Annotated in this window: 55 protein-coding genes (1 of these 55 running past the window's edge); 34 read left to right on the forward strand and 21 right to left on the reverse strand. The window is 70.6% G+C overall.

Annotated features, from left to right (window positions below):
- Nucleotides 1-241: 241 nt before the first annotated feature.
- From AB0E24_RS31130 to AB0E24_RS31150, 5 genes are all read right to left on the reverse strand, one after another.
- Nucleotides 242-1693, reverse strand: coding sequence for an L-fucose/L-arabinose isomerase family protein (locus tag AB0E24_RS31130; protein ID WP_197710375.1), 1452 nt, complete (start codon nt 1691-1693; stop codon nt 242-244).
- Between the two features lie 529 nt (nt 1694-2222).
- Nucleotides 2223-2663, reverse strand: coding sequence for a nuclear transport factor 2 family protein (locus AB0E24_RS31135; RefSeq protein WP_217489643.1), 441 nt, complete (start codon nt 2661-2663; stop codon nt 2223-2225).
- Nucleotides 2657-2851: a Rossmann-fold NAD(P)-binding domain-containing protein gene (locus AB0E24_RS31140; protein WP_370685054.1), complete on the reverse strand. Its 195-nt coding sequence runs from the start codon at nt 2849-2851 to the stop codon at nt 2657-2659. Before AB0E24_RS31140 ends, AB0E24_RS31135 begins: the two co-directional genes overlap by 7 nt.
- A 42-nt stretch (nt 2852-2893) precedes the next feature.
- Nucleotides 2894-3286: an ester cyclase gene (locus AB0E24_RS31145; RefSeq protein WP_359381992.1), complete on the reverse strand. Its 393-nt coding sequence runs from the start codon at nt 3284-3286 to the stop codon at nt 2894-2896.
- Nucleotides 3287-3364: 78 nt separating this feature from the next.
- The gene (locus tag AB0E24_RS31150; RefSeq protein WP_102936123.1) at nt 3365-4111 is read right to left on the reverse strand and encodes an SDR family oxidoreductase; all 747 of its coding nucleotides are present in this window, start codon (nt 4109-4111) and stop codon (nt 3365-3367) included.
- Between the two features lie 92 nt (nt 4112-4203).
- Between AB0E24_RS31150 and AB0E24_RS31155 the strand changes: the two genes are divergently transcribed.
- Nucleotides 4204-4812 (forward strand): TetR/AcrR family transcriptional regulator, encoded by a 609-nt coding sequence (locus tag AB0E24_RS31155; RefSeq protein ID WP_174884217.1) that lies wholly within the window; start codon nt 4204-4206, stop codon nt 4810-4812.
- Nucleotides 4813-4904: 92 nt separating this feature from the next.
- Here the strand turns inward: AB0E24_RS31155 and AB0E24_RS31160 are convergent, their stop codons facing one another.
- The gene (locus AB0E24_RS31160; RefSeq protein WP_102936121.1) at nt 4905-5858 is read right to left on the reverse strand and encodes a quinone oxidoreductase family protein; all 954 of its coding nucleotides are present in this window, start codon (nt 5856-5858) and stop codon (nt 4905-4907) included.
- Between the two features lie 50 nt (nt 5859-5908).
- Here AB0E24_RS31160 and AB0E24_RS31165 point away from each other — a divergent pair, with 50 nt between their 5' ends.
- Complete coding sequence (locus AB0E24_RS31165; RefSeq protein WP_069868331.1) at nt 5909-6490, forward strand: TetR/AcrR family transcriptional regulator; 582 nt, start codon at nt 5909-5911, stop codon at nt 6488-6490.
- 122 nt (nt 6491-6612) lie between these two features.
- On the opposite strand, the gene AB0E24_RS31170 is transcribed toward AB0E24_RS31165, so the two are convergent.
- Complete coding sequence (locus tag AB0E24_RS31170; protein ID WP_167459976.1) at nt 6613-6765, reverse strand: hypothetical protein; 153 nt, start codon at nt 6763-6765, stop codon at nt 6613-6615.
- A gap of 362 nt (nt 6766-7127) precedes the next feature.
- On the opposite strand from AB0E24_RS31170, the gene AB0E24_RS31175 reads away from it, so the two are divergent.
- The 16 genes from AB0E24_RS31175 to AB0E24_RS31250 all read left to right on the forward strand — a co-directional run bounded on the left by AB0E24_RS31175 (nt 7128) and on the right by AB0E24_RS31250 (nt 22981).
- On the forward strand, nt 7128-7853 hold the full coding sequence (locus tag AB0E24_RS31175) for a LamB/YcsF family protein (RefSeq protein ID WP_231981714.1): 726 nt from the start codon (nt 7128-7130) through the stop codon (nt 7851-7853).
- A complete protein-coding gene (locus AB0E24_RS31180; protein ID WP_359382000.1) occupies nt 7850-8623 on the forward strand; it encodes a 5-oxoprolinase subunit B family protein in 774 nt (257 codons plus the stop codon). The genes AB0E24_RS31175 and AB0E24_RS31180 overlap by 4 nt, the downstream gene beginning before the upstream one ends.
- Complete coding sequence (locus tag AB0E24_RS31185; RefSeq protein ID WP_093703025.1) at nt 8616-9587, forward strand: 5-oxoprolinase subunit C family protein; 972 nt, start codon at nt 8616-8618, stop codon at nt 9585-9587. Before AB0E24_RS31180 ends, AB0E24_RS31185 begins: the two co-directional genes overlap by 8 nt.
- A gap of 28 nt (nt 9588-9615) precedes the next feature.
- Entirely contained in the window at nt 9616-10845 is a 1230-nt protein-coding gene (locus AB0E24_RS31190; RefSeq protein ID WP_359382004.1) for an aminotransferase class I/II-fold pyridoxal phosphate-dependent enzyme, read from the forward strand.
- A gap of 285 nt (nt 10846-11130) precedes the next feature.
- Entirely contained in the window at nt 11131-12456 is a 1326-nt protein-coding gene (locus tag AB0E24_RS31195) for an MFS transporter (RefSeq protein WP_359382007.1), read from the forward strand.
- Nucleotides 12457-12517: 61 nt separating this feature from the next.
- Entirely contained in the window at nt 12518-13552 is a 1035-nt protein-coding gene (locus AB0E24_RS31200; protein ID WP_359382010.1) for a M24 family metallopeptidase, read from the forward strand.
- 80 nt (nt 13553-13632) lie between these two features.
- Nucleotides 13633-14445 carry an aldo/keto reductase gene (locus AB0E24_RS31205; protein WP_359382013.1) on the forward strand — a complete coding sequence of 271 codons (813 nt, stop codon included), beginning with the start codon at nt 13633-13635 and terminating at the stop codon, nt 14443-14445.
- A 261-nt stretch (nt 14446-14706) separates the two neighbouring features.
- A complete protein-coding gene (locus AB0E24_RS31210) occupies nt 14707-15753 on the forward strand; it encodes an NAD(P)-dependent oxidoreductase (RefSeq protein ID WP_359382016.1) in 1047 nt (348 codons plus the stop codon).
- Complete coding sequence (locus AB0E24_RS31215; RefSeq protein WP_359382019.1) at nt 15750-16517, forward strand: SDR family NAD(P)-dependent oxidoreductase; 768 nt, start codon at nt 15750-15752, stop codon at nt 16515-16517. Before AB0E24_RS31210 ends, AB0E24_RS31215 begins: the two co-directional genes overlap by 4 nt.
- Nucleotides 16510-17550 carry a sugar phosphate isomerase/epimerase family protein gene (locus AB0E24_RS31220; protein ID WP_347231547.1) on the forward strand — a complete coding sequence of 347 codons (1041 nt, stop codon included), beginning with the start codon at nt 16510-16512 and terminating at the stop codon, nt 17548-17550. The genes AB0E24_RS31215 and AB0E24_RS31220 overlap by 8 nt, the downstream gene beginning before the upstream one ends.
- 36 nt (nt 17551-17586) lie before the next feature.
- Entirely contained in the window at nt 17587-18375 is a 789-nt protein-coding gene (locus AB0E24_RS31225) for an SDR family NAD(P)-dependent oxidoreductase (protein ID WP_232636241.1), read from the forward strand.
- Nucleotides 18372-19142, forward strand: a complete 771-nt coding sequence (locus AB0E24_RS31230) for an SDR family NAD(P)-dependent oxidoreductase (RefSeq protein ID WP_359382024.1) — start codon at nt 18372-18374, stop codon at nt 19140-19142. Before AB0E24_RS31225 ends, AB0E24_RS31230 begins: the two co-directional genes overlap by 4 nt.
- 67 nt (nt 19143-19209) lie before the next feature.
- Nucleotides 19210-20250, forward strand: a complete 1041-nt coding sequence (locus AB0E24_RS31235) for an alcohol dehydrogenase catalytic domain-containing protein (protein ID WP_359382027.1) — start codon at nt 19210-19212, stop codon at nt 20248-20250.
- Between the two features lie 25 nt (nt 20251-20275).
- Nucleotides 20276-20953, forward strand: coding sequence for a 4-carboxy-4-hydroxy-2-oxoadipate aldolase/oxaloacetate decarboxylase (locus tag AB0E24_RS31240; protein WP_099016354.1), 678 nt, complete (start codon nt 20276-20278; stop codon nt 20951-20953).
- Nucleotides 20950-21855: an NAD(P)-dependent oxidoreductase gene (locus AB0E24_RS31245; protein ID WP_359382030.1), complete on the forward strand. Its 906-nt coding sequence runs from the start codon at nt 20950-20952 to the stop codon at nt 21853-21855. Before AB0E24_RS31240 ends, AB0E24_RS31245 begins: the two co-directional genes overlap by 4 nt.
- A 202-nt stretch (nt 21856-22057) precedes the next feature.
- Nucleotides 22058-22981, forward strand: a complete 924-nt coding sequence (locus AB0E24_RS31250) for a LysR substrate-binding domain-containing protein (RefSeq protein ID WP_069868301.1) — start codon at nt 22058-22060, stop codon at nt 22979-22981.
- A gap of 160 nt (nt 22982-23141) precedes the next feature.
- Here the strand turns inward: AB0E24_RS31250 and AB0E24_RS31255 are convergent, their stop codons facing one another.
- A complete protein-coding gene (locus AB0E24_RS31255; RefSeq protein ID WP_359382034.1) occupies nt 23142-25283 on the reverse strand; it encodes an amylo-alpha-1,6-glucosidase in 2142 nt (713 codons plus the stop codon).
- Between the two features lie 132 nt (nt 25284-25415).
- On the opposite strand from AB0E24_RS31255, the gene AB0E24_RS31260 reads away from it, so the two are divergent.
- The 4 genes from AB0E24_RS31260 (at nt 25416) to AB0E24_RS31275 (ending at nt 29970) form a co-directional block, all read left to right on the forward strand.
- Nucleotides 25416-26480 (forward strand): LacI family DNA-binding transcriptional regulator, encoded by a 1065-nt coding sequence (locus AB0E24_RS31260; protein WP_069868296.1) that lies wholly within the window; start codon nt 25416-25418, stop codon nt 26478-26480.
- 104 nt (nt 26481-26584) lie between these two features.
- Entirely contained in the window at nt 26585-27829 is a 1245-nt protein-coding gene (locus AB0E24_RS31265; protein WP_099016358.1) for a sugar ABC transporter substrate-binding protein, read from the forward strand.
- A gap of 237 nt (nt 27830-28066) precedes the next feature.
- The gene (locus tag AB0E24_RS31270) at nt 28067-29053 is read left to right on the forward strand and encodes a carbohydrate ABC transporter permease (protein WP_430542289.1); all 987 of its coding nucleotides are present in this window, start codon (nt 28067-28069) and stop codon (nt 29051-29053) included.
- Nucleotides 29050-29970, forward strand: coding sequence for a carbohydrate ABC transporter permease (locus tag AB0E24_RS31275; protein WP_173963136.1), 921 nt, complete (start codon nt 29050-29052; stop codon nt 29968-29970). The genes AB0E24_RS31270 and AB0E24_RS31275 overlap by 4 nt, the downstream gene beginning before the upstream one ends.
- Before the next feature lie 55 nt (nt 29971-30025).
- Here AB0E24_RS31275 and AB0E24_RS31280 read toward each other — a convergent pair whose 3' ends face one another.
- Nucleotides 30026-30694: a GntR family transcriptional regulator gene (locus tag AB0E24_RS31280; RefSeq protein WP_069868292.1), complete on the reverse strand. Its 669-nt coding sequence runs from the start codon at nt 30692-30694 to the stop codon at nt 30026-30028.
- A gap of 496 nt (nt 30695-31190) precedes the next feature.
- On the opposite strand from AB0E24_RS31280, the gene AB0E24_RS31285 reads away from it, so the two are divergent.
- The 5 genes from AB0E24_RS31285 to AB0E24_RS31305 all read left to right on the forward strand — a co-directional run bounded on the left by AB0E24_RS31285 (nt 31191) and on the right by AB0E24_RS31305 (nt 36031).
- Nucleotides 31191-32102, forward strand: coding sequence for an ABC transporter permease (locus tag AB0E24_RS31285; protein ID WP_347234248.1), 912 nt, complete (start codon nt 31191-31193; stop codon nt 32100-32102).
- 44 nt (nt 32103-32146) lie between these two features.
- Entirely contained in the window at nt 32147-32848 is a 702-nt protein-coding gene (locus AB0E24_RS31290) for an ABC transporter ATP-binding protein (RefSeq protein ID WP_359382041.1), read from the forward strand.
- A 121-nt stretch (nt 32849-32969) separates the two neighbouring features.
- Nucleotides 32970-34094 (forward strand): NrtA/SsuA/CpmA family ABC transporter substrate-binding protein, encoded by a 1125-nt coding sequence (locus AB0E24_RS31295; protein ID WP_099016361.1) that lies wholly within the window; start codon nt 32970-32972, stop codon nt 34092-34094.
- A gap of 58 nt (nt 34095-34152) precedes the next feature.
- On the forward strand, nt 34153-35517 hold the full coding sequence (locus AB0E24_RS31300; RefSeq protein ID WP_214609342.1) for an LLM class flavin-dependent oxidoreductase: 1365 nt from the start codon (nt 34153-34155) through the stop codon (nt 35515-35517).
- 91 nt (nt 35518-35608) lie between these two features.
- Nucleotides 35609-36031: an OsmC family protein gene (locus AB0E24_RS31305; RefSeq protein ID WP_069868284.1), complete on the forward strand. Its 423-nt coding sequence runs from the start codon at nt 35609-35611 to the stop codon at nt 36029-36031.
- Nucleotides 36032-36147: 116 nt separating this feature from the next.
- Here the strand turns inward: AB0E24_RS31305 and AB0E24_RS31310 are convergent, their stop codons facing one another.
- Together AB0E24_RS31310 and AB0E24_RS31315 are read right to left on the reverse strand one after the other, a co-directional pair.
- Nucleotides 36148-36984: an SAM-dependent methyltransferase gene (locus AB0E24_RS31310; protein ID WP_069868282.1), complete on the reverse strand. Its 837-nt coding sequence runs from the start codon at nt 36982-36984 to the stop codon at nt 36148-36150.
- Nucleotides 36985-37200: 216 nt separating this feature from the next.
- Nucleotides 37201-39915, reverse strand: coding sequence for a family 78 glycoside hydrolase catalytic domain (locus AB0E24_RS31315; RefSeq protein WP_359382046.1), 2715 nt, complete (start codon nt 39913-39915; stop codon nt 37201-37203).
- Nucleotides 39916-40140: 225 nt separating this feature from the next.
- On the opposite strand from AB0E24_RS31315, the gene AB0E24_RS31320 reads away from it, so the two are divergent.
- Nucleotides 40141-41274 (forward strand): hypothetical protein, encoded by a 1134-nt coding sequence (locus tag AB0E24_RS31320; RefSeq protein ID WP_359382049.1) that lies wholly within the window; start codon nt 40141-40143, stop codon nt 41272-41274.
- Nucleotides 41275-41344: 70 nt separating this feature from the next.
- Here the strand turns inward: AB0E24_RS31320 and AB0E24_RS31325 are convergent, their stop codons facing one another.
- The 3 genes from AB0E24_RS31325 to AB0E24_RS31335 all read right to left on the reverse strand — a co-directional run bounded on the left by AB0E24_RS31325 (nt 41345) and on the right by AB0E24_RS31335 (nt 44338).
- Nucleotides 41345-42253 (reverse strand): class I SAM-dependent methyltransferase, encoded by a 909-nt coding sequence (locus AB0E24_RS31325; RefSeq protein WP_359382052.1) that lies wholly within the window; start codon nt 42251-42253, stop codon nt 41345-41347.
- Between the two features lie 95 nt (nt 42254-42348).
- The gene (locus tag AB0E24_RS31330) at nt 42349-43452 is read right to left on the reverse strand and encodes an NAD(P)-dependent alcohol dehydrogenase (protein WP_359382055.1); all 1104 of its coding nucleotides are present in this window, start codon (nt 43450-43452) and stop codon (nt 42349-42351) included.
- A gap of 130 nt (nt 43453-43582) precedes the next feature.
- Complete coding sequence (locus AB0E24_RS31335) at nt 43583-44338, reverse strand: (5-formylfuran-3-yl)methyl phosphate synthase (RefSeq protein WP_359382058.1); 756 nt, start codon at nt 44336-44338, stop codon at nt 43583-43585.
- Between the two features lie 384 nt (nt 44339-44722).
- Between AB0E24_RS31335 and AB0E24_RS31340 the strand changes: the two genes are divergently transcribed.
- The gene (locus AB0E24_RS31340) at nt 44723-45430 is read left to right on the forward strand and encodes a GNAT family N-acetyltransferase (RefSeq protein WP_359382061.1); all 708 of its coding nucleotides are present in this window, start codon (nt 44723-44725) and stop codon (nt 45428-45430) included.
- A 97-nt stretch (nt 45431-45527) separates the two neighbouring features.
- Here the strand turns inward: AB0E24_RS31340 and AB0E24_RS31345 are convergent, their stop codons facing one another.
- From AB0E24_RS31345 to AB0E24_RS31365, 5 genes are read right to left on the reverse strand one after another with little or no spacing between them, the layout of a single operon-like run.
- Nucleotides 45528-46103 (reverse strand): hypothetical protein, encoded by a 576-nt coding sequence (locus AB0E24_RS31345; RefSeq protein WP_359382064.1) that lies wholly within the window; start codon nt 46101-46103, stop codon nt 45528-45530.
- Nucleotides 46100-47494, reverse strand: coding sequence for a hypothetical protein (locus AB0E24_RS31350; RefSeq protein ID WP_359382067.1), 1395 nt, complete (start codon nt 47492-47494; stop codon nt 46100-46102). Before AB0E24_RS31350 ends, AB0E24_RS31345 begins: the two co-directional genes overlap by 4 nt.
- Nucleotides 47491-48300, reverse strand: a complete 810-nt coding sequence (locus AB0E24_RS31355; RefSeq protein WP_359382070.1) for an ABC transporter ATP-binding protein — start codon at nt 48298-48300, stop codon at nt 47491-47493. Before AB0E24_RS31355 ends, AB0E24_RS31350 begins: the two co-directional genes overlap by 4 nt.
- 34 nt (nt 48301-48334) lie before the next feature.
- Nucleotides 48335-49159 carry a zf-HC2 domain-containing protein gene (locus AB0E24_RS31360; protein WP_359382073.1) on the reverse strand — a complete coding sequence of 275 codons (825 nt, stop codon included), beginning with the start codon at nt 49157-49159 and terminating at the stop codon, nt 48335-48337.
- The gene (locus AB0E24_RS31365; protein WP_099016370.1) at nt 49156-49716 is read right to left on the reverse strand and encodes an RNA polymerase sigma factor; all 561 of its coding nucleotides are present in this window, start codon (nt 49714-49716) and stop codon (nt 49156-49158) included. Before AB0E24_RS31365 ends, AB0E24_RS31360 begins: the two co-directional genes overlap by 4 nt.
- A 132-nt stretch (nt 49717-49848) precedes the next feature.
- On the opposite strand from AB0E24_RS31365, the gene AB0E24_RS31370 reads away from it, so the two are divergent.
- Both AB0E24_RS31370 and AB0E24_RS31375 read left to right on the forward strand, forming a co-directional pair.
- Nucleotides 49849-50292 carry a MarR family winged helix-turn-helix transcriptional regulator gene (locus AB0E24_RS31370; protein ID WP_359382077.1) on the forward strand — a complete coding sequence of 148 codons (444 nt, stop codon included), beginning with the start codon at nt 49849-49851 and terminating at the stop codon, nt 50290-50292.
- A 66-nt stretch (nt 50293-50358) separates the two neighbouring features.
- Complete coding sequence (locus tag AB0E24_RS31375; protein WP_099016372.1) at nt 50359-51222, forward strand: SDR family NAD(P)-dependent oxidoreductase; 864 nt, start codon at nt 50359-50361, stop codon at nt 51220-51222.
- Nucleotides 51223-51487: 265 nt separating this feature from the next.
- Here AB0E24_RS31375 and AB0E24_RS31380 read toward each other — a convergent pair whose 3' ends face one another.
- Entirely contained in the window at nt 51488-51964 is a 477-nt protein-coding gene (locus AB0E24_RS31380; protein WP_079153339.1) for a winged helix-turn-helix transcriptional regulator, read from the reverse strand.
- Nucleotides 51965-52123: 159 nt separating this feature from the next.
- Between AB0E24_RS31380 and AB0E24_RS31385 the strand changes: the two genes are divergently transcribed.
- A complete protein-coding gene (locus AB0E24_RS31385) occupies nt 52124-53581 on the forward strand; it encodes an MFS transporter (RefSeq protein ID WP_079153372.1) in 1458 nt (485 codons plus the stop codon).
- Between the two features lie 101 nt (nt 53582-53682).
- The gene (locus tag AB0E24_RS31390; RefSeq protein ID WP_351383618.1) at nt 53683-54627 is read left to right on the forward strand and encodes a ketopantoate reductase family protein; all 945 of its coding nucleotides are present in this window, start codon (nt 53683-53685) and stop codon (nt 54625-54627) included.
- Nucleotides 54628-54849: 222 nt separating this feature from the next.
- Here AB0E24_RS31390 and AB0E24_RS31395 read toward each other — a convergent pair whose 3' ends face one another.
- The gene (locus AB0E24_RS31395; RefSeq protein ID WP_359382083.1) at nt 54850-55968 is read right to left on the reverse strand and encodes a saccharopine dehydrogenase family protein; all 1119 of its coding nucleotides are present in this window, start codon (nt 55966-55968) and stop codon (nt 54850-54852) included.
- A 124-nt stretch (nt 55969-56092) separates the two neighbouring features.
- On the opposite strand from AB0E24_RS31395, the gene AB0E24_RS31400 reads away from it, so the two are divergent.
- Nucleotides 56093-56401: the 5' portion of a TetR/AcrR family transcriptional regulator gene (locus AB0E24_RS31400; RefSeq protein ID WP_069868263.1), read on the forward strand. Its footprint extends 258 nt past the window's final position; the window shows 309 of its 567 coding nt (coding positions 1-309); it begins with the start codon at nt 56093-56095; the stop codon falls past the right edge of the window.

Genomic DNA, 56401 nt, shown 5'->3' on the forward strand with positions numbered 1-56401 from the left:
GAGAGTGCCGGCCCGTCGGGGTCGGTGAACACGTACGCAGGGCCGAAGCCCGGCTCGCCGTCGACCCAGCCGCGACCGTGGCCGGTGGCCTCGAAGCGTCAGGGTGTGGTGCTGATAGTCGTCCCATGCGTGCAGGTAGACCAGCTATGCTTCTGCCGGCAGCCAACCCCGACCACTCCTTGACGAAAGTCATAGGGGCACACCCGGCGAAGGCTGACGTGTCAGCCGCGCAGCGGGCGGTTCACACTTTGACGTGGACGAACGGCAGATCGAGCAGGTCGGCCACCGCCTGTAGGTCCTTGGCCCGGTGCCCGACGCACAGCGCCCAGTGGTGGCCGATGCCAGAGGCGCTCCAGGTGTCGGTCCACTCGCCGGGGTCGCAGCCGAAGTCGACGCGTGAGGTGGTATTGCCGATCCGCAGCAGCGGGCCGGGGACGACCTCGCCCTCCGAGGCGATCACGGTATACGTGCCGTCCGTCTCCTGGCCCAGGCCGAACGTGGTGACGGGGCCGTGCTGGACGTCGAATTCCACGCTGACGCCCCAGCCGCGTTTGCCGTGGTACACGCCCAGGCCGCGCAGCAGCGGGTCCGCGCTGCTGATGGCGAGGTGGGCGGGGCCGTCGTGCCCCATTTCGACGACGTTGTCCTCGAAGTTCAGGGCTTGCAGTTCGGTGAAGGATCCGCCCGCGCCCAGGCGGTCGGCCATCAGCATGGCCAGGCTGGTGCGCAGTTCGAATTCCCCGGCCGCGGGGATGCCGCGCGCCGTGAGCAGCGATGCACCGAGGATCATCCCCGCGCCGAGCCGCTCGTGCAGTTCGCCGTCGAGGCCCCGGTGGTAGTAGGCGAGGGAGTCCAGGGCGAAGTCGTCGACCAGGCGGTCCAGGCCGACCGACACCTTGGCGCCCCAGCGCAGGTCCTCGTCGAGGACGGACTCGTCGAAGGTGAACACCTTGCGGGCGACGGCCACGCGCTCGTTGATCTGTTGCTCGGTCACTTCGGCGACGCGTACCCGTAGATCGTCCACCTCGAGGACCTCCACATGCGAGCCGAACTGGGCGGAGACCAGGGTCAGGTCGGTGGAGACATCGAGCATGCCCGGGTAGAGGTGCCCCATGAGGCCGTGCCGGCCGTGCCGCATGGCGGCACGCACGTCGGCGGCGCGGATCCAGCGGTCGATGCGCTTCCAGGCGTTGTCGTCGCGCAGGTGCCCCGATACGGACCGGAAGGGGATCCCGGCCCGACGGAAGACATTGGCGATCTCCGGGAGCGGGCACTGACCGCAGTAGGCGAGCCACTTGCCGGTGTCGAAGGCGGCGTGGTCCATGGACGCGGTCGGCTGGAGATCGATGACGAGCACAGGGGCCTGGCTGCGCTGGGCGATCGGCAGCACCATCGAAGCCGTCAGATAGGTTGTCAGGAACGTGACGATGAGGTCGCAGTCGGCCGCGCGCAGTCGGTCCGCCGCACCGGTGGCTTCCTGGGCGTCGGAGACGAAGCCGACGTCGACGACTTCGCAGCCCTTGCCGCTGAATCGCTCACCGACCTCGCGAGCCGATTCCTGGAGCTGCTCGAGCAGCCCCGGGAACTGCGGCCAGTAAGCGGCGAGACCACCTGCGACCAGGCCGATCCTCGTCTTCCGGAATCGCGTACGGGGCAGTCCCGCTGCATCGAGCACGGTGATGTCCGTGGGCACGGGTGGCTCCTCATCAGTAGCTGGCGGATCCGGTCCGAGCCGGTGGACCGGCCGGACTGTTCGGTTACTGGACCGCGACGCCTTGGGTTCCCCGTACGCGTCACGCCTGAGAACAGAGGGGTGGACGGTCTGGTCGCTGGTGGTCGCGTGTGCGCCGCCCGGACGCCTTTGTGGTTCCCCGGGCGCTGGATGCCTACTGGCAGAGCGGCGAGGAGCGGCGTTCATATGACGCCCGTACGCCGAGCCCATTAGAACGTTTTAAGGGGTGATTTCACCGGGACTGTAGAACGGGCACGAGGGGCCGTCAAGAGATGTCGGCCCAGTGGTCCGCATGGCCATGGAGGGATGGCCGCGTCCGAGCGTCCGGTCGATCACCTGGCGCAGTGCCGGAGAACCGCACCGTTGACAGCTGCTACTGGCGTCCTATATGAATCGTTTCATATCTAAGGCGGTGACGGGGGAAGAGAGACGGCCCGCCAGTCGAACTGGCGGGCCGTCATGAACAATCGAGGCCAGGAGACCATGAGGGTCAGCCGCGGTGGAGTTGCTGAACCTTCTCTTGGTGACTGCTGGTGAAGTCCGGGTCCGTATAGACGTGGATCTTGCTGATCAGGCGGCCCCGGAACGTGAACACGTTGCAGAACAGACCTTGGGAAATTCTTCCGTCGGGCCACGCTTGGCCGTCGCGAGTGGTACCCCTCTCGCGACCTTCGACGATCACGCGATCCCCACTCGTCATGATGTCCAAGCCTTCGATGTCATGTTCGATATGTTCGAGGTCGAGCCGCCGGGCCAACTCGGCGATAGCGGCTTTACCGTGTCCGAACCCGAACTTGGGGAAGTACAACTCAACGTCATCGGTGCAGATATCGGCCAAGCTCGGGTCTCCCCGATCCACTAGCCTGAAGTACTCCCGGACGGTCTCATGTCGCTGAGCCGACGCTTCATCGTTCATGGTCTTGTCTACCACGGAACTTCCCCGTTTTCGTCCTGGAAAGTCCCTGTCGGACCCTCCGCGCCGAGAGTCGCGAAACGCACGACGACCCTGGCACTCTCCTCCGGCGTCCTTCCGATTCCGAATGCCGCGGTCAGGTCGGTCGCGGTGGTACCGGGCTCGACCGCGTTGAACTTGATACCCGGCATCAGCGTAACGGTCATGCGTATCCTCCCGAATTATGTGCCGAGAATGGGCCGTTGGTATCAGCCGGCCAGCTGCCGGCGGAGTTCGCCGGCATCGTGCAACGCGGTCATATGCGCGAACCGCCCGTCGCGGACCCGATAGATGGCGTATTCGACGATCTCGAACGAGGCGCCGGTGGGAGCCACACCGAGCCACTCCTTCACCGGAGTACCCGTGTTGACCACACGCGCGGCCAGCCGGTCGCCGTCGAAGAGCAGTTCCTTGAGCTCCCAGTGGAGGTCCGGAACCGCATCCACGTCATGCTTTTGAACCGCGATGACGTCGTCCCGGGTGGCCGGCTCACCGTTCAAAGTGGTCCGGTCGTTGATGAACTCCTCCATACCGTCGAACGTGTGGGCGTTGAGCGCCTCGACATAGCGGAGGTAGAACGCGCGCAAATCACTGTCGGACATGAGGGTGACCCTTCTATGGGGCTGCTGGGTAATCACTCGAGACCGATGGCGGCAGTCGATCGGGGGCGGTTCCGTCTCTCAGATCTGGTTCAGGCCGCCGTCGACATACAGGCTCGAACCGGTGATGAAGCTGCTCTGCCCGGAGGCGAGGAAGGCCACGGCGGCGGCGATCTCCTCCGGGCGCCCGAGCCGACCCAGCGGCACCTGCGTCGCCAGGTGCTGTCGCAGACCGGCGGCCTGCTCCGGATCGGGAGCGAGTCCCGACAGGCCGGGGGTGTCGGTCGGGCCGGGCGTGACGGCGTTGACCCGGATGCCGCGGCCCTTGAGTTCATTGGCCCAGGTCCGGGCGAAGGACCGGGTGGCGGCCTTGGAGGCCGCGTACACGCCGAACGCCTCGTCGCCGACGTCCACGTTGGTGGAGCCGTTCAGGATTACCGAGGCGCCGTCGTTGAGCAGAGGCAGCGCCTTCTGGACGGTGAACAGCGTGCCCCGAACGTTGATCCCGAAGAGTGTGTCGAAGTGCTCCTCGGTGATCTGTTCCAGCGGCACGAACTCTGCGACGGAGGCGTTCGCGAACAGGACGTCCAGGCCCTGTCCACGGTCCCGGACCGCCTCGTAGAGCCGGTCCAGATCGGCCAGGTCCGCGATGTCGCCGACCACGGCGGTCGCCGAGCCGATCGTTTCGACGGCCGCGTCGAGTTCCGTCTTACGCCGGCCGGTGATGAACACATGCGCTCCCTCGGCCGCCAGCCGCACAGCGCTGGCCAGGCCGATCCCCGTGCTGCCCCCGGTGACGAGAGCGGTCTTTCCCTCAAGCAGTCCCATGTGAGCGGGCCTTTCGACTTATGTAACGATCGCTGCGGAAATCGAACGTAGCACTTCTGTAGCGATCGCCGCAAAAGAGGTAGGCTGGGGGAGTGGAGACGAAACAGAACGGCCCCATCGGCCGACCGCGAGGATTCGACGCCGACGAAGCTCTCGAGCGCGCCATGCTGGTCTTCTGGAAGCACGGCTACGAGGGAGCCAGCACGGCCAACCTGACGAACGCGATGGGCATCTCCACCACCAGCATGTACGCGGCCTTCGGCAACAAGGAGAAGCTGTTCCGCAAGGCCCTGGAGCGCTACAGCGAAGGCCCGAGCGCCTACCTGGCCCGGGCCATGGAGGAGCCGACCGCCCTCGGTGTCGCCACCGCGATCCTGGCCGGCACCGTTCGGACCACCACCCGCCCGGCCAGTCCCCGCGGATGCCTGGGCGTCCAGGGCGCCCTGACCGCCAGCGACTCCGGGCAGGAAGTCTGTGACCTCCTCGTCGCCTGGCGCAACGACGGCTACTCCCGCGTCCGGGAGCGGTTCCAGCGGGCCGTCGACGACGGCGACCTGCCCGCGGAGACCGATCCGGGGCTACTGGCCCGCTATGTCACCACCTTCGCCTACGGCATCGCCGTACAAGCCGCGAGCGGTGTCGGCCGCGATGAACTCCAGGAGATGGCCGACGCCGCCCTGCGCAACTGGCCACTCTTCTGAGCTCGCGGCCCCTCTCGGCTCATCCCGGCGCCGCCGCCCCCCGAGAGCGCACTACCGGCCACCGTCATGGGGTACGGGGCACGGGTCATGGGTCACGGGAACAGCAGCAGTTTCCCGGTGGTCGTACGCGACTCGATGTCCGCGTGGGCCTTTGCCGCCTCCGCCAGCGGGTAGCGGCCACCGATCCGGACGATCAGCTCGCCCCTCTCGACGAGCGCGAACAACTCGGCCGTGCGCGCCCTGAGTTCCTCGGGTGTGCGGACATGGTCCTCGGTCACGGGGTAGGTGAGGCGGGTGCTGCGGGGGATGTCGTTCATCGCGATGGTCGGCACATCGCCGATCAGCGGCCCGTAGAACACCATCGTGCCGTGGGTACGCAGTACTCGCAGCGACGCGGCGAAAGTGGTCGCCCCGGCGCCGTCGAACACCACATGCACACCCTCGCCGCCGGTCAGCTCGCGCACCGGCTCGACGAACGCGTCACCGGTGGAGACCAGGACGTGGTCGGCGCCCGCGTCGGCGGCGGACCCGACCTTCTCCGGTCGCGACACCAGACCGATCACGGTGCCGCCGCGCGCCTTGACGATCTGGGTGAGCAACATCCCGACCCCGCCGGCGGCCGCGTGCACCAGCGCGACATCCCCCGGTCGCACCGGGTGGGACACGGTGGCGAAGTGGTGGGCGGACAGGCCCTGCACGAGCAGGGCCGCGGCCGTCTCGTCGTCGACGGCGTCGGGCACCGGGACGACGCCGTCCGCCGGGAGCACGATCTGCTCGGCGTAGCTGCCGTGGCTATTCGTCAGCCACGCGACCCGATCACCCGGGGCGAACCCGTGCACGCCCTCGCCCGTCTCCGCCACCACGCCTGCGCCCTCCGCGCCCGGCACCTCGACCAGGGCCTGCCTGCGGAGGGCGGTTTCGAAGAAGTTCACACCCGCCACGCGAACGTCCACCAGAACTTCTCCCGGACCCGGACGAGGTGCCGGCCGCTCGCGCAGCTCCAACACCTCCGGTCCTCCTGCCTCGTTGACAACAATCGCTCTCATGCGGCCGAAGGTATGTTCCAAAAAATGTACCTGCAAGTACACTTTGGCCCGTGACCACCAGGAAAGGCGCCGCGACCCGTCTGCGCATCGTCGAAGCCGCCGCGGCCGAGATCCGGGAACGCGGCACGAACGCCACCACGCTCGATGACGTATGCCGGCGCAGCGACACCGGCAAAGGGCAGATGTTCTACTACTTCCCCGATGGTCGGGAGCAGCTCCTGCTCGCGGTCGCCGAGCTCGAAGCCGAACGTGTCTTCGATGATCAGGAGCCCTACCTGAGCGAGCTCACCTCGCGCGCGGCATGGGAGGCGTGGCGTGACCTCATCGTCGAGCGCTACCGCGACCAGGGGCTGCACTGCCCGCTCGGGGTGCTGATCGCCGACGTGGGCCGGTACAGCCCGGCCGCGCAGGCCGTATCGGCGCAACTGGTGCGACGGTGGCAAGAGTGCGTGCGCGCCGGTATCGAGGCCACGCAAACGGCCGGTGAAGCCGATCCGGCCCTCGATCCCGACCGTACGGCCGCGGCCGTGATCGCCGCCGTACAAGGCGGTGTCACCGTTCTGCTCTCCACCGGCTCCGCGGAACATCTGGAGGCAGGGCTGAACCTCTGCCTCGACCACCTGTTGACGTAGAACGACAAGCGCCGGCAGTGACGCCCGGCCCTCGGCCTGCCCTTCACCCGCCGCGGAAGGCGAAGCGCCTGCCGGCCCCGTCGGCAGGCGCTCACGCGAGATCGAGGTTCATAGCGGGGGTGTCAGGTGAAGAGCACCATGTAGGACGAGGTGAGCCCTGAGATCAGCCAGAACGATCCAAACGTGATACCGACGATGATCAGGACCGCGAGCGCGCTGTCGATCTTCTCCACCAGCGGAGTCGGAGGCTTGGACTCCAGGTCATGTGAACTCATTCCCTCAAGATATGACAAGAAGTATGTGTGTGTGGCGCCTCGTTAAGGTTTCTGTGGCCGCCGGTTCACCCGACCCGGCGTCGACGCGCCGGGAGCGGTGTCACAGGTGGTGGGGGTGCGGATCGCCCTCGACGCCGTGCGCACCCATCGCGATCGCCTATGCGGCCATGGGGCTTCGTGATGTGACCTTCTGTCCTGACCCCGCCGGATCTAGCGTCTGACCTGGACACGGTCCCTGTTCGGACCTGTTGATACGAGCGCCGGACGCGGTTCGGCGCCGTCCCGAACCGGCAGGAAAGGAGCCTCACGTGCCTGTCGTCGATCTGGTCGCCGATCTCGGAGAGAGTTTCGGGGCCTACACCATGGGCAATGACGCCGAACTGCTGAAACTGCTGACCTCCGCGAATGTCGCGTGTGGATTTCACGCGGGCGACCCGCGGGTCATGGACGCGACCGTACGGGCCTGTGTGGAGCGCGGCGTCGGCGTCGGCGCACACCCCAGCTTCCCCGACCTGGTGGGCTTCGGGCGCCGGGCGATGGACCTGACTCCGGACGAGGTGCGCACCGATGTGCTGTACCAGATCGGGGCGCTGGCCGCGTTCACCCGTGCGCACGGCACCCGCGTCGGGCACCTGGCACCGCACGGACGCCTGGGCAACCTCGTGGTCACCCGGCGGGACTACGCCGAGGCGGTCGCGGACGCGGTCGAGGCGTTCGACCCGTCCCTGGTGATCCTCATGCAGGAGGGCGAGATGGCCGCCGTGGCGCGCGAGCGCGGTCTGCGGATGGCCATGGTGGGCATCGCCGACCGCGCCTACGAGGACGACGGCACACTGGTGTCCCGATCCGAGCCCGGAGCCGTGCTCCACGACCCGGACGAGGTCACCCGCCGGACCGTGCGGATGGTGACCGAAGGAGTCATCACCAGCCGGAACGGCACCGACATACCGGTGCGCACGGACTGTGTGCAGCTGCACGGCGACGGTCCCGCGGCGCTGGAGCTCGCGACACGCATCCGTGGCGAACTCCGGGCCGCAGGTGTCCACCTGGCGTCGCTGGACGAGGTGCTGGGCGCGCGGGCCGCATGACGGACACGTGGACAGCGACCACGGTCGCCATCTCGCCGTGTGGCGACGCCGCTCTCCGCGTCACCGTCGACGGTGCCGACACCGACCGGGTGTGGGCGGCCGTGCACCGGCTCGCGGGATGGCTCAACCACGGTGTGATCGGCCCCTCGGTGACGGCCGTCCCGACCTACGACGCGGTGCTCGTGGAATTCGACCCGTACCACACGACGGGGGAGTTGATCGCCGCGCACATCCGCGCATGGGACACCACGGCCGGCGAGCACGAGGAGAGCGCCGGCGCCGTCCTCGACGTGCCGGTGCTGTTCGGCGGCGAGGCGGGTCCCGACCTGGAATGGGTCGCCGAGGTGGTCGGCCGGCCGGTGCCGAAGGTCATCGACCTCGTCTGTGCCAAGGAGCATCTCATCCGCTGCCTCGGCGGCCCGGCCGCGTCGGCCATGATGGACGGACCCGACTTCGACGTGCCCATTCCGCGGCTGGCGACCCCGCGGCTGCGGGTGCCGCCGGGCGCGGTCTCCGTCGCGGGCCGGCAGGCGGTCATCGGCCCCGTCGCCGCGCCGAGCGGCTGGCGGCAGATCGGACGCACCCCCCTGGACATCCTGCGAACCGACAGCCACGCCGGGACCGGCACCCACCCCGACACCGACGGCCACCCCGACCTCGACACCGTCGTACCGTACCGGCCGGGGGACCGGGTGCGGTTCCTGCCGATCGACGAGGCCGGCTACGCCGACCTGCTCGGCGTCGCGATGGTGCCCCGCCACGATGGCTGACCGCCCCGAGCTGCGGGTCGAGTCCGCGACGGCGTGCGTGGTCACCGACCTCGGCCGGGTCGCGGGTCCCGCGCGTGGCCTGGCCGTCAACGGCGCGCTCGACCAGTTCGCCGCCCGCGCCGCGAACGCGCTGGTCGGCAACGCGCCCACGGCCCCGCTCATCGAGGCCACCGGCTTCGGTGTCACCCTCCGCCCCAGCCATGACGTCCTGATGTCCATCACCGGCGCGCCCGCCGAGCCCACCGTCGACGGCCGGTCGCACCCGGCCTGGGCACCGCTGTCGGTGCGCGCGGGCGAGAAGGTGCGGGTGGGCATCTCCGACGCCGGGCTGCGCGCCTACGTGGCCGTGCACGGGTCCTTCGACGTTCCCCGGCTGATGGGAAGCTGCGCACCGGACTCGATGATCGGGTTCGGCACCCATGTCACCTCCGGCACCTGCCTGTCCCTGTTCCGCTCTCACCCACCGCTGGTCAACCGGCGTTTCGGCGCCACCGTGTTCGACTTCGGCATTCCCCGCGACGTCGGCCGTGTGTCCGCGGTGCTCGACGCGGTCGACGGGCCCGATGCCGCCGAATTCGGCCCGGGACTCCAGCGGTTGTACGACTCCCGGTACACGGTCACCCCGCGCATCGACCACGTCGGGCTGCGCGTGGCCGGGCATGTGCCCCAGCGTTCGGTCACCGGCGAGGTGCTGTCCCGCGGTGTGCCGATCGGGGCGGTCGAGGCTCCGGCGGGCGATGAACTGCTCGTCCTGATGCGCGGCCGTGGAATCACCGCGGGATACCCGGTGCTCGCGGTGCTCACCTCGCGCGCACTGGACAACGCGGCGCAGCTCAGGCCGGGGCAGCAGATCCGCTTCCGCCGGACGACCGCCGCCGCGGCCACCGCCGCCTACCTGGAGCGACGACGGCTCCTGGACCGGATCGCACTGCGGGCGCGCACCGCCTTCGCGGAACTCCGCTGACCCCTCCCACCATCGAAGGAGAAAAGGGATGCCCCTTTCCGAAACCCTCCCGGGGCCCGCCCCCGCCGAACGGATGTCGCGCGTCAAGGAGTCCCCGAGTTCCCAGGTCGCGGACCGGGTGCGGGCCTTCCGGGCGGAGGGCCGCAAGGTCCTCCCGCTGACCATCGGCGAGCCCGACTTCGACACCCCGGACCATGTGAAGGACGCGGCGGTCGCCGCGATCCGCGCGGGTGAGACCAAATACACCTCGGCGAACGGCACGCCCGCGCTTCAGAAGGCGATCACCTCCCGTCTGCTGGGGAAGACCGGGCAGTCCTACGCGACGGACGAGATCTGCGTCGGCGGCGGCGCCAAGCAGCTCATCTTCCTGGCCTTCATGGCGACGCTGGACGAGGGCGACGAGGTGATCGTCCCGGCCCCGTACTGGGTGTCCTATCCGGACATGGTCTCGGTGAACGGCGGGCGCCCCGTGATCGTCGGCACCACGGCCGGGGAAGGGTACAAGCTCACCCCGGACCGGCTGCGCGCGGCCATCACCGAGCGGACGAAATGGGTCGTGCTGAACACGCCCAACAACCCGACCGGCGCGGTCTACAGCGAGGAGGAGCTGCGCGGGCTCACCGACGTCGTCCGCGCCCACCCGCACCTGTCGATCCTCTGCGACGAGATCTACGACGAGATCAACTTCGGTACGCGGCCGGTCCCCAGCGCCGTGACCGTCGCCCCCGACCTTCGGGAACGCGTCTTCCTCGTCAACGGCGTGTCCAAGGCGTACGCCATGACCGGGTGGCGGATCGGCTACGGCGCCGGCGCGGCCCGGCTGTGCGCGGCGCTCGGCACGCTCCAGTCGCAGAGTTCATCGTGTCCGTCCTCGGTGAGCCAGGCGGCCGCGGTCGCCGCCCTGGACGGCGGACGGGAGTTCATCGACCGCACGGTCGCCGTCTACACCGAGCGCCGGGACCTGCTCGTCTCCGGGCTCGCCGCGATCGACGGGCTGCGCCCGGCGGTTCCCGAGGGCGGCTTCTACGTGTGGACGGACGCCTCCGCGCTGACGGGCGCCGTGACCCCCTCGGGTACGCGGATGACCTCCGACGCCGATCTCGCGGAGCACTTCCTGGAGACCTCCGGAGTCGTGGTGATCACGGGGGACTCCTATGGCTGCCCGGGGCATTTCAGGGCCAGCTTCGCATTGTCCTCCGACACCATTCGAGAAGCCGTGGCGGGGCTCGCGCATTCGGTGTCCCTGCTGCGCCGCTGAGAAATAACAGGACCGCGGGAGGCACTTCGCGGCCGACAGAAATAAGAATCCGCGATGGCGGCATAGGAAGCCCAGTTGGACATGTGCCGAGGTATACCCACCGGCAATACCGAGGAAATAATGACGGGCCAGCGTACCTGGTGCCGGTGACCCGCCGCACCGCAAAAGCGCGGGCAGCGTCCGGGCTTTTCTCGAGGAGCCATGGAGCGGGTTGGTCCCGATGACCGGTCGGCCGGCGTCAACTTTCAGGTGACGACGACGTCACCTTCGTGAAAGGTAGTGCCCGTGAACAGCAAGGTCTCCGCGGCTCCGCCGCTCGCCCCAACGTCCCCGACCGGCCCCCGGGCGACGAAGGTGTCCATCATCGGTGGTCTCGTCGGTGTCTTCATCGAGCTGTACGACAACGCCGTCTACGGCTTCGTGGCCGGCACCCTCGCGGTGGTGTTCTTCCCCAGCGACGCTCCCACCACGAGTGTCCTGCTGACCTTCGTTGCCTTCGCCATCCCGTTCTTCTTCCGGCCGGTGGGCGCCGCGGTCGCCGGGTCGTGGGGGGACCGGATAGGCCGCAAACGTGTCCTGCTCGTGCTCATCACCCTGATGAGCCTGTCCACCGCCCTGGTCGGCGCCCTGCCGAGCTATGGCGCGGCGGGCGTCTGGGCACCGATCGGTCTGGTGCTGCTGCGGTTCGTCCAGGGCTTCGCGATGGGCGGCGAGCCCGGCAACGGCAACTCGTTCCTCGCCGAGCACGCCGGTGAGGGGCGCCGGGGGCGCGTGGTCAGCTACGCCAACGCCGCCACGTTCATCGCGATGCTGCTCGGCACCCTCTTCGCCGCCGTGCTCACCGCGACGCTCAGCACCTCGTCCATGGAGGCGTGGGGCTGGCGGCTGCCGTTCCTGCTCGCCCTGCCGCTCGGTGTGGTGGGTCTGGTCGTACGGCGGCTGTCGGACGAGTCGCCGGAGTTCGTCGAGGCCGAGGAGGAGGGCGAGGTGACCCGCTCCCCGCTGAAGGAGGCGGTCACCTCTCCCGAGATCCTTCGCGCGATGGGGCTGACCATCGTGCTGCCGCTGCTCAACAGCTCCGGCTACTTCGTCCTCTTCATCTACATGCCGTCGTACATGAAGAACGAGATGCACTTCTCGGCCGTGGAGGGGCTGCTCGTCACGGCCATCATGCTGGCCGTCGGCATATTCGCGGTGCTCCTCGCCGGACGGCTGTCGGACCGGGTGGGCCGCAAGAAGATGCTCAGCACCTCGGCGTTCGGCATGGTCGTCATCGGCTTCCCCTGCTACTGGCTGCTGACCCGGGGTTCCTTCGCCACGGCGGTGGTCGGCGCGGTGCTCATGTCCGTGTGTTTCGCCGGCACCAACGGCGTGATGCAGGTGACGCTCGCGGAGCTGTTCCCCACCCGCGTGCGCACCGTGGCCTACGGCGTCGGCTACAACCTCGGCACCGCGATCTTCGGCGGTGCGGCTCCCCTGCTGGTGGCGTCGCTCATCGCCGCGACCGGCAGCATCTGGATTCCCGCGATCTACCTGGTGCTGACCTCCGCCGTCGCCGGATTCACCGCGCTGCGCATCCGTGAGACGGCCTTCGAACCCCTCAAGCGCTGAGGGCGTCATCAGCTGGACAGCACACCGCTCACCACACATTTTCCGAAAGGACGGTGGTCTCGTGGCGACAGCGGCCACGCACCAGGCCGGAGCCGGACTCGACAGACTCCGCGGACAGTTGGACAAGGCGGGCTTCACGGCCCTGCTGCTGACCTCGCCCGGGGGGCGCCGGTACGTGCTGGGGGCGGCTCCCGGCCACGCCGACGCGACCGCCGTCCTGCTCACCACCGACGGCACGGTGGCCACCGCGGTCGGCGACCTCTCCGCCGCGGTCGACGCCGTGCTGCGGGCGGCCGGTGTCGGGGACGGGGTGGTCGGCGCGGAAGCCGGTCTGCCGTGGGAGATCTTCGGGCAGGCCGGCGGCTCGGGTGTGCGGCTGCGCCCCGCCGCCGACCTGGTCTTCGCCGAACTGGCCTGCTGCCGGCCCGATGAGCTCCCGGCGTTCGCCGCCGCCGCCGAGGTCGCCGCCGTCGGCTATACGGCGGTCATGGACCATCTGCACGTCGGCATGGACGTACGGGAGTTGTCGGGCAACGTCGACCGGTCGATCCGCCGCGCCGGTGGCCTGCTGGGGTGGTACGACCCGTACGGCGCGGCCGGGGCGGCCGGTTCAGACCTGGTGACCGTCCGGGGCCACGACCCCGGCACCGCCCGGCTGACCGCCACCACCCCGCTCCGCTATGTGCTGCACCCGCTGCTGAACGGGGTCGCGGGGTACGCCGCCGCGACCGCCGTGCTCAGCCGGGCCAACGGCCCGCTGCGCACCGCCGGCGACGCGTGTGCCGCCGCGACGGCCGCGCTGCTGGCGGCGCTGCGACCGGGCGCCCCGCTGCGCGAGGGCTGTGCCGCGTTCGAGCGCGAGACCGGTGAGCACCCGGCGGCCTGCCGGATCGTCGGGCTGCGCGGCGGCGGGGCGTCGCCGCCGCTGCCGCCCGACAGCGCGGTGATCGCGGAGCCCGGCATGGTGCTCGGGGTGCGGACCGAGGTCCCGGTGCCCGGCCGGGGCGCGGTCGAACTGGCGGAGACCGTCGTGGTGACCGCCTCGGGCGCGGAGCCGCGGGCGGGGACGCCGCTGCGCCTCGTCGAACTGTACTGACCCACCGAACCGCCACGACGGTACGGCCCGCGCGAGGGCGCGGCCTTGCCGACCGTGTGAACCATAGGAGGCAAACCGTCATGGACACGACCCTCCCGCCCGGAGCGGACGGGGTGCCCACGGCCGACGCGGGCGGCCGCGCCATGCCGCTGATCGGCTTCGGCACCCATCCGATGCGTGGCGACCAGGCCACCGAGGCCGTGCTGACCGCGCTCTCGGTCGGCTACCGGCTCGTCGACACCGCCACCCGCTACCGCAACGAGGCGGCCGTCGGAGCGGCCCTCGCGGCCACCGACCTGCCCCGCTCCGACCTGTTCGTGACCACCAAGATGCCGCCCGACCAGGTCGGCAGGGAACGGCTGACGCTGGAGCGGAGCCTTGCCGCGCTGGGCTGCGACTACCTCGACCTGTGGCTGATCCACTGGCCGCCGGGGGGATATCCGGGCGTCACCAGCTGGCGGGAGTTCGTCCGTGCCCGCGAGGAGGGCCTGGTACGGGCCATCGGGGTGAGCAACTACTCGCTGGCGCTCATCGACGCCCTGCACGAGGAGACCGGGGTGTACCCGGCCGTCAACCAGGTGCAGTGGGGGCCGGGCGACCACGACCCGGACTTCGCCGAGGCGATGCGCCGCCGCGGAGTGGTGCTCAGCGCCCACAGCCCGCTGCGCAGCACCGATCTGGACCATCCGGTGCTCGTGGACATCGCGCGGCGGTACGACCGCTCGGCGCGCGACATCGTCCTGGCCTGGAACCTGTGCCACCGGGTCGCGGTGACCGTGAAATCCGCCCACCGCGACCGGATGGAGCGGAACCTGTCCGCGGTCGGCCTCACGCTGTCCCCGGCCGACGTCGAGGCCATCGACGGCCTCTCCATGGCGATGACAGCGCGCTGACCCCACCGGCCGGCGCCCGGTGACACCGGAATGCCGGCCGGTCCGGCATGCGAATATCACGGCGGCCGGACCATCCGGGGCCGTCATATTCGCATGCCTTTCACCGAGGGCCGCACACATCCCGCTTACGCCCTCCTGAACCCTTCCATCGGCAATTGTGATGCCGCCATGCGGAATCCCTCTTCGCCTTTTTCCAGCGGATCCGCGTGCCTACGCTCGGAGGGAGGTTCCCCGATCTCCCGATCCCCGAGAAAGGCCGTCGTGGTTTATCAGGTCGTGGTCACACGAGGTTATGCCCAGCCGGACGGGAGCACCGTATTCGGTGATATCGGACTCTCCCGGCTCACCGACGCCGGACTGGCGTGGCGGGTGCTGGAGGAGGAGGCCGAGGAGGTGCGGGCCGACCAACTGGAAGGGGCGGACGCTCTCCTCGTACTGGGGCCCGAGCGGGTCACGGAAGCGTCCATACCGGCGTCGGGGCGGCTGCGGCACATCGCACGGTTCGGAGCCGGTTTCGACGCCGTCGACACCGACGCCTGCACCCGGCGCGGTGTCCTGGTGACCAATACCCCCGACGCGGTGCGCCGCCCGGTGGCCGACTCCGTGGTCGCCCTGCTGTACGCCCTGTCGCACCAGCTGGTCGTCAAGGACCGGCTGGTGCGGGAGGGACGGTGGGCGGAGCGCGCCCGGTGGCGTGGCTCGGGGCTGATCGGCGCGACGGCGGGCATCGTCGGGCTCGGTGGCATCGGACTGGAGACCGCGCGCCGGCTGCGCGCGCAGGGGCTGCGCGTGCTGGGGTACAACCGCGGCGACCGCGGCCGGGAGGCGGCCGATATCGGCATCGAACTCCGCCCGCTGGACGAGGTCCTGGCGGTGAGCGACTACGTGATCGTCACGGTCGCCGCCAACCCCGGCACACGGCACTTCATCGGGGAGCGGGAACTCGCGCTGATGCGGCCGACCGCCCGTTTGATCAACGTGTCGCGCGGTGTGGTGGTCGACGAGGAGGCGCTGATCGCGCGGCTGTCGGACGGCCGGCTGGCCGGTGCGGGCCTGGACGTGTTCACCGAGGAGCCGCTGGCCGCGGACAGCCTGCTGACCGCGCTGGACAACGTCGTCCTCGCCCCGCATTCCCTGTGCTGGACGGACCAGTACACCGCCGCGGTCTCGGCGAGCGTGACGGCGTCGCTCATCGCGGTGAGCCATGGTCGGCAGCCCCGCGAGACGGTCAACGGCCCCTTCCCGGCGGGCACCTGGCCCGGTACGCGGGCCTGTGGTGACAACGAGGACGAGAGGGACAGGACATGACGGAGAACGTCGGACGCCGCCGTACGGCGGTCATCACGGGAGCGGCGTCGCGCCGGGGCATCGGCCGCGCGCTGGCGGGGCGGCTGGCGTCCGCGGGTTGGGGGCTGGGCCTGCTCGACATCGACGCGGAGGTCGAGAAGGCCGCGGCCGCGCTCCGCGCCGAGCACGGTGTCCCCGCGGTCGGCGCGGTCGCGGACATCGCCGACCCCGACTCCCTCCATGCCGCCGTCTCCGCCTTCGAGGCGGAACTGCCGCCCGTCGCGGCGCTGGTGAACGGTGCGGGCGTCAGCTCGCCGGTGCCGTTCCTCGAAGCGGACCTCGCCACCTGGGAACGTGTCATGCGGACCAACGCCACCGGCACGTTTGTGGTGAGCAGGCGCATCGTGCCCGGCATGGCCGAACGCGGCTACGGCCGGGTGGTGAGCCTCGGTTCGACGGCGATGCAGAACGGCGGCGGCACCTACAGCAAGTCCGTGTACGCCGCGTCCAAGGGCGCGATCGAGGCGTTCAGCCGCGCGCTCGCGCTGGAGGTGGCGCCACGGGGGGTGACGGTCAACGTGGTCGCGCCGGCCACCATCGACACCGACATCATGGGCGGCCGGATCACCGACGACCGCAAACCCGCGTTCCTGGCCCAGCTCCCCGTCGGGCGGCTCGGTACGACACATGATGTCGCCGCGCTCATCGAGTTCCTCCTCGGCGAGGAAGCCGGGTACATCACCGGCGCGACCTACAACATCAACGGGGGTCTTCGCATTGGCTGAGACCCCGGCGCCCCCGGCGGCGCCCGCACCCGGTACCCCCGCACCCCGCACCCCCGCCCGGACCGAGCGGCCGTCCCTGGCCGTACCGTCCCGCATCCCCGTGCCGCACGCGCCGCGGGACTGGCCGATCGCCGCCGCCATGCTCCAGTTCCCGCCGCACGCGGCGGACGGCACCCCGGTGGCGGAGCTGGAGCCCGGCGAGTGGCGCCGCCTCCTCCAGCCCGTCGTCGACGAGGGGTTCACCCAGCTGGAACTGTCCACCGCCTGGCTGCCCCTGGGCGACCTGGACCGATCCCGGCTGACCGCGCTGCGCGACGTCCTGGACGACGCCGGGCTCGCGGTACCCGGTGTCGGCGTCGTCCGGCGCAGCGTGCTGCACCCGGAGCGCGGGGGAGACAACCTCGCCTTCTCGCACCGGACCATCGACGCGGCCGCCGCCCTCGGGACGGACGTCGTATGCCTCGGACTCCATGACACCCTGAGCCCGGAGCAGCGCCGGGCGCTGTGGTTCTGGACGGTCCCGGGCGGCGATGTGCCCCCGTCCGCCGACCCCGAGGTGCGCGCACTGGCCGTCCGTCTCTTCCGGGAGCTGGGCGACCACGCCGCCGATGCCGGGGTGGAACTCTCCCTGGAACTGTACGAGGGCACCTACCTGGGCAGCGCCGACGAAGCGGTCCGGTTCCTCGACGACATCGGCCACGACAAGGTCGGGCTCAATCCCGACCTCGGCAACCTGCTGCGCGCGCAACGGCCGGTCGACACCTGGGAGTACCTGGTCTCGGTGACCGCGCCCCGCACCAACTACTGGCACGTCAAGAACTACGCCCGTCTGGAGGACCCGGCCACCGGCACCGTCCTCACCCACCCCACCTCCCTCGAACTGGGGGTCATCGACTACCGCGCCGCGGTCCGCTACGCGATCTCCCACGGCTTCGGTGGCACCTTGGTGGTCGAGCACTACGGCGGTGACGGCCTGAGTGTGGGCGCCACCAACGCCGCGTATCTGAGGCGCGTCCTGCCCCGGGCCCGCTGACCGCCACCCGCCCGCCGAACGAGTGGAGAACCCACCGTGACACTTCCCCCGCCACCCGCCGCCGACTTCCCCCGTGAACGCACCGCCATCGTCACCGGAGCCGCCTCGCCGCGCGGCATCGGCCGGGCGACCGCCGCCCGGCTCGCCGCCGAGGGCTGGTCGGTCGCCGTGCTGGACCTGGACGAGGCCGCCTGCCGTGACGTCGCCGCGCGTATCGCGGACGAGCACGGTGTGGCCTGCCTCGGCATCGGAGCCGACATCCGCGACCGGGACGCGGTGCGGGCCGCCGTGGACCGGGTCAACGGCGAACTGCCGCAGCTCGTCGGGCTGGTCAACAACGCCGGGGTGAGCTCGCCCGTGCCGTTCCTGGAGGTCTCGGAGGCCGAATGGCACCGGGTGATCGACGTCAACCTCCACGGCACCTTCCACATCACCCAAGCCGCCACGAAGATCATGGCCGAACGGCGGCTCGGCCGCATCGTGAACATCTCCTCCACCTCCGCCGAGCGCGGTGGCGGCGTCTACGGGCGCGCCGCGTACTCGGCGTCGAAAGCGGCGCTCCTCGGCCTCTCCCGCACCCTGGCGCGGGAGCTCGGACCGTACGGCATCACCGCCAACTCCGTGGCGCCCGGCTCCATCGACACCGACATCATGGGCGGCCGGCTGACCGACGAGCGCAAGGCGGTGCTGCTGAAGGACCTGCCCGTCGGGCGGATCGGCACCGTGCGCGACGTGGCGGCGGTCGTCGCCTTCCTGCTGAGCGAGCACGCCGGCTACCTCACGGGCGTCACCTACGACGTCAACGGCGGGTCGCACATCGCATGACCCACCCCCCTACGAAGGGCGACACCATCGTGGACGTACCGTTCACCGCCGATCTGACCGGCAGGACCGCCGTGGTCACCGGAGCCAGTACCGGGATCGGACACGCGATAGCCGACCTCTATCTGCGCAGCGGCGCCACCGTGGTGGGCATCCACCGCCGCGAGGCCGCCGGACACACCGGCGCCTATATACCGGTGGCCGGGGACCTCGGCGACCCGGCGCGGGTGCGCGCCACCGCCGAGGAGGTACTGCGGGAGCACCGGGTCGACATCCTGGTCAACAACGCCGGACTCAACATCCGCCACCCGGTCGAGGACTTCCCGGCCGAGGACTGGGACCGGGTGCAGCAGCTCAATGTGCGGACGGTGGTGGAGCTGACCCAGCTGTTCGGCCGGCCGATGCTCGAGCGGGGGACCGGGGCGATCGTCAACCTGGCCTCGATGCTGTCCTTCACCGGTGGCTTCACGGCCTCCGCGTACGCCGCCTCCAAGGGTGCCGTCGGCCAGTTCACCAAGTCGGTGGCGAACGAATGGGCGCCCAGGGGCGTCCGTGTCAACGCCATCGCGCCGGGGTTCATCGACACCGAGATGAACGTCGCGCTCGTCGCCGACGAGACCCGCAACCGCCAGATCCTCGACCGCATTCCGGCGGGCAGATGGGGAACCGCCCAGGACATCGCGGGCGCCGCGCTGTTCCTCGTATCCGACGCCGCCCGGTTCGTCCACGGAACCGTGCTGCCCGTCGACGGCGGCTACCTCGGGCGCTGAGCCCGTACCACCCGCTCGATGGCCCCGGGCACAACCGCCCGCCCACACCCAGGAAAGGAACCTCGCCGTGAAAGCCGTCGTCGTCCACGCAGCGGGAGACCTGCGCGTCGACACGCTGCCCGACCTCCGGGCGGCACCGGACCGGGTCGTGGTCCGCGTCGTATACGGAGGCATCTGCGGCTCCGACCTGCACTATGCCGCGCACGGCCGCAACGGGCCGTACACCGTAACCGAGCCGCTCGTGCTCGGCCATGAGGTGGTCGGCGTCATCGCGCAGGTCGGCCGGGACGTACCGGACGCACCGGCGGTCGGCACCCGTGTCGCCCTCCACCCGGCGACGCCCTGCGCACCGTGCGGCGCCGCCGCCCCCACCGGTCTGCATCTGCGCCCCGGCGGCAGCTACTTCGGCAGCGCCTCCACCCGGCCGCACACCCAGGGCGGCTTCGTCGAACTGCTGGAGGTGCTGCCCGGCCAGCTGCGGCCACTGCCCGCCGAACTTCCCCTGCGCCGGGCCGTGCTCGCCGAACCGCTGGCCGTCGCCCTGCACGGCGTGGCGCGGCTGGGCGAACGGGTCCGCGGAGCGAAGGTGCTGGTCAGCGGCGCGGGTCCGATCGGTGCCCTGGCCGTCGCCGCGCTTCGGCACGCGGGCGCCGCCGAGATCACCGCCGCGGACCTCCAGGACTTCCCGCTGACGACCGCCGCCGCGGTCGGGGCGGCGGCCACCGTGAATCTCTCCCGTGGCGGCACCGTCGCGGAGTCCTCCTTCGATATGACGGTCGAGGCGGCGGGCGCCGTCGCCTCGCTCGCCACCGCGCTGCACGCGGTGCGCCCCGGTGGCGCCGTGCTCCAACTCGGCATGCTGCCGCGCGAACCGGTGCCGGTCGCCATGTCGACGGTCATCGCCAAGGAACTGACGCTGTACGGGTCGCAGCGCTTCGACACCGAACTGGACGCCGCGCTCGCCGTGCTCGCCGCGGACCCGTCGTTCGACGCCGTGCTCAGCCACGAGTTCGCCGTCGACGCCGCCCCGGAGGCGTTCGGCTGCGCGGCGGACCCCTCCCGGTCGTCCAAGACGGTACTGCGCGTCTCCGCCGACCCCGACTTCTGAGCCCCGAGGAAAGGACACCCCGCCAATGATCCACGTACGCACCGAGATCGACCGCCCCTCGCCGGAGGTGGTGGCCGCGCTCGGCCGGTTCTCCGCCGCGACCATCCACGAGGCGCAGGGCCGCAAGGGCGCGCTGGCGCACCGGCTGAAGCCCGTGGACCCCGCCATGTCGTTCTGCGGACCGGCCTTCACGGTCGAGGCACAGGCGGGCGACAACATCATGGTCCAGGTCGCGATCTCCTACGCCCGGCCCGGGGACGTCGTCATCGTCGCCGGTTCGGAGTTCGAGCAGGCCGGGTCCTTCGGCGACGTCCTCGCCACCGCCTGCCAGAGCAAGGGGCTGGCCGCGTTCGTCACCGACTCCGGGGTGCGCGACAGCGCGGACCTGCGGACGCTGGGCTTCCCCGTCTTCTCCGGCTCGATCTGCATCGAGGGGACGGTCAAGGAGACCCTCGGCCAGGTGAACCGCCCGATCTCCATCGGCGGGCGGATCGTCCGGCCCGGCGATATTCTGCGCGGCGACGCCGACGGCATCGTCGTGGTCGACCCGCTGGAGGCCGAGGAGGTGGTCCGGCTGTGCCGGCGGCGCGAGGACCATGAGGCGCGGATCCGGGAGCAGCACCGCCGCGGGGACCGGACGCTGATCGAGGTGCACGGGCTCACCGAGAAGCTGAAGGCCAAGGGCCTGGTCGTCGAGGAGTGAGGACGGGAAGGGACGCACCGACGGTCGCCGTGGTCGGCCTGGGCCCCATGGGCGCCCCGGTCGCCCGGCACATCGCCCGCGCGGGCTTTCCGCTTCAGGTGTGGAACAGAACTCTTGCGCGGGCGGAGGAGTTCGGGGACCGGGGCGTCGCACACCCCGCCGACCTGCGGGCCCGGGTGGTGCTGTCGGCCCTGCCGGACATCGACCAATTCGACGAGATCGCTCCCGACCCGGTGGTGCGCCGCTGGGCCGGGCACGGGACGGCGTACCTGGTCGTGCTGAGCACCACGTCACCCGACAAGGTCCGCCGCCTGGCCGGCCGGCTCGGCCGGTGGGGCGTCACCGTGCTCGACGCGCCGATGAGCGGCGGTGACGCCGGTGCTCGCGCGGGCACGCTGAGCCTGATGGTGGGCGCCGCCCCGGGGGCGTACGCATGCGTGGAGCCGGTGCTGAGGTCCTTCGCCGCCACCGTCGAACTCATGGGCCCGCCCGGCGCGGGAACCGCGGCCAAGCTGTGCAACCAGGTGATCGTGGCCGGGACCCTGGTGGCCGTGGCCGAAGCCGTCGACCTGGGCCGCAGGGCCGGGCTGTCCGGGGAGCAGCTGGTCCGTGTGCTCCGGGGCGGGCTGGCCGCCAGTGCCGTGCTCGACGCCAAGGCGGCGAAGATCCTGCACCGCGAGTACGGCCTCGGGGGGAGCACGGTCAACCAGGTCAAGGACCTCCGGTACGCGACCGGGCTCGCCGATGCCCTCGGCGCCCGCCTGCCGCAGACCCGGCACACCCGTGCCCTGTTCGAGGAGGCGCTCCGCCGGGGGCTCGGCGCCATGGACCACGCGGCCGTGTACGAAGCCGTCCGCGCGGAAGGTGGCACGGCACGCGGCACCGGGCCGCCGCCCGCCTGACCGGGCACCGGGCGGCCGCGCCCCCGGTGCCCGGCCGCCCCGCACGGTGCCGGTCCGCGCTCTTCCGGTCCGCGCACCCATTCCGCCGACGGGCCCCAAAGGGTACGTTCACCTGCATGTCTCTGGTCATGCGGCCGCCCACCCGCTGCCCACGGCGAGGGCCGCTGCCCCAGAAGAAGAGCGCCACCCGAGGAGGAGCGCGATGGACACCCGCAGGCTCGGTTACTTCGTCAGGGTGGTCGACATCGGCAACATCACCCGGGCCGCGGACTCGCTGCACATCACGCAATCCGCGCTCAGCCAGCACATTTCGGCGTTGGAGAACGACTTCAAGAGCCGGCTGCTCGAACGGACCGGCCGTGGTGTGGAGGTCACGGCCTCCGGACGCTCCCTGTACCGCTACGCGCAGGGCATCATCCGCCTCGAGAAGGCCGCGCGGATCGACCTGCGGGCCGGCGGCGACACCCCGGCCGGACTGGTGACCGTGGGCCTGGCCTCGTACAGCATGGCGCCTGGCCTGGCCGTGCCGCTGCTGCGGGCCGTGCGCGAACGGTATCCGAACATCCAGCTCCAGCTGATCCAGAACCTGACGGTGGTGATGAGCCAGGCCGTGCTGCTCGGCCAGGTGGACATGGCGCTCATCTACGACCCCGGCTATGTCAGGGGGGTCGTCTTCGAGCACATCCGCGAGGAGGAGTTCCACCTGATCACCAGCGCCAGGACCCCGCCGGTCAGCAGCCGCGGCGACACCGTCACCCTCAAGGAGGCGAGCCGTCTGGACTTTCTCATGCCGAGCGAACTGCACACCGTCCGTCGTATCACCGAGGCCGCCTTCCACGCCGCCGGACTGCACTGCTCGGTCGTCGCCGAGGTCGAGCCGGACTCGGTGCTGCGGGACGCCGTGGTGAACGGGCTCGGCGCCACGGTACTGCCGCTCTCGGCAGCCAGGGCCCACTTCGCCCCGGACGAGGTACGCGTCTACCGGTTCGCCGACTCCCGGCTGTATACCGCGATGTCGCTGTGTACCTGCGAGGTGCAGCCGCTGTCGCACGCCGCCGCGCTGGTGGCGGACCTGGTGCGCACGCTCGTACCCGCCCCGGCCGCCCCCGGCCGGAAGCCGGCCTGAACGCCGGACGGGTCCCGGCCCCGGGGCGGGGCGGGACCGCGCCGCCGACGTCGCGGGACCGGCGGCAGCGGCGTCGCCCTCCACCGTCACCCCGTCCGGGCGACGCGCTTCGGCACTTCTCCCGCCGGGCGGAGCGGCCGCCGGGGCAGGGGGCGCCGCGTCAGGCCGAGACCACCGTCAGCCCCTCCGGTGCCGTCGTGTTCACCGTCCCGTCCGCCGCCAGCGCGATGTCCAGCCGGGCCCCGCCGACCTGGAGCCCCGTCACCGTCAGCGGGGCGTAGGCCCCGGCGAAGGCGGGGGCCACCGTGACCGTGCCGCCCGGGACGTCCGCGTCCAGGCCGAGGGCCGAGCGCAGCACCAGGACCGAGGAAGCGGCCGCCCATGCCTGGGGACGACATGACGCGGGATAGGGCGCGGGGCGCGGGCCCGCTTCGGCGCCGTGGCCGGCGAAGAGCTCGGGCAGCCGCCCGGCGAACCCCGCCGACGCCGTCAGCAGGCCCGCCGCCAGCGACGCCGCGGCGTCCGGGAAACCGGCCCTGACCAGGCCGTGTACGGCGATCGCGGTGTCGTGCGGCCAGATCGAACCGATGTGGTAGCCATACGGGTTGAAGCCCACCGAGTCGCTGCTCAGGGTGCGCAGACCGTGGCCCGAGTCGAGGTCGGGGCCGGTCAGCCGGGCCGCCAGCGCGGCGCTCTCCTCCTGGTTCAGCAGGCCCGTCCCCAGAAGGTGGCCGAAGCCCGAGGTGACCGAGTCCACCGGCCGGCCGTCGCGGTCCAGCGCGACCGCAGGGTACGCACCCCGCGCGTCCTCCACCCAGAAGCGCTTCCGGAAGCGGGTGGCGAGCCCTTCCGCCCATTCCTCCCACACGTCCGCGCCCGGCCGGCCGAAAGCGCGCAGCAGCGCCGCGCCGCTCCGCGCCGCCTCGTACGCGTACGCCTGCACCTCGCACAGCGCGATCGGCGGGTCGGCGAGCCGGCCGTCGCGGTGCCGGATGGCGTCGCCGGAGTCCTTCCAGCCCTGGTTGGCCAGGCCCCGGCCGGTCCGGTCGACATACCTGAGGAAGCCGTCGTCGGCCTCGGCCGCCTGGTCGCGTATCCACGCGAGCGCCGACTCGGTGTGCGGCAGCAGCTGTTCCACCTGCTCGGGGGCCAGGCCCCAGCGCCAGGAGTCGTGCAGCAGGGTGATCCACAGGGGGGTCGCGTCGACCGTGCCGTAGTACACCGGCGGGACGGCGAACGCTTCGTTGAAGTTCTGGGTGGAGCGCCGCACTTCGTGCAGGATCTTCCCCGGCTGTTCCTCCGTGTCCGGGTCGGCCACCGCCCCCTGGCGGCGGGCGAGCGTGCGCAGCGTACCGGCCGCGAGCTCGGTGCCGAGCGGGAGCAGCATACGGGCGGCCCACAACGAGTCGCGGCCGAAGAGGGTCAGAAACCACGGGGCTCCGGCGGCCAGAAACTGGTCAACGCCACCGGTGCCCTCCGCGGACCGGGGGTCCGCCAGGCGCAGCCGGTCCGCGTCGGCGACCGACTGGTCCAGCCACTGGTCGAAGCGCCGGTCCGCGCTGCGCAGGGCCGGGGTGCGCCACGGTACGGCGTCCGCGGGGGCGGCCGGGAACTGGTCGCCGTCCGCGTGCGCCGCCGTGCAGCGCAGCGTGGCCGTCCACGAGGCGCCGGGAGCCAGTTCGACATCGAACGACAGCCGGCCCTCCGGCGCCTCCAGGGCATCCGGCGCCGGTTCGCTGACCAGGCGTACGGCGAACCCGTCGCGGGACCACGCCAGACCGCTTCCCCCGGGGCCCGCCCCACCCTCTTCCCGCGCCGGTACCGGGTCCGGGGCGTGGCCCGTCTTCACCCGCTCCATCGGGGCGAGGTCCGTACCGGCGGTGACCGTGAGCCGGAAACCGACCCGCTGGGTGCCCGCGTTGGTGACCTCGAAGCTCTCCTCCAACCGCCCGGAGGCGACGGTCCGGCGGCGGTTCAGGGCGACCGCCGGGTCGGGCGTCACCTCGCCGAGCCCGCGCAGGATCGCCCGGAAGTCCGCCCGGTCGGCCCCCCTGAGCCCGCCGACGACCGGTGCCAGGGCAATGGACCCGGCCGTGACGGTCAGATGGGACAGCGCCCTGCTGTCGCCGTGGTAGAAGCCGTCCGCACCCCCGCCGAGCTGTCCATCCGGGCGCGAGATCACAAAGCTCGGCGCGTACAGCGTGACGACCGCGTCGTGCAGGAACGGCTGGAGGTCCGTGGCCACCAAAGTGGCGGCCGTGGCCGGTCCGTTGGTGTCCAGGGCCTTGACAGTGGTGTCCAAAGGAGTAGAACCTCTCAGCATTAGATCGATCCAAAGACATTAACGCCCTCTTCAGAGCGCTGACAATGCCTTTGTAACGCTCAAATCAAGCTCGTAGGACCAGGTTCAGACCTTCGTACGCCGGAGACCCGTATGCCCCGCTCCACCAGCAGTCCCTCGCCCAAGGGCAGCCCGGTGACCCTTGCCATGGTCGCCCGCCGGGCCGGTGTCTCCCCGCAGACCGTGTCCAACGCGATCAACTCGCCGGACCTGCTGCGCCCCGAGACCCTGGAGCGGGTCCGCGCGGCGATCGACGAGATGGGCTACCGCCCGAGCCGTGCCGCGCAGACGCTGCGCACCCGCTCCAGCAAGCTGATCGGCTACGGCATCCAGCCCGTTCCCGGCGGTGACACGGCCCCGGTCATGGACCGCTTTCTGCACGCCCTGTCGCAGGCCGCCGACGAGGCCGGCTACCGGATGCTGCTGTTCGCCTGCCCGCCCGGCGGCCCGAGCCTGGAGGGGTACGAGGAACTGCTCGGCCAGCACGACGTCGACGGCTTCGTGCTCAGCAACACCGCCCGCCAGGATCCGCGCCAGGCGTGGCTGGCCAAGCGCGGCGTGCCGTTCGTCGGCTTCGGCCGGATGTGGTCGGGGCGGCAGATCGGCGATTGGGTCGACGTCGACGGTGCCTCGGGCACGGACGCCGCCGTGGAGCACCTGGTCGCCCTGGGACACCGCAGGATCGCCTTCCTGGGCTGGCCGCGTGGCTCCGGCGTCGGTGACGACCGCGCCGAGGGCTGGCAGCGGGCCATGCGCCGGCACGGGCTGCCGACGCGCGGGCGGCGCGCCGAGAGCGCGGGGGACGTCGAGGCGGCCCGTAGCGCCGTCAAGCCCTTACTGGACGCGGGTGCCACGGCCGTGGTCGCGGCCAGCGACACGCTGGCGCTCGGCTGCTACCACGCGCTGCGCGAGCGGGACGCCGCCCCCGGCCGTGACGTCGCCGTGGTCGGCTTCGACGACTCGCCGACCGCCGGGATCCTCTCGCCCTCCCTGTCCACGGTCGCCCAGCCGCTGGAGGCGGTCGGCAGGGAGTGCGTGCGGCTGCTGCTGGCCCGGATGGCCGACCCGGCCGCGTCACCGGGACGCGTCCTGCTGGAGCCGTCCCTCGTCGTCCGCGACAGCACCGCGGCGCCGGGTTCCGACGCACCGGCGCCCTGACGACCGGCGCTCCACCGCGTCGGCGCCATGAGCCGCCGCGCCCCGAACATCACCTCTCCTCCACCCCCCTCGAGCCGCACGCACCCCGAAACCACGGAGGAATCATGACCCCCCGCACGGCCACCGCCGCCCTCGTCACCTGCGCGGCGCTCCTGGCCGCCACCGGCTGCTCGTCGAGCTTCGGCGGCGACAAGAGCACGAAGCAGGACACCGACGCCAAACAGCACCTGAAGGTCCTGATAGCCACCTCGGGCGACGCCGAGACCAAGGCGGTCAAGGAGGCCGCGGCCGCGTATGAGAAGCAGTCCGGCAACAAGGTGAGCGTCGAAGCCGCCAAGGACATGAACCAGCAGCTGGCCCAGTCCTTCGCCGGGCACAAGCCGCCGGACGTCTTCTACGTCAACTCCGACCAGTTCGCGAACTACGCCAAGGGCGGCTCCCTGTACGCGTACGGCGACACGATCAAGGACGTGGACGACTTCGCCGAGCCCCTGCGCACCTCCTTCACCTACGACGGGAAGCTGGTGTGCCTGCCCAAGGACACCTCCACCCTCGCCCTCGCCATCAACACCGACCTGTGGAAGAAGGCGGGTCTGACCGAGAAGGACTACCCCACCTCCTGGGACGAGCTGAGGAAGGTCGCGGCCAAGCTCACCGGCGGCGGGGTCACCGGCCTGGTTACCAGCGACGAGTACCAGCGACTCGGCGTCTTCATGAAGCAGGCGGGCGGATGGATCACCGACGCGAAGCAGACGAAGATGACCGCCGACAGCGCGCAGAACGCCGAGGGGCTCGGCTTTGTGAAGTCGCTGCTGCGGGACGGCTCGCTGAAGTACGCCAAGCAGGTCGACACCAGCTGGGGCGGCGAGGCACTCGGCAAGGGCAAGGCCGCCATGACCATCGAGGGCAACTGGCTGACCGGCGGCATGAAGCTGGACTACCCGGATGTGCCGTACAAGGTGGTCCCGCTGCCCGAGGGACCGGCCGGGAAGGCCACGCTGGCCTTCAGCAACTGCTGGGGCGTGGCCGCCGAGAGCGCCCACCGGTCGGCGGCCGTGGACCTGGTGAAGTACCTCAGCTCCGGTGAGCGGCAGCTGAAGTTCGCCGACGCGTTCGGGGTGATGCCCTCACGCACCAGCGCCCTCGCCCAGTACGCGAAGCAGGCGCCGGACGCCAAGGCATGGGTCGACGCCAACGCCTACGCGCAGGGCCCGGTGACCGTCGCCGGGTTCGACAAGGTGCTCAGCCAGTTCAACACCGAACTCCAGTCGCTGCGCACCACGGACCCGAAGAAGATCCTCGCCGGCCTCCAGCGCAACGGCGAACAGAGCCTCGCGAAGGGCAACTGAGCCGTCATGCCCTTCCGCACCACCCCCCGCACGGCGCGCCGCATCCCCCGCGGCGCGTCGTCCGACCCCCGCCCGGCCCCCGGGGCCAGCGGCGGGGATCCCCGTACGGCCGGTTCGCCGGGCGCGTCCGACGCGCCCGGCGGGTCCGGCCCCAAGGCGGCGCCCCGCACCCCTGACACCCCGCCCGCGGGGCGCCGCCACGGCGAAGGCGCCTGGGGCTGGCTGTTCGTCAGCCCCATGGTGCTGATCCTCGGCCTGTTCCTGGTGCTGCCGATCCTGATGGCCCTGTGGGTCAGCCTGCTGAACTGGGACGGGCAGTCCAACCCGTTCAGCGGGCAGGCGAAGTTCGTGGGCCTGGACAACTACCGGACACTGCTCACCGAGGACGGCCTCGACCGCACCCTCTTCGCGACCGCACTGCGCAACAACGTCTACTACGTGGCTCTGACCGTGCCGCTCCAGACCGGGCTCGCGCTGGCGCTTGCGCTGGTCGTCAACCAGCGGCTGCTGCGCGCGCGGGGCGCGCTGCGCACCACGTTCTTCTTCCCGTCGGTCACCAGCTCGATCGCGGTCTCCACCGTCTTCCTCTTCCTGTTCCAGGGCAGCGGTGCCGTCAACACGCTGCTGTCCTGGATCGGAGTGAAGGGCCCGAACTGGTTCGCCGACTCGCGCGGGGTGCTCTCGACGCTGCTCGGCGGCCTGGGCATCGTCGACCCCGACCACCCCGCGGGGGTGCTGGCCGATCACTCCTTCATGGGTCTTTCCTGGTACGAGTGGCTGTCCGGTCCGTCCGTCGCGATGTGCACGATCATTCTGCTGGCTGTATGGACGACCTCCGGCACCTTCATGCTGATCTTCCTCGCGGCCCTCCAGGACATCCCGCGCGAGCTGGAGGAGGCGGCCGCCATCGAGGGCGTCAACCGCCGCCAGATGCTGCGCCATGTCACACTGCCCGCGCTGCGGCCGGTGCTCTTCCTCGTCCTCACCCTGGGGACGATCGCCACCTGGCAGGTCTTCGACCAGGTGTATGTGATGGGCCAGGGCGCTCCGGGCAATACGACGCTGACACCGGCCTTCCTGTCGTACTCGACGGCCTTCGACGGCGCCGACTTCGGGCAGGGCGCGGCCATCGCGTTCATCCTGCTCGCGCTGATCCTGCTCATCACCGCGCTACAGCGCTGGGCGCTGCGGGAGCGCGGTCCCCGCCCCGGGAGGACCCGATGAACGCCAAGGCCACGGCTGACGCCAGGGCCGGGGCCGCCACCGCGGCGCGGGGGCGCCCGGTGCTCGGCCGGTTCCCGCGGCCACTGCGGGTGCTGGGATACGCCCTGGTGGTGGGGGTCGGACTGGTGTATCTGCTGCCGTTCGTGCTCCAGCTGGTGAACGGGTTCAAGACGGACCCGGACGCGGCGGCGCATCCCCTCGGACTGGTGCCCACCACCCCGACGACCGCCGCCTACCAGCGGCTTTTCGGGCTGAGCCAGGCCGGGGACGGGGTGCCGTTCCTGCGCTGGCTGGGCAACTCCACCCTGGTCGCGGTCCTGGTCACGGCCGGGCGGGTGCTGTTCAACTCGATGGCGGGGTACGCGCTGGCGCGGCTGCGCTTCCGGGGCCGCTCGCTGCTGTTCGCCTTCGTGCTCGCGGTGATGGCGGTGCCCCCGGTGGTGTTGCTGATCCCGAAGTTCCTGGTGCTCAACACCTTCGGGCTGTTCGACACCTACACCGGCATGATCCTTCCGCTGATGGTGGACGCGGCCGGGGTCTTCATCATGAAGCAGTTCTTCGAGTCGGTTCCCCGGGAGGTCGAGGAGGCCGCGCGGGTGGACGGCGCCGGGGTGATCCGGACCTTCTGGTCGGTGGTGCTGCCGATGGCCCGGCCCGCGCTGATCACCCTGACGATCCTGGCGTTCCAGGGCTCGTGGAACGAGTTCACCCACTTCCTGGTGGCCACGCAGTCCGGCCAGTACGAGACGTTGACGACCGGGCTCGCCCGATTTGTCTCGGGCGGGCTGGGCGGCGGTACGCAGTACCCGCTGAAGCTGGCGGCGGCTCTGCTGGCGACCCTGCCGGTCGCGGCGCTGTTCTTCTGCTTCCAGCGCTACTTCGTGCAGGGGGCCAACTCGGGGGCGGTCAAGGAGTAGCGGTTCGCCCTGGACGGGGCGGTGCGCATGGCTGATCCGACGGTCGCCGCCGTCGCTATGCCGTGCCCCGCGCCGACCGGGCCAGCGCGCCGAGGCGCAGGTCACGGGTGCGGCTCTGGTGCGCGATCATGCGGTCGCGCGCGGCGGACGCGTCGCCGTGTCGTACCGCTTCCAGGATCCCGGCGTGCTCCGTGAGGATCTGGTCGAGGTTGTCGGGCAGGTCGGTGGCTGACGAGGTGTGCGCGTCGTACGTCTTCAGCTGGGCGTCCAGACGGTCCATCAGCTCGGCGATGGTGGGGTTGTGCCCGGCTTCGCGCAGCATCACATGCCACTCGCTGTTGAGGTTCCGCAGTTCGGCGGGATCGGTGGTGTCCGCCGCGCTTTCGTGGACGTGGACGAGCCGGGCGAGGTCGAGTTCCGTCCGTCGCATGGCGGCGGCTTGGACGATGGTCGACTCAAGGGCGATGCGCGCCTCGCAGATCTGGAGGATTTCCTCCGGGGTGCGGGTGCGGACCACGTAACCGCGAGTCGCCTGCTCGACCAGCCCGTCCTGCTCAAGTCTGATCAGGGCCTCCCGCACCGGGGTGCGCGACACGTTGTACTCGGCGCTCAGAGCCGATGGGATCAGTACGGTCCCAGGCCCCGCCTGCCCGTTGACGATGCGCTGCCGGATGCGGGCGTAGTGGCTGATGGCGCGTCGTCCATCGTCCTGTGAAGCGGTCACGTCTCTTCTTCCCTGTCCTCTCGTCCACCATTCGATACAAGTGTATACAGATGTTTGCACGTAGATGCAGCTGTGGTTAGGATCCCCGCAAGTGTTCCGTAAGGTCGGAGCGCACGGCAGTCGGCCGTCCTCCATGCCCAGGGGAGTTCCAGATGCATCGCGATGCCCGGTCACGGCGGGGTTCCGCCCGCCTGGCCGTCGTGATCGCCTTCCCGTGGCGGACCGGGTTGACGTGCCGTCGGCACATCGACTTCATGCGTAGCTCCAGCGCACGCTGTCGCTGATCTTGATCACTTCGTAGTCTCACGTCCGGCCGGTCCGGCTCTCACACGTGAGCGTTTCCCCGAGCACGTCGCCTTCGGCTCAGCCCGGGAAATGTGTCCTTCACACCACCCGCCGCGCGCGGGAACCCTCCCACGGACTCCCGCTCGGTTCGGCTCCCGCGTCGACTCCTCCGCGGTGCGGACCGAGGCGATCACTCCTGAAAGGGAGACCCATGCCCGAGCGCCAACTGCTCACAAAAGAAGGGGATCCGCCCCCTTCCGAACCGGTGGAGAGCGCCGGATCCGAAGCGGGACGCGCGCCGGTGCCGGCCTCGTCCCGATCCGCTGTCCCGCGCCGGATCGTCGGCCGGCTGCCTGCTGTCGGTCGTGCGGTCGGCCCCTGGGTCGTACCGCTGCTGGCTCTTGTGATCTGGCAGGTCACCGCCCGGACCGGCGTCCTCTCGCCCTCCGTACTGCCCGCTCCCGAGGTGGTGGTACGGGCGGGTTCCGATCTCGCCGCCACCGGCGAACTCCAGCGCCATATCCTCGCCAGCCTGCGCCGCATCGCGCAGGGGTTCGGGCTGGGCGCGGTCACCGGCCTCGTGCTCGGGTTTCTGGTGGGCATGTCCAAAATCGCGGACATACTTCTGGACCGCACACTGCAAATGGTCCGCACCATCCCGCATCTGGCCCTGGTGCCGCTGATGATCGCCTGGTTCGGCATCGGCGAGGAGCCCAAGATCCTTCTCGTGGCGTTGGGCACGTTCTTTCCCATCTACCTCAACACCGTCACCGGTATCCGCGGAGTGGACCCCAAACTGATCCAGCTCGGCCGCTCCTACGGACTGGGGCGATGGGCCCTGGTGCGGGAGATCGCGGTGCCCGGCGCGATGCCCACCATTCTGGCCGGCATCCGCTACTCCCTGGGCGTCGCCTGGATCACGCTCGTGATCGCCGAGACCATCTCGGCCGATGACGGAATCGGCTACCTCGCCCAGGACGCGCGCCAGATGCTCCGCACCGACCAGATCGTGCTCGCCATCGTGCTGTACGCCTGCGCCGGTCTGCTCGCCGACCTCCTCACCCGGCTCATCGAACGAAGGGTCCTGCGATGGCACCCCAACTACCGCCGCCCGTCCCCGTGACGCCTGCTCACCCTTCGCGGGGTGCCGGGCTTTTGCTCGACTCGGTGGGTCGGCGATACGGCGATCGGTGGATTCTGGAGAACCTCGACCTGGAGATCGAGCCCGGCTCCTTCGTCTCCTTCCTCGGCCCCAGTGGCGTCGGCAAGAGCACACTGCTGCGGATCATCGCGGGCCTCGAACAGCCGAGCACAGGCAGGGTCACCCTGCGCGGAAGCGGACCGGAGCCCGTCACGGCCCGCATGATGTTCCAGGAGGACCGGCTGCTGCCCTGGCGCAGCGTCGAGGACAACGTCCAGCTGGGCGTCAACGGCCGAGGGTACGAGGCGCGTTCGCTGCTGCGGGCCGTGGGCCTGGACGGCCGGGGAAGCGTCTGGCCGGCCGAACTGTCCGGAGGGCAGAAGCAGCGAGTCGCCCTCGCCCGTGCCTTGCTGCACCACCCTGAACTCCTGCTCCTGGACGAGCCGTTCGGCGCACTGGACGCCATCACCCGGATCAAAATGCAGCAACTCGTGGAACGGCTCTGGCTGGACCAGCCGCGCACCGTCCTGCTCGTCACCCATGACGTGGAGGAAGCGCTTGTGCTCTCCGACCGCGTACTGGTCCTGGCGGCCGGCTCGATCGGACGAGACCTGAGGGTCGACCTTCCCCGCGGGGATCGACGCGGACACCCCCGCCTCGTGGCCTGGAAGGAGGAGATCCTCCAGGACCTGCTCGACCCCGCGTCCGCCGGCACCGGAGCCGGCTGAATCAGCCCGGAAACCGGCTGCGGACCGGCCGCCCCCGACCCGGCCCCGCGGCCCCCGCACCCCTACCCCCGTGCCCCATACCCCCCGTACCGCGTCCCCGCGGAAGGCCAAGGACCTCACCATGCCCAGACTCCGTCGTATCACGTCCCGCTCCGCCATCCCCACGACTCCTGTCGACGGACTCTCGCGCCGTGGACTCCTCGCCCTTGGCGGCCTCGCCGCCCTCACCCCCGCCCTCGCGGCATGCGGTGCGGACAAGACCGCCGCACCGGAGAACAAGCCGCTCGCGGACGGAGTGCCCCAAAAGCTCCGCTTCGCGGTCATCGGAAGCGGCAGGACCGGCATACCCGCGGCCCTCCGTTACAAGATGAACGGCGTGAACCTCGGCAAGACGCTCGGCGGCACGACCGTCTCCTGGCCGTCGGGGTTCACCGCCTCCCTGCCCGTCATGGAGGCTTTCAAGGCAGGAAGCGTCGACTTCTCCTTCGCGACCGCCACCGCCGTGGCCTACGCGGTCGGCGGCGACGTCCCCATCGTGCCGCTCGCCGCTTACCCGCTGCCCGGCACCGAGGTCGAGATCCTCGTGCCGCGCGGCTCGGCCATCCGCGGCGCCGCGGACCTCAAGGGCAGGCGGATCGCCGACCAGAAGGGCACGACCGGCACCTATAGCCTCATCAAGTACCTGGAGACGGCCGGACTGCGGCTGGACGATATCGACTACGTCAACCTGCCCGCCGCCGACGCGGAGTCCGCGTTCGCCAACGGCAAGGTCGACGCCTGGATCAGCTGGCAGCCCGCGATCGGCCTGGCCAAGGCCCGGCACAAGGCGCGCAGCCTGCCCGGCGTCAAGACGTACGACTACAGCTTCTACGTGGCCAGCGAGTCATTTGTGAAGGACTACCCCGAAGCGGTGGCGAAGACCGTGCGCGCCGTCCGCGACGCGCAGCGCGGCATCAACAGGTCGCCCGAGAAGAGCGTCGAGTTCTTCGACCGCATCGGCGGCTTCGGCTCGACGGATGTGGAGCGCGACGTCTACCTGGACCTGACCCGTAGGAAGCTCCTGTCCGACTCGAACGCCGACGCCCTCGCGGCGGTCGACGGCAAGGCGATCGGGAGCACCCAGGATCTCGCCGACAACTTCCATGCCCTGGGCGTCTACCCGTCCAAGATCGACGTGGCCGGGTTCCTGCGCGACACCCGCTTCGATTCCATCAGAAAGACGGTGGCCGCCGAACTGGGGAAGTGACCCCGGCACCGATCCCGGACAGTCCACGGCCGCGTAACCCTCAGGCAGAAAGACCCCGATGAACAGCTCCCGGAACCATACGAACCACATGCATCTGGCCGCCTTCGTGACCGCGGGTCCCGGTCGGCCCGGCGGCTGGCGCCACCCGGCCGCCGACCGGAACTGGCTGTCCGCGTCCCATTACCAGCACATCGGCAGAGTGCTCGAAGAGGGCAAGTTCGACCTGATGTTCTTCGCGGACATCCTGTCCGTACCGGACCGCCTCGGCAACAGCATGGACAGCCAGCTCCGGTACGGATCGCTCGGGTCCCTGCGCCTCGACCCGACCCCCATCCTGGCGTCGATCGCGGCCGTCACCGACCACATCGGCCTGGCCGCCACCGTCTCCACCAGTTACCTGGAACCGTTCCCGGTGGCACGTTCGTTCGCGACGACCGATCACATCAGCGATGGCCGTGCCGCTTGGAACGTGGTCACTTCCTTCCAGGATTCCGAAGCGCGCAACTTCGGCAACGATCGTCATATCGACCGGGACAAGCGCTATGAGCGGGCCGACGAGTTCCTCGAAGTGGCCTGCAAGCTGTGGGACAGCTGGGAGGACGACGCTCTCGTCCTCGACCCGGACACCCCGCTGTTCGCCGAACCCGGGCGGGTGCATCACATCGACCACGAGGGGGAGTGGTTCAGTGTCCGAGGCCCGCTCAACGTCGCGCGTCCGCCGCAGGGCTACCCGGTGATCATCCAGGCCGGTGCCTCACCCAAGGGGCGTGACTTCGCGGCCCGTTGGTCGGACGTCATCTTCTGTAGCCACGCCTCGCTCGAGTCGGCCCGTGAGTTCTACCAGGACATCAAGGGCCGCGCCGAGCGTCATGGCCGCCGCCGCGAGGACGTCAAGATCCTGCCGATGGCAACTCCCGTCATCGGCCCCACCACCGAGGCGGCACAGCGGTCCGCGGACGAACTGGCCGACCTGGTACCGCCGTTGGCCGGACTGTCGACTCTGGCCTACCACTTGGACGTCGACCTCTCGGGTCTCCCGCTCGACGAACCGCTGCCCGATGTGGATGTTCCCGGTGTCCAGGGCCACTACAAGGAGGTTGTCGAGATGACTCGGCGCGAGGGCCTGACGCTGCGGGAGCTGGGCAAGCGCTATGGCGGTCGCGTCGAGGGCACTTTCGTCGGCACCGCCGCCGAGGTCGCCGACGGCATGGAGCGTTGGTTCACCGAAGGCGCCTGCGACGGTTTCACCGTGGGTGCCGTCCACACGCCGGGCGCCTTCGAGGACTTCGCTCGTCAGGTGGTGCCGGAACTCCAGCGACGGGGCGTGTTCCGGACCGAGTACGAAGGCCGGACGCTGCGCGACAACCTGGGCCTGGAGCGCCCTGCGGCCGGAGCGTGGCGCAGCCGCCGGCACGGCGTATGACCCACGACCGGTGTGGGCGCGGGCACCGACCTGCGCCCGCTCCGCCTCCTCTCGACGACCACAAGGAAGACCACAAGGGAGACCACGGACGATGACGACCGCAGACCGGAGCACAAGCATCAGCGGCCGGAGCACGGACACCCTGGGCCGGTTCCTGGTGACCGCACGCGGCAACCACTTCGTCTCCGACGCGCGAACCGGGCCGGCGGAGGCGGTTCAGGCGGGAGAGCTGCTGCTGGCGTCTCTCGCGTCCTGCTCCCTGAGCAACATCCAACTCCACGCACAGGAACGGGCATCGGGCCTGACCGGCGGGCAGGCTCACGTCAGCTACGAACGAGATGCCGAGGACCCCACCCGGTATGCCTGGATCCGTCTCGAACTGCGGCTGAGCGGGGTCACCCAGGAGGAGGCCGCCACCTTGACCGAGCTGTTCACCGGCAGCTGTCCCATCTACAACACGCTGCGGCGGGGCGGGAACGTCCTGATCGCCGTCCGTACCGACGTCACCGCCTGAGCCTCCTCCGTTCCCACGGACCGAACACCGGCGGTGTGACCTCGCGGGCAAGCCCTGTCGGGCCCTTCACCGCTGTGTCGGCGGGCCCGCGAGCCCATCATGGGTGAGGGGGCGGATTATGGCTTGATGCCGACACCGGCCCACAGGCTGACGTCGGCGTCGCTCGGTGCCGGGCCGTCCTCCCGGTCGGCTCCGCCGTCCTCGGTGGCCGGCCGCCAGCGGTGGCCGACGACGATACCCGGCTCGATCAGGTCGAGACCGGCGAAGAAGTCCGTCACGGCCGCTTTGTCGCGGAACTGCACCGGCGTTCCGGCCTGGTTGTAGATGTCGGTGACCTTCTGCCAGGTCTCGGGGTCGAAGTCCGGTGTGCAGTGGCTCAGCGCGAGGGCGCTGCCCGAGGGCAGCGCGTCCATCAGACGGCGGACGATCCCGTGCGCGTCCTGGGCGTCGGTGACGAAGTGCATGAGCGCGTTCAGGCTGAGGACCACGGGCCTGGTGAGGTCCAGCGTCTCGCTGAGCTCGGGGGACCGGAGTATGGTGTCGGGTTCGTTGACATCCGCCCTGATGTAGTCGGTGCGGCCCTCCGCCGAGCTGTTGAGGAGGGTCTGCGCGTGAACGAGGACGATCGGGTCGTTGTCCACGTAGACGATCCGGGCGTCGGGCGCCACGGACTGCGCCACCTCGTGCAGATTGGGCTTGGTCGGAATGCCGGTGCCGATGTCGAGCCACTGCCGGATGCCGTGGTCCCGGGCGAGCACACGCGTGGCGCGGTGCATGAACGCACGGTTCTCCCTGGCGCATACGAAGATGCCGGGGTAGGAGGCCGCGACCCTGGCGGCGGCCTCCCGGTCCGCCTCGTAATTGTCCTTCCCGCCCAGGTAGAAGTCGTACATGCGGGCGGAGTGCGCCTTGTCCGTTCGCAGGTTCAAGGCATTGGGCAGTTCGTGAGTCATACGGGCTCCGAGGTGGGGGTATCGCGCCCTTGATCGCCAAGTCGCACCGGTCAGGGTAGGCCCTTCCCGGTGGCATATGCACGAGAGTCGGCCACCGGTGAGCAGGTCAGAACGGTCATCGTCGCGTGACGCCTCGGCGGCCCGCGGCCCGGTCCGCTCGCCGCGGAAGCTCATCTCCCCGCTGCCGCACCGCTTGGCCGCGGGCCGGAGCACCGCTCAGCGAACGGTGAACGTCCAGGTCCCGGAGCCGACACGGTACGCCACCGCCTGCTCGCCGACCTGCGTCTTCCTCGCTTCGGCGGGGGCTTTAACATGATGGCCCCCGGTCGTCAGAGGCACCCGTACCACCGCGCGGCTGTTGGCCGGGATGGTGACGGTCAGCCGCAAGGTGCCCCCAGTCTTCTTCCAGCTGCTGGCCACGTGGCCACGCACCGTCTCCTGCGCGGCGGACACCTGGTCCAGGGAGGCGGGGATCCGTGGCTCGACCGCGATCTCGCGGTAGCCGGGCTCGGTGGGCCTGATGCCCGCGAGGACGGTGTAGAGCGAGGTGTTGACGCCGGCGAACATCGCGTGGTCATGGGTCTCCATCGAGGAGCGGTAGAGCCACTGCTCCCAGGTCGTTGTCGCCCCCTGGGCGAGCTGGAAGCCGAAGCCGGGGTAGGTGCGTTGGTGGAGCATGGTCATCGCCAAGTCGATCCGCCCGGCGCGGGCCAGCGCGTCGACCAGGTAGCGGGTGCCGAAGATGCCGGTGTCCACGTGGCTGTCGTCGTGCTCGACGATGGTGCGGGCGAGCCGGTCGCCGACGTCGGTCACCTTGTCGGCGGGCACCAGCCCGAACGCCAGCGGCAGGACGCTGGTCACCTGGCGTCCGCTGCCGTACGTATCGCCCGCTTCGTTGAGGAAGCGCGCGTTGAACGCGTCCTTGACGCGGTCGGCCAGGGCCGTGAAACGGCGCGCGTCCTGCCGGTGCCCGAGAACTCCCGCGGCCTTCGCCACCGCCTGGGCCTGCTGGTAGGAGAGGGCGGTGTTGACCAGGGACACCTCGCTGGTGCAGTCCCCGGCGGTCGGGCTGCCCATGCCGTCGTTGGACTGCGGCCCGTGATCGGGCGGGCACCAGTCGCCGAAGCCCTTGTCCGCGGGCCAGATGAGCCCGGGAACCTCGGTGGCGTTGCGGTCCACGAACCGCTTCATCTCCGGATAGGCCATCCGCAGCGCGATCCGGTCGCGGTACTGCTCGTACAGGGTCCAGGCCAGGGTGACCTGACCGCCGGCCATGTCGGGGTACTGCGCCTTGACGTCGTCGGAGGGCAGCGCGGTGCCCGGCGGCAGGTCCTGGAGATACTTCGCGTAGAAGCCACCCATGCCGAATTCGCGCGTCGCGGCGTCCCGGTAGGCCTGGACGTCCATGGCCGGAGGGGTGCGCTCGTCGCGCACCGGCGTATCGGTGGGCGTGCTCATGGAGTTGTTGAGGATGCTCCAGCGGTTGTTCCGCCAGATGTTGTTGAGCACCTCGCTGGAGGAGCTGAAGGTGCCGGTCGACGGCACATCCGCGTGGACGACGCGTGCGCGTACGTCCCCGAGGCCCGCCTTCCCGGGGAAGCCGGTCACCTCCAGATAGCGGAAGCCGTGGTAGGTGAAGCGCGGTTCATAGCTCTCGCGACGGCTCGTCCCCGCGAGGGTGAAGGTGTCGGTCGCCGCGGCATCCCGATTGGTGGCGGTATCCAGCGTGCCGTCGGCGTTGAGCTCCTCGGCGGTACGCATGGTGATGCGTGTACCGGCCGCACCCTCGGCGCTCAGGCGCGCCCAGCCGGCGATGTTCTGGCCGAAGTCGTAGACGTAGGTGCCGGGCCGGATCTCGGTCACCTTCCTCGGCCGCAGGGTGTCCACCACTCGGACCGGCGGCATGGTGTTGGACCGCAGTGCGCCCCGCGGCGCGTCGAGCGTGGACACGCTCTTCCAGGAACGGTCGTCGAAGCCGGACTCGTCCCAGCCGTCCCGCTCCTCCCGGGCGTCGTAGGACTCACCGTCGTACAGGTCATCCGCGGTGATCGGCCCGAGGGACCACTTCCAGGACGGGTCGGTGGTAAGGCGACGCCGGGTGCCGTCGGTGAAGGTGACGTCGAGCAGCGCGATCGCCTGCCGCTGACCATTCCAGCGGAAGCCGTATGGGCTGAAGTTCTCCCCGTAGCCGTGGCCCAGCCACAGGCCCACGGTGTTGCCGCCCTTGCGCAGCGCCTTGGTGACGTCGTACGTGTCGTACAGCACCCGCCGGTCGTAGGGCGAGTTCGCGGGTGCGAGGACGCGGTCGCCGACCTTGGCGCCGTTCAGGCGCAGTTCGTGGAAGCCAAGACCGGCCACATAGGCCCGCGCACCGGCCACCTCCTTGTCCAGGGAGAACTCCTTGCGCAGAAGGGGAGCCCCGGCCTGTGGATCGGATGGGCCGATCCACCGCGCACCCTCCCAGTCCTCGGGTGCGCGCAGCGCCGTCTCCCAGAAGGAGGGGGCACTCCACGCCGACGCTCTGCCGTGCCCGTCCCAGACGCGGACCTTCCAGTGGTAGCGCGTGCGCGGGCTGAGCCGCCGCCCGGCGTAGGACACCCCCACGGACTCGTCGGAGGCTCGTTTGCCGCTGTCCCAGACGTCGCCCTGATCGTGCGCCAACCGCTCGGCGGACGTGGACACCAGGATCTGGTAGGCCGACTGCATGGCATTGCGCGACTCGGTGTTCAGCTTCCACCCCAGCAGCGGGCGAGCGGCGTCGACTCCGAGCGGTTCGGCCCGGCCGTCGACGGTGGCGCCACCGACCCGGAGTCCGCTGTCGGCGACGGCGGTCGGGCTGCCGGTGACCAGCGCCGTGGCCAGGAGGAGCGCGGCGGCGCCAAGGGGCGCGAGCACACCTCGGGCAGCTGCGAGTCTGCTGCGTCGGAGCACGCTGAGACCACCTTCGCGGTCGGCGTCGCCCGGGTGCCACCCTCGGCGACTAAAACGATTCATTTACCGGGTTCGTTATAGCAGCGGCAACGAGACGCGGCTAGTGCGGAGTTGGTTTCTCCCCGCCACGTGGCGCACGACGGTCCTGTGACACCGAACCGTGGGTGTGTGCCGTTGAACCGTGAGCTGCTCCAACCGGCCGCCGCCTCATGTGAGGATGTGGCGATGGCATGGCTGAGGAAACCCAGCAGGTGGACGGTCGGGCTCGTGGCCGTGGCGGGTGTGGCACTGGGGATGTCCGCCTGCGGCGCGGGCTTCGACGACGGGGATTCCGGGGATCGCGAGACGAAGTACAAGCGTGTCATCGAGGACCCCCATCCACGCCCCGCCGATGTCATCGAGGCGGCCGGCGCACCCAGCGGTGTGGTCCGCGCGGACGACGGTTCGCTGCTCCTGACGTACGACGCCGGCAATGTCGAGGACGACGAGGGGCCGGCCGCCACCGCGTGGCGCATGGTCGGCCCCGGCGGCCGTACGGTCGCCGAGCACGCGGAACACACGGACGCGGAGGCGCCGCCGCCGGAGTTCAAGGGGATGCGCGGGGGCTTCGTACGGGTGCCGCCGGGGGAGGGGAGCGAGGGGGCGTACGCCCTCGACGTACGCGGCAAGCGGCACGAGGTCACCATCACCGGGACCCCGTCGCGCATCCGCCCCGGTGATGTCCTGCTCGCCGAACTGGAGCCGACCCTCATCTACCGCCCCGCCACGCGCACCGTGGCGCCCCCGGCCGGAGTGCCGGACGACGCCATTCGTTTCGCCGTCGATGAGCGGGGCACGGCCTGGAGCCTGGACCAGCCCCTGACCGAGGACCCCAACCGCGTCGTATGGCAGCGCGACGGCCACACCCTTGGCTCCACCGCCGTCCCGAAGCCGTACACGGGAGGCATCCTCGCCGCGCGGGGTGGCACCGCGGCGCTGTCCCTCACCCGGGGCGAGCGGGGGCGCGGTCTGTTGGTGACGATGGACGACGGCGGGCACTGGCGGACGGTCCTCGACGGCGGCATTCCCTGGCGGGACCTGGAGCGTGGCCCGGAGTCGCTGGTCCTGGAGTTGCTCGCGGACGGGCGGCTGCTCGTCGGCGAGGAAGGCGGCCGCTACTGGCTCGCCGACGACCGCGCCAACAGCGCCTTCCACGAGCTGAAGACGCCGGCGAGATTCACGTCGCTGACCGTCGACGGCACGACGCTCCACGGCATCGCGGACGCGACGACGGCGACGTACGGCCTGGTGAAGGGCGAGGGGCTCTGGATCTCTCGCGACGGCGGACACCAGTGGCACCGCCACGAACAGCGCGGATAGCGGTGGGGAACGGCCGGACGCCGGGTCCGGCCGCACCACCCCCTCGCCGTGCTCACCGCGGGCCGGCCCGCTACGGCCTGGGCTTGTCGGCGAACACCCACCGGTTGCCCGCCAGCGCGTCATTCTCCTCGGGCAGTGGCCCGCGTCCGTGCCGATGGGTGAAGTCGAAGGGTGTATGGACCGAGGTGGACCAGCCCTTGCCGGCCAGATCACCCGCGGAGTCGGGCCGCGGCTCGCGGGCGAACAGGTTGAGCAGGTCGATGCCGATCTGGTGTTTCGTCGCGGTGTAGAGCGGGCTGTCGCGGTATTCCAGCAGGTCCTTGTCCAGCTTGACCTCGAACGCCAGAGCGCTGCCTCCCGCGCTCAGCCGGTCGATCGCCTCGATGAGGTATGTCTCGGAGGCGTTGGGCAGGTAGAACAGCAGCCCCTCGGCCAGCCAGACGCTCGGTGCGGCCGTGTCGAAACCGGCGTCGGTCAGCGCGGTGACCCAGTCGGCGCGCAGATCGACCGGGATCGGAACGCGCGCCGCCTTCGGGGCGGCCGACAGCCCGTCGAGCACCTTGTGCTTGAACTCCAGCACACCTTCCCTGTCGATCTCGAAGACCACGCAGCCGGAAGGCCAATCGAGCCGGAACGCCCGCGAGTCCAACCCCGCCCCGAGCAGGACCACTTGGCGTGCGCCCCGCACATGCGCGGACCGGAGGAGAAAGTCGTCGAGGACCCTCGTCCGCAGACCGAAGTAACGCGCGAATCGCCCCCACAGCGGGTTCGCGTCGCCGTCCGGCACCTGCCGTATCCGGACCGGCCAGCCCGCGGACGCCGGTGCGGCCCGCACGAAGTGTTCCGCGTAGACGTCCCGTGCCAGGCTGTCGTGGCGGTGGGTCTCGATCGCCCGTGCCGCGGCGACCATGAGAGCGGTCAGGCCGACACCCCCTTCCACACCTTCCACGCCGGTGTTCCGATGCGCTGTGCCGACCATGTGGCCTCCCGTGGGGCGAGTAGAGAGCATGAACAGCGAAGAATGTGCATGAGGGGCATGAGGGGCATGAGGGGTCCGTGGTGAACGCGGGACGCTCATCGGCCCCTCCCCTCAGGAACCAGGACGGGTTTGACCACGCGGCCCGCCTCACAGTCGCGTTCGGCCTGGTTGATGTCGGCGAGCGGGTACGTACGGATCAGCTGGTCGAAGGGAAACCGCCCGGCCTGCCACAGCCCGGTCAGCCGCGGAATCAGCAGTCCCGGCACCGCGTCCCCCTCGCAGATGTGGGAGATCCTCCGGCCGCGGTCCAGCGTCCCCGGCTCGAGCGGCAGCGCGGTGTGGAGCCGCGCCACCAGGCCGAGGTGGCCGGTCGGGCGCAAGGCCCGCAGCGCGTCGTTGATCAGCTGGGCGGAGCCCGTGGTGTCCAGCGCGTACTGCGCACCGCCGTCGGTCAGCCGCGCGATGCGGCCGGGCAGGTCGGCCGATGCGGCGTGCAGTGGGATCGCGCTCAGCCGCTCGGCGAGGGCCAGCCGTTCGGGGTGCCGGTCGACGGCCACGGTCACCGCCCCGGCGGCGGTGGCCGCCATCACCGCGGCCAGGCCCACCGCCCCCGCCCCGAAGACCGCGACGCTGTCGCCGGGGCCGGCGCCGAAGGAGTTGAAGACCGCTCCGGAGCCGGTGAGGAAGCCGCAGCCGAGCGGTCCGAGGAGTTCGACGGGCAGCGCGGGATCGACCCGGACGGCGTTGCGGGCCGGGACCATCGCGTACTCGGCGAAGGAGGACTGGCCGAACCACCGGGGGGCCAATTCGGCTCCGGCCGCGTCGGTGAACCGCGCCGCGTTCTCCTCGCGCCCTCCGAAGAGGTTGAGCGTGGCGAAGGAGTCACAGTAGGCGGGGGCCGCGCCCACGCAGTTCCGGCAGCGTCCACAGGAGTCGAAGCTCAGCACCACATGGTCGCCGACGCTCAGGCCGGTGTTCGCGCCGCCCGTCTCCACCACGACCCCGGACCCCTCGTGGCCGAGCACCGCGGGCAGTGGTGAGCGGCCCGCCGAACGCCGGACCGCGAGATCGGTCCGGCACATCCCGCAGCCCGCGATCCGGACCAGGATCTCGCCGTCGGCCGGTCCCTCGCTCAGGATCACCTCCTCGATGGCGAATCGGCTCTCGTACGAGCGCAGCACCGCCGCACCGAACCTCATCCTCACCTCTCGTCCGGACGGTGCACGACGAACGGCCTGGGATTCCCGTAGAGCCCCCATGGCCCGCCCACGACGCCGGCACCGCTGTCCCCGGGGGTGCGACGGATCCGGCGTATCGGCATGCCGGCGGTCATCCCGCGGCGGCGACGGCGGCAGCGTATTCCCGGGCATGCCGGTCCATCTCCGCCCGGAAGGCGGCCACCAGGTGCGGCTGAATCCTGCCGGTGTCCCGGTCGCCTCCCTCGCAGACCGCCCCGCGCACCCCCACGATGTCCGTGCCGATGCGGGTCAGCGCGCCCAGGTCGCCCACCTTGACACTGCCCGCGAGGGCGGCGAGCAGACCGGCCTCATGCGCCAGCCGGACGAACTCCGCGCAGACGTCGTGCGGAACGTGGTCGAACAGCCGGGTCCCGTCCTTGATCGCGGTGTCGAGCATGGCCGCGTCGGAGCCGGAACGGCGGGCGATATCGGGCACCGCGAGCGGATTGACACAGCCGATCCGGTGGGCGTCGGCGTAGCCGGAGGCGACGACGAACGTGTCCGGCCGATAGTCCTTCACCGCCCGAACGACCCCTCGCATGACATCGACGGCCTGCTCGGGCGTGGTGCATCCGTAGAGGCCGACCTTGATATAGGTGGCTCCCGAGACCGCCGCACCCAGCGCCGCCTGGGCCACCGTGCCGGGCTTGTACGGTACGTCTCCCACGGTGGCGGACACCGGCTTGTCCGCCGGGACGACGTCGCGGATCTGCCGGATGACCCATGGGAAGTTCGCGCCGAGTGAGCCCTCGTCGGGCTTCTTGACATCGACGATGTCGAGGTGCTCTGCCGCCCTTTCGCAGTCGAGGGCCTCCTCGACGCTGTCCGGGGAGATGAGAAGCAACAACGTGGGTTCCTTCCACTGCATGTCCACCCGCCGAGGGCAGGCATGCGGAGTCGTTTGGATCACGCGCGGTCTGCTCATCATTGCGGCGGCCCATGGCCACCGGCAGGGCGCGCGGAGTCCGAAAGGGTCACTGCCAGGAGTGTTCACGCCCCCCAGTGCGCCTTCTCCGCCGGTTCGAATCAGCCGCGGGCACGATGCACGTGGCCGATTCGCCGCTTCTCTCTTTTACGGCACCCTTTTACGGCACCGAGCCGTTGTGCGGCATCCTTCTGTTCGGGTCCGGCCCGTGTGGAGGGCCGGGGCGCCGTCCACGGGGGTGCTCATGATGTCGTGCGTCCTGTGGTGACGGGCGTCCGCGTACGACAGGAAAGGGACAGCTCGACGATGAACCACGACGACCTGGCACTGGACGATCCGGTGGGTCAGTCGCTCCGCGGCCGGCACGCGCGTTTCGCCCGCCGACTCGGCCGGGCCGCCACTTACCAGCCGGAAGTGGCGACCTTCTCCGCGGTGTCCGCCGACCCGGACGCGGCGGAATGGGCCGACCTGGCCGGGTTGCTCGGGCCGGGCGAACTCGCCGACCTGTTCAGCTGTCCGGCCGCCGCGCCGCCGGACTGGGGGCCGGCCTTCCGCCTCGAGGGCCGCCAGATGATCCGGCCCGGCATGGCCCGGTCCGATCGCCGCCATACGGAGACCGGGACCGATGCCGGTGTGGTCGAACTGGGCGCGGACAGCGTGCCCGAGATGCTCGACCTCGTCGCGCGGACCCGGCCGGGTCCGTTCTGGCCGCGCACCCATGAACTCGGCACCTATCTCGGCATCCGCGACAACGGCACGCTGGTGGCGATGGCGGGGGAGCGGCTGCGGCCTCCGGGCTGGACCGAGATCAGCACCGTATGCACCGCGCCCGAGGCACGAGGCCGGGGCCACGCCGCACGTCTGGTCGGTGCGCTCGCCGCCCGGATCGCGGCCCGCGGCGAACGTCCCTTCCTGCACGTGGCCGAGACGAACACCGGCGCGATCGCGCTGTATGAGCGGCTCGGCTTCACCACCCGCAAGCAGGTGACCTTTCGGGGGTTCCGCACACCGTGATGGCTCCGGGCCTCTGAGCGCCGCCTGAACCGAGAGGCCGGGCGAACGGCCACCAGCCGGAGCAGCATGGTCACCCGCTCCGGGGCGCCCGCGGTTCTCATCGTTTCGGTCCCGCCGCGGCGTAGAGGACCGTGCCGGCGATGAGCAGGATGAGCGCTGTCCATGTGCCCGCCGCCGTACCGGGGGGCAGCAGCGGCCAGCCGGCGATTCTTCCGGTGATTCCGGTGGGGGCCGGGACGAAGAGGGCGAAGGCGACCCAGCCGAGGAGCGGGACCCAGGCATGGGACGCGCCGCATACCGCCGCGCCCAGCCCGGCGAGGCCGGCCATGCCCGCACTGTCGCGGATGATGAACGCGGCCGGAGCGAGTTCGGAGCCTGCCGCCTGGGAGGCCATCAGCCCCGCGCCGATGAGCGTGCCGATCAGGAGTATGTGCGCCGCTCGACGCGGGGCCCACCGGATCGCGGCCGTTCGTTCCAGTGCGACGTCCGGGCCCCCGAGTCCGACCGCGGCCGTGGCCACTCCGGCGGCGAGGACCAGGGCGGCGATGCGGGGGCCGGCTGCCAGGCCCTCCTCTCCTCGGGTGAGGGTCCACACCACCAGCAGGATGAGTGTCAGAGCCGCGGCTGAGGCCGGTGCCTGCCGGGACCGCGCGTACAGCATCAGCCATCTCATCGGGCCGTGTCCCCCGCCAGCACGTTCATGCCTTCGTATGTGCAGGACACGGCCTCTTCGTGCGCCGCGGCGATGCGGGCCCGCTGGTCGGCCGGCGTCGCCGCCGCCAACTGCTTCCAGACCGTTTCAGCCCGCTGCCAAGTGGCGCGCGAGTACCGGTCGTCGGCCTTCTTTTCCAGCGGTTCGAGGTCGCGGTCACCGAGCGCCCAGCTGACGGTGACGCTCTGGAAGGCGGTCTCTTCCAGGGAGCCGCTCTCCCGTCCGGAGCGTGGATTGCAGTTCGGGGCCAGGCCCTGCCCGATCAAGTAGCGGGTGAGATGGTCACCTGTCGCTCGCTGGAGCAGCGGGTCCTCGAAGTCGACGAGCAGGGTGTCCGCAGAGCGGTGAGGGCTGTCACCTATAGCGCGCAGGGCGGTGTCTTCGTGTATCGCGGCCGGTGCCCGGTCGCCCAGAACATCGCGCAGGACGCGCAGCGCCTCCTCGCCCTGGGACGCGAGTGCGGGCAGAAGGGACCGGTGTGTCCGGGTGACGCAGACCTTGCCGTCGCAGACGCGAGCCGCGGCGTCCTTGTCGATGACGTAGGTGGACCGTGCGTCGGCCGGGAGGACGAGCAGGGCGAGGGCGGCGCCGGCCAGCACGGGGGCCAGTGCCAGCAAACGGGCCCGGTGGCTCGCGGCGATCAGCAGGGCGAAACCCGTGGCGAGCAGGCCCAGCAGCCAGAGCGTCTGACCGACGTGTACGGAGCCGGAGAGGGTCAGGAGCACTTCCCGCGGCTCCGCCAGCGCCGGTGACAGCAGGGACAGCCGATTCGGAACGAAGCCGGTCGGCCGTTTCCCATCGGCGTTCTGTTGCAGCAGGATGGTCGCCGCCAGGCAGGCCACCACCAGCGCAGGCGGGGTGAGCACCGAGGGCAGGGCACGGGCGACGCCCATGCCGAACAACGCCCCGGCGACCAGTGCCAATGTGCCCACCAGCGAGATCGGCACCCACCCGGGGTGGGTGTAGGTGGTGTCGCCCAGCGCCACCTGGACGGCGCCCCACAGGACGAGGAGGCCGAAGCCCGAGGCCACGGCGAGTGCTGTGGCTCCCGCCGGGAGCAGCGCCCGCCTCCAGGCGGGCCGCGGCGTGGTGCTCAGCAACTCGGTCATCCTCGACCGCGAGTCCCGCAGTCCTTGCAGCGCCCCGATGCCCACGACGATCGGCCACAGGTAGTACAGGACCGTACGGGTCAGCAGCGCCATCGATGTCCACTGCGCCGTCCACCCCTCGGAGCTCTGCCACCAAGATCCGCTCATGAGGTAGATGAACGCCAGAGCGCCCACCGGAACGAGCACACCGGCCACCGGCGCGGCGGAACGCTTCAACTCGGTACCCAGCACACGGCCGTTCACCAGGCGCCCCCTTCCGGCCCGGAGGTGCTCAGCACCGCCGAATAGCCACGTTCCAGAGGGCTGTCGCCGGGGTGCTCGGAGCTGCCCGCGGCGGCCAGCTCATCCAGGGTGCCCTGAAACACGAGACGGCCGTCGGCGAAGAGGATCACGTCGGAGCAGGCCGCCGCGACATCCTCGACCAGATGGGTGGAGACGACCACGCACGCCTCGCGGCCCAGTTCCTGCAACAGTTCACGAAAACGCAGCCGCTGCGCCGGGTCCAGACCGACCGTCGGCTCGTCCAGCAGCAGCACCGTGGGATCGTTGACGATGGCCTGGGCGATACCGACCCGCCGAACCATGCCGCCGGACAGGCTTTTCATCCGCTGGTCGGCGCGGTCCGCCAGGCCCACCCGCTCCACGGCCCGCTGCACGGCGGCGGGGATGTCCTTCTTCGGCACCTCCTTCAGCCAGGCCATGTACTCGATGAACTCGCGCACGGTGAAGCGCTTGTAGTACCCGAACTCCTGCGGGAGGTAGCCGATCCGGCGACGCAGGTTCCGGTGGTCACCCGTGCTGCTCACAGAGGTCCCGAAGAGTCGCAGATCGCCCGCTGCCGGGCTCAGCACGGTGGCCAGCGACCGGATCAGCGTGGTCTTCCCGGCTCCGTTGGGTCCGAGGAGGCCATGGGTGCCCAGGCTCAGCGAGAGGTCGAGGCCGTTGACGGCCATCTTCTTGCGTCCGGCTCTGACCTTCAGGTCCATGGCCTGGATCTCCCAGGCGTAGGTCTTCGGCGCGAGGTCGGCCGCGTTCGGCGCGGGCGTCATACGTGGTTCTGCCTTTCGGAAGTGGTGGCTTTTCTCATGATCGGTGAGGGTCTTTCAGCAGGGAGTAGGCGTCCTTGCGTACGAGTACGACGCCGGCGCCGAGGGCGAGCAGCACCCCCCAGACCGGCAACCGCTCCGGTTGGAGGACGAGCGGGGCACGATTGGTCACCAGGGCGGGCGCCAGGATCAGGACCGCCCATACGGACCCCAGCGCGGCGGCCGCGAGGCTGATGTCCATGACGCTGCCCAACGCCAGCGCCGTCGTGGTGAAGGCCAGAGAGGGCAGCAGCCATTGCGCGACCGTCACCCCGGTCAGCCATCCGCTCAACAGCAGCGTGGGGACGAGCAGGGCCAGCACCGCGGTGGTGCGGCGCAGCAGCAGGTTCAGCCCCGCTCGCGGGGTGGACACCACCAGTTCATGCGCCGGGTCCAGGCTGCGGGACCAGGCGGTGGCCACGCCGGCCAGGGGCAGCACGGGGGCCAGCAGCAGGACCAGCGGCACACTCCCGAAGCCAGGCGCCGCGACGTCGAGCAGGAGCGCGACCAGCGGCAGACTGACGATCATGACCAGCCATGGGCCCATCACCGGTGTCACCCAGGTCGGCAACCGCGCCCAGCGCCGACGCCGGAACGGCATCGGTTCGACGTTGTCCAGCCGGGACTCCAGGCCGCTGCGCACGGAGCCGAGGAGAGTGACGATGCCGGGGGCTTCGACGGCGACGGCCTTCGCCAGCCGGTCCCGGCAGTACCCGCATGTCTCCAGATGTGATTCCAGGGCCCATAGTTCGTCGACGGCGATACCGGTCTCGCCACGTGCGTAGTCGTGGATGAGCCGACTCGAGGCATGTTCCGGGCTCATGTCAGCGCCTTTCGCATCGCGGTCCGCGCCCGGCGGGCACGGGTCTTGACCGTGCCTTCGGGCAGTCCAAGCAGAACGGCGGTCTCTCTGACGGAGAATCCGTCGAGCACCATGGCCTCCAGCACCTGTCGGAGTTCCGGTGCCAAGTGCCGCAGCGCGTCGCCCACTTCGCCACCGACGGTTCCGGCGAGCGCCACCTCCTCGGCCGCGGGCGCGGGAGCCTGTTCCGCGGCCAGGGGCGGCGGTTCGGCGTGATGGGCCCGGGACCGGAAGGCGTCGATGAGGCGGCGGGCCGCGATGGTCCAGAGCCATCCGACGGCCGTTCCGCCGATTGAGCTGCCGCCGAACGCTCCAGCCGCACGCCACACCGACAGATACGTCTCCTGCATGACTTCGGCAACGATCTGCTCGTCCACGCAGCGGCGCCGCAGCCTCACCGCCAGCCATGGCGCCGTACGCCGGTACAGCTCGTCGAACGCCCCGCGGTCCCCCTTGGCGACCAGCCGGAGGAGGCGTTCCTCGTCCAGCTCGTGCGGGGCTCTCCTGAGTGATCTCACACCTACCAGACGCCACGATCAGCGCTCGGGTTTTCTTGTTCGAGTGGCCTGCGTCACATTTCCGTGGAGCGGGGAGGTCGGCCTCCGCTTGCCGTGGTTGACCTCTCTTGCTGTATATGCAACATTGGAGGGGTGAGTACTTCTTCCATCGACGAGATCGTGGGCGACTGTCTGGCGGTGCGGGTCCGGCTGATCGGCCGGGCTCTCACAAGCCTCTACGACAGCGCTCTGGACGGTCATGGGTTGACCATCGCTCAGGTCAACCTTCTGGCCGCGTTGGGCAAGGTCGGCCCGTGTCCGCCATCGCGCCTTGGTGACGTGCTGCAACTGGAGAGGTCCACGGTCAGCCGAAATTTGAGTCTGCTGCTGAACCACGGCTGGGTCGAGGCCGTGTCGGCTGATGCCAAAGGCATGCGGGAGGTGGCGCTCACCGCCGCCGGACGGGCCAAGATCGAGTCCGTGATGCCCGAGTGGCGGCAGGCTCAGCGGCAGGCCGCGGAGCTTCTCGGAACGGCGGGCGTGAGCGCGATCCAGGGGATCGCGAGCGGCATGGGGTACGCCCCGGCGGGCGCCTAGGGAAACGGGCGGGCTGAAGCGCGCCTCAGCGGCGCATGTTGTATATACATCACGAAGGGAAAGCGCATGAACGCCGACTTCACGCACAAGGTGGTACTCGTCACGGGCGCGTCACGAGGCATCGGCAGGGCCGTGGCCTTGGCCTTTGCCCGGGAGGGAGCGACGCTCGTGCTCGCGGCCCGGTCGGCCGATCGACTCGCTCAGGTGGAGAGCGAAGCTCGCGATCTGGGTTCGGAGGTGCTGTCGGTGCCGACCGATGTGACCTCCCGCGATGCTGTGGCAGCCCTGGTGGACGCTGCGATGGACCGGTTCGGAAGGATCGACGTGCTGGTCAACAACGCCGGAATCGGGAAGGTGGGGGCCATCGAATCGGCGGCGTTCGAGGACGATGTCCGCCAAACGCTGCAAGCGAGCCTCTTCGGGATGATCAACGTAACGCGGCGCGTGCTCCCGGTACTTCGGCGACAGGGGTCCGGCGCGATCGTCAACATGTCGTCCGTGATGGGGCGCAAGGCGTTTTCTCGCTTCGGCTCATACGCGATCGTGATGCACGCGGTCTCCGCGTTCTCCGACAGTCTTCGCCAGGAGGTGGCCGGCGGCGATATCCAGGTCTCGGTGATCCATCCGGCGCTCACCGCCACCGACCTGTTGAAGGAGGCGGAGGAAGCGGAGATGCCTCCTCCGTTCCGACACATGACTCCGCTGTCATCGGAAGACGTCGCGCGCGCCGTGGTGGTCGCGGTCCGGCGCCGGAGGCGACGTGTCGTGTTGCCGCGGACGGCCAATATGCTGCTGCTCGGCGAGGCGTTGTCGCCTCGCGTCGGCGACGTGATCGCCACCGCTCTGACGCGGCGGCCCATCGCCAGAGTGCTCGGGATGAGCCGCGGGAAGACCTACCACGAAACGATCGCGAGTCACCCGAGCCTCTAGGGCCTGTCCGGGGTTGTGATCTGGATCAGGGAGCGGGGCGTGGTGCGTGCGATCGCAAGGCGCCGGAAGGCCCTCGTAGCGGAGCTACTAGGGCGTTTCGGCAACGCGGCGAGAGGGGGCACCTCCCAGCGGTAGCTGGGGGAGCGTGCCACGCCCCGCGAGCCCAGATCACAACCCCGGACAGGCCCTAGACGACCCCGGTGTGATCCAGGGGCGGCATGGCTCATCGGCGAGGGCGGAGCCGTTGTCGCCGGGAGGGTCCGGGTCAGTCGGTGGGGCCCGCCAGGGTCCAGCCCGTGACGGTCACCTCGGGGTGCACATCGCGGGGATCCACGTTCTCGCCACAGCTTTCGCAGACGGTCCGCGGTACGAGTTCATGGTCGTGGTGGCGCATGCGCATCGGGGGTGAGGCCACGGCCCAGCGGTCTCCCCAGCGGAGCAGTTCCCTGACGACGCCCACGAGGTCCCGCCCGGCGTCGGTGAGGTAGTAGCCGTCGTGCCGGGGATCGTCCGGCAGCGGGTGCCGTGTCAGCACACCCGCGGCGACCAGGTCCTTCAGACGTGCGGACAGGCGATCGGTGGGCGCGCCCGTGTTTCTGGCGATCTGCCGGAACCGGTGGTTTCCGAGCATCACCTCGCGGACCGCCACCAGTGCCCACCGGTCACCGACCACCTGGAGCGAGGCGGCGATCGAACAGGGGCGTCCGGTCATCTCGTGCGGATCGATGCGTTTCGTTGTCACATCGCCAGTATCACACCGGGTGCTTTGGTTACCAAAGCCTCGATTGCCGGGGCGGGCCGGCCCCGGAAGGCGGGCGAGAGGGCGGTCGGTGCGGCGCGGACGCCCGTAAGCCTGCCCAGTGATTTGAAAATCAAACCGTATTGTGTTGGGGTGGACCTCATGGCAAGGGTGATTGGAATATCAAAGCAGAGACTCGCCGGAGTGGTGATCCTGCTGGCGGTCTTCATGACCAACCTCGATCTGTGGATCGTCAATGTGGCCCTGCCCGCGATGGGCGCGTCGTTCTCGCCGGGACAGGGGAACGCCATCACGCTCGGCTCCTTGTCCTGGGTCCTCAACGCCTACGCCATCGCGCTGGCCGCACTGCTCGTCGTGGCCGGCCGGGCCGGTGACCGGATCGGGCAGCGGCCCGTCTTCCTCGGCGGCGTCACCGTCTTCACGCTCGCTTCGCTGGCCTGCGCCCTCGCGCCCGACCTGTGGGCGCTCGTACTGGCCCGTACCGTGCAAGCGGTCGGCGCCGCGGCCCAGCTGCCGACCTCCCTGGCTCTTCTGCTGGCCACCGTGCCGGCCGAGGGCCGTACCCGCGCGACCCGGAACTGGGCGGCCATCGGCGGGCTCGCCGCCGCGGCGGGACCGGTGGCCGGAGGTCTGCTGGTCCAGGTCGACTGGCGCTGGGTCTTCGTGATCAACGTGCCCATCGGTATCGCCACCGTGGTCGCCGGCCTCCTGGTGCTGCCGCGGACCGACGCTCGGGAGAGCGGGCCGCTGCCCGACATGCTGGGCGCGCTGCTGGTCACGGTCGCGATCGCGGCCCTGTCCGGTGCTCTGGTCCAGGCACCCGACTGGGGGTGGCTGGATGGCAGGACCGTCCTGCTCTTCGTGGCCGCGGTGCTGAGCGGAGTGGCGTTCGTCCTGCGCTCTGTCCGGCACAGTCACCCGCTGTTCGAACTGGACCTGTTGCGACTGCCCCGGTTCGGTACCGCGAACGCGGGGACGTTCGTCTTCGGTGTCGCCTTCGCGATCATGCTTCTGTCGAACGTTCTGTGGTGCCAGGAGGTCTGGCACTGGAGCGCGGTGCGCACCGGTCTGGCGATGGTGCCGGGGCCGGCCCTGGTGCCCGTCGTCACCCTGCTCACCGCGCGTGCGGCCCAGCGGTTCGGGCACGGCCCGCTGATCGCCGCGGGCGGACTGCTCTTCGCCGCCGGCATGCTCTGGCGGGCCGGCTTCGCCTCCGCCTCGCCCGACTACTGGGTCGACCTGCTGCCCAGCATGATCATGAGCGGAGTCGGGGTGGGCCTGGCGCTGGGCACGCTGGTGGCCGCGGGGGTCAGCGCCCTGCCGGGGCACCGCTCGGCCACCGGGTCCGCCCTGGTCAACTCCGTGCGGCAGATCTCCGCCACCGTGGGGGTCGCCATCCTCGTCGCCGTCGTCGGGTCCCATATCGGGCCGTCCTCCCGGCAGGAGTTCCGCGTCTCCTGGCTGCTGGCCGCGTGCCTGAGCCTGCTGTGCACGTTCGTGGGCGTCCAGCTCACCCGTGGTGCCGCCCGGGACCGCGCGGCCCGGACCGCGACGGCCGACAATGCCGGTATGGCGCACTCCCGGGCCGACGTCCACTGACGGCGCGGCCAAAACCGCCAGGAGAACCGCCCCGCGGGCGGTGAACACGCAGGTGAACACGCAGGTGAACACGCAGGTGAACACGCAAAGGAACGCTTCCCATGACACGGATCCTCGTCGTCGGCGCCGGAGCCACGGGTGGGTACTTCGGGGCCAAGCTGGCCCAGGCATCCCGCGACGTCACCTTCCTGGTGCGGCCGGCGCGCGCCGAAGAACTGAACAGCAAGGGCCTGCGGATCTCGGCCGGCGGTGAAGCCGGCGAAGTGGAGCGGCTGCGTCCGAAGCTGGTGACCGCCGCTGACCTCACCGGCCCCTACGACCTCGTCCTCCTGTCGGTGAAGGGCGGCGCGCTCGACGCGGCCCTGCGCGACGTGGCCCCGGCCGTGGGAACCCACACGGCGATCATTCCGTTCCTCAACGGCATCGACCACCTGGACGCGATCGACGCCCGCTTCCCCGGAGCGGTCCTGGGAGGCGTCGTCAAGATCGAGGCGCAGCTTGCACCGGATGGAACGATCACCGTGGGCGCGTCCACCGCGAGCATGGAGATCGGCGAACTCGACGGAGCGGATACGCCGAGGCTGCGGACGGCCGCGGCCGCGTTGGGGGCGGCCGGATTCGATTTCCAGGTCTCGGGCGAGATCCTCACCTCGATGTGGCACAAGTGGGTCTTCATCAGCGCCGCCACGGTCATCACCTGTCTGGCCCAGGCCACCGTGGGAGAGGTGGCCGGTGTGCCGGGCGGCCGGGAATTCGCCGCGGCCGTCCTGAAGGAGCCCGCGGCCGTCTCCGGCGCGGCCGGTCATCCGCTGCCGGAGGCCGCGCAAGCGGGTCTCCTGGCCACGCTCTCGCAACAGGGATCGCCCTTCGCTCCTTCCATGTACCGGGACGTGGCGCAGGGACGCCCCACCGAGGTCGACCACGTGTTGGCCTCCCTCGCCGCACAGGGCCGGCGGTACGGACTCACCACTGAGCTGCTCGACGCCGCCGTCGTCCGCCTCAGGCTCCATGACCGGCATGTGCTTGCCGCCCGCGACCAGCACTGAACCTGGGCGGGGCGGCGCCCGTCCGTACCCGCGGCTATGGCGAGGACCTCACCATGCTGGTCACGGTGAACGTCCGAAACTGAGCCGGTTGCTTGACCGCCGAGGTCGAATCGCTCTTCTACGGCAGCCGTTACGCGGTGCGGGCGGGCGTGCCCGAGCGGAAGCCATCGCGCCCGGGAACCATTCGAACCGGACCCGCGGGATGGCGGGCATCGGTGCTGGTCAGTCCAGGACGAAGGTGCCGCCCGCGGCCGTCGCCAGGTCGGGCCCGAGGGCGGCCGCCGGCGTCCAGGCGCCGGGGATGCCGACGCCACGGGCCAGCAGTTCGGTGACGGTGGCGGTGACGTCGGCCGTGTAGTCCATGCCGTCGCCGGCGCGGAGCCATCCTTCGCGCCGGGTGCCGTCCGCCCACTCGACGACGGCGTGCCCCCACGAATGCTCGCGCGGACGGGGCGTGGCCTTCTTGATCCGTACCCGGCCGAGCTGGTTGACGGCGAGGCGTCGCAACGCGGGAACGGACAGCAGACGGCCCAGCGGCGGGAGCAGGGCACGCATCAGCGGAGAGGTCGGCGCGAGAGCGGAAGTGGCGGTGACGAACGGCGCTCCGCTCACCGCATGCGCCGCGATGAGCTCGCCGGACGCGACCCCCGCCGACTTCGCCGACTCCCCGTCCGGGAAGGCGAGTCGCCGCGGGTCGGCGCCGAGGCGCGACGTCACCAGCCGCCCGTTCTCGTACCGCCGCCCGCCGGTGGTGAGCGCGTCCACGAGGCTTGCCGCAAGTGCGGCGCCGAGCACACCCGCCTCGACGGCCACCGAGGCCACGGAGTCGACCCGCGCCCGGTGCGGCGCGGGCCGCCCTTCGCACAGCTTCGCCACCACCGCCTCCGTCGCCAGCACACCGAATCCGGCGCCGGTGACCAGGGTGCTGCCCGCCCGCACCGCTTCGTCGTGCAGGGCGAGCAGCCCCGCCACGGCGACCACGTCGTTGGCCTGGTCGACGTAGTGGCCGCCGGGCATGCAGGCGCGGGCGATCACCGGTGCCGTGGTGGCGTAAGCGCCCATCGTGTTCACGACCACCCGTGGGCGCTCTCGCATGATCTCGTCCGCGATCCGCTCGGCCGAGTCGGCGACGACGATCTTCATGTCCCCGGGCAGACCGGCTTCGGCCCCGGCGGCGACCATCCGCTCCCGGCTGCGCCCGACCGGCACGACCGTCAGCCCCCGCGCGGCCAGTCGCGCGGTCACGCCCCGGCCGACCCGGCCGGTCGCCCCGACTATCCATACCTCGTCGTTCGTCCTGTTCTCGTCTGTCGTCCTGCCGGTCCCGCTGATCTCGGTCATGTGAACGTCACCCTGCCTGCTCCGGGCCGCACCGGGGACGGGCGTCCCCGGTGATGACACAGTGTGTCGTGAGTGCAGGCTAACACTGACGACACAGTGGGACATCACCTGTTAGGGTCAACCCATGGCGAGGTGGGATCCGGGCGCCGAGCAGCGCCTGAAGCGGGCGGCTCTGGAGCTGTACCTGGAGCGCGGCTACGACAACGTGACGGTGACCGATATCGCCGAGCGGGCCGGACTAACCCGGCGCTCCTACTTCCGCTACTTCCCGGACAAGCGCGAGGTCCTCTTCGGCGGCTCGGAGCTCCTGCCCCCGGCGCTGGCGGAGGCTGTCCTGGCGGCAGACCCGGACGCGGCTCCGCTCGCCGCCGTCCTCGACGCGCTGGCGCGAGTCGGTGCCCAGCTCGTCGAGCAGGTGGACGGCGTGACGGAG

It is taken from the genome of Streptomyces malaysiensis subsp. malaysiensis (assembly GCF_040653035.1).
GTDB lineage: Bacteria > Actinomycetota > Actinomycetes > Streptomycetales > Streptomycetaceae > Streptomyces > Streptomyces malaysiensis.

Excerpts from the sequence above, each read along its gene's own strand:
- AB0E24_RS31140 (WP_370685054.1), bottom strand. The coding sequence starts at position 2,851 with ATGACCGTTACGCTGATGCCGGGTATCAAGTTCAACGCGGTCGAGCCC.
- AB0E24_RS31145 (WP_359381992.1), bottom strand. The coding sequence starts at position 3,286 with ATGTCCGACAGTGATTTGCGCGCGTTCTACCTCCGCTATGTCGAGGCG.
- AB0E24_RS31150 (WP_102936123.1), bottom strand. The coding sequence starts at position 4,111 with ATGGGACTGCTTGAGGGAAAGACCGCTCTCGTCACCGGGGGCAGCACG.
- AB0E24_RS31160 (WP_102936121.1), bottom strand. The coding sequence starts at position 5,858 with ATGAGAGCGATTGTTGTCAACGAGGCAGGAGGACCGGAGGTGTTGGAG.
- AB0E24_RS31170 (WP_167459976.1), bottom strand. The coding sequence starts at position 6,765 with ATGAGTTCACATGACCTGGAGTCCAAGCCTCCGACTCCGCTGGTGGAG.
- AB0E24_RS31175 (WP_231981714.1), top strand. The coding sequence starts at position 7,128 with ATGGGCAATGACGCCGAACTGCTGAAACTGCTGACCTCCGCGAATGTC.
- AB0E24_RS31180 (WP_359382000.1), top strand. The coding sequence starts at position 7,850 with ATGACGGACACGTGGACAGCGACCACGGTCGCCATCTCGCCGTGTGGC.
- AB0E24_RS31185 (WP_093703025.1), top strand. The coding sequence starts at position 8,616 with ATGGCTGACCGCCCCGAGCTGCGGGTCGAGTCCGCGACGGCGTGCGTG.
- AB0E24_RS31190 (WP_359382004.1), top strand. The coding sequence starts at position 9,616 with ATGCCCCTTTCCGAAACCCTCCCGGGGCCCGCCCCCGCCGAACGGATG.
- AB0E24_RS31205 (WP_359382013.1), top strand. The coding sequence starts at position 13,633 with ATGGACACGACCCTCCCGCCCGGAGCGGACGGGGTGCCCACGGCCGAC.
- AB0E24_RS31215 (WP_359382019.1), top strand. The coding sequence starts at position 15,750 with ATGACGGAGAACGTCGGACGCCGCCGTACGGCGGTCATCACGGGAGCG.
- AB0E24_RS31230 (WP_359382024.1), top strand. The coding sequence starts at position 18,372 with ATGACCCACCCCCCTACGAAGGGCGACACCATCGTGGACGTACCGTTC.
- AB0E24_RS31240 (WP_099016354.1), top strand. The coding sequence starts at position 20,276 with ATGATCCACGTACGCACCGAGATCGACCGCCCCTCGCCGGAGGTGGTG.
- AB0E24_RS31250 (WP_069868301.1), top strand. The coding sequence starts at position 22,058 with ATGGACACCCGCAGGCTCGGTTACTTCGTCAGGGTGGTCGACATCGGC.
- AB0E24_RS31260 (WP_069868296.1), top strand. The coding sequence starts at position 25,416 with ATGCCCCGCTCCACCAGCAGTCCCTCGCCCAAGGGCAGCCCGGTGACC.
- AB0E24_RS31265 (WP_099016358.1), top strand. The coding sequence starts at position 26,585 with ATGACCCCCCGCACGGCCACCGCCGCCCTCGTCACCTGCGCGGCGCTC.
- AB0E24_RS31270 (WP_430542289.1), top strand. The coding sequence starts at position 28,067 with ATGGTGCTGATCCTCGGCCTGTTCCTGGTGCTGCCGATCCTGATGGCC.
- AB0E24_RS31275 (WP_173963136.1), top strand. The coding sequence starts at position 29,050 with ATGAACGCCAAGGCCACGGCTGACGCCAGGGCCGGGGCCGCCACCGCG.
- AB0E24_RS31285 (WP_347234248.1), top strand. The coding sequence starts at position 31,191 with ATGCCCGAGCGCCAACTGCTCACAAAAGAAGGGGATCCGCCCCCTTCC.
- AB0E24_RS31295 (WP_099016361.1), top strand. The coding sequence starts at position 32,970 with ATGCCCAGACTCCGTCGTATCACGTCCCGCTCCGCCATCCCCACGACT.
- AB0E24_RS31300 (WP_214609342.1), top strand. The coding sequence starts at position 34,153 with ATGAACAGCTCCCGGAACCATACGAACCACATGCATCTGGCCGCCTTC.
- AB0E24_RS31305 (WP_069868284.1), top strand. The coding sequence starts at position 35,609 with ATGACGACCGCAGACCGGAGCACAAGCATCAGCGGCCGGAGCACGGAC.
- AB0E24_RS31310 (WP_069868282.1), bottom strand. The coding sequence starts at position 36,984 with ATGACTCACGAACTGCCCAATGCCTTGAACCTGCGAACGGACAAGGCG.
- AB0E24_RS31320 (WP_359382049.1), top strand. The coding sequence starts at position 40,141 with ATGGCATGGCTGAGGAAACCCAGCAGGTGGACGGTCGGGCTCGTGGCC.
- AB0E24_RS31325 (WP_359382052.1), bottom strand. The coding sequence starts at position 42,253 with ATGGTCGGCACAGCGCATCGGAACACCGGCGTGGAAGGTGTGGAAGGG.
- AB0E24_RS31330 (WP_359382055.1), bottom strand. The coding sequence starts at position 43,452 with ATGAGGTTCGGTGCGGCGGTGCTGCGCTCGTACGAGAGCCGATTCGCC.
- AB0E24_RS31340 (WP_359382061.1), top strand. The coding sequence starts at position 44,723 with ATGAACCACGACGACCTGGCACTGGACGATCCGGTGGGTCAGTCGCTC.
- AB0E24_RS31345 (WP_359382064.1), bottom strand. The coding sequence starts at position 46,103 with ATGAGATGGCTGATGCTGTACGCGCGGTCCCGGCAGGCACCGGCCTCA.
- AB0E24_RS31355 (WP_359382070.1), bottom strand. The coding sequence starts at position 48,300 with ATGACGCCCGCGCCGAACGCGGCCGACCTCGCGCCGAAGACCTACGCC.
- AB0E24_RS31360 (WP_359382073.1), bottom strand. The coding sequence starts at position 49,159 with ATGAGCCCGGAACATGCCTCGAGTCGGCTCATCCACGACTACGCACGT.
- AB0E24_RS31375 (WP_099016372.1), top strand. The coding sequence starts at position 50,359 with ATGAACGCCGACTTCACGCACAAGGTGGTACTCGTCACGGGCGCGTCA.
- AB0E24_RS31385 (WP_079153372.1), top strand. The coding sequence starts at position 52,124 with ATGGCAAGGGTGATTGGAATATCAAAGCAGAGACTCGCCGGAGTGGTG.
- AB0E24_RS31390 (WP_351383618.1), top strand. The coding sequence starts at position 53,683 with ATGACACGGATCCTCGTCGTCGGCGCCGGAGCCACGGGTGGGTACTTC.
- AB0E24_RS31395 (WP_359382083.1), bottom strand. The coding sequence starts at position 55,968 with ATGACCGAGATCAGCGGGACCGGCAGGACGACAGACGAGAACAGGACG.